The following is a 54,858-nucleotide window of genomic DNA, read 5'->3' on the forward strand; positions in this document are numbered from 1 at the left end:
GAGGGCCGTCGTAACCGATGCGCCGCAGATAGGCGCCGAGATCCAGGTCCTCCGTTTCCCAGGTACCTGAAAGGCCTTTGGAGACAGGCTGGATATCGGGCCGCACATCATTTTTCACGGATCCCACGGCGCTCCCCTCGGGCCATGTGGAAACAGGAAGGTTTCCCGGATCCTCATGCACTGCGCAGGGGGCGTCAATGCGCCTTTTAGCACTCCGTCAAGTGGCCCGTGAGCGGTGCGGTTCGTCCCCTTCTCGTCCAGTTCTTCCGGCCCCCGCCGGCCCGGAACCTGATGGATTCAGCCTCACCTGACGGAGTGCGCCCGCGTTCTTTGGAGGCCCGTCGCGGGGCGTCGCAGGATCAGCGGGTGCTGGCTGGAACCCGGCCGGTCCGAATCTGCCACCCACTCCAGGAGTGCCCGAGCCACCAGGGAGTGCCCGAGCCATGACCACGACTGTTTCGTCGGGTGCCACGACCATCGTCCACACCACGGCGGGGCGGATCGCCGGGGCCCGGGAGGGCGAGATCGTCGCCTTCCGCGGAGTCCCGTACGCCGAACCGCCCACCGGTGAGCTGCGGTTCGCCTCGCCCCGGCCGCCCGCGCCGTGGCACGGCGTGCGCGACGCCACCCGTTTCTCACCGCCGTTCGTCCAGGCCGCGCCCGCGCACAGCAGCGAGGACGCGCTGTACGCCAACGTGTGGACGCCCGACCCGGCGGGCCGCCGCTCCGTGCTGGTCTACATCCACGGCGGCGGCTGGCAGGTCGGCGCGGGCAGCGTGCCCACCTTCGACGGGGCACGGCTCGCGGCGGCCGGCGGCATCGTCGTCGTCAACTTCAACTACCGGCTCGGGATGTTCGGCTGGGGCCTGCACGAGGCGTACACCGACCCCGTGACCGGTCTGGCGGCCAACTGGGGCCTGCAGGACCAGGTCGCGCTGCTGCGCTGGGTGCGGGAGAACGCCGCCGCGTTCGGCGGTGACCCCGACGACATCACCCTGTGCGGCACCTCCGCCGGCGGCGCCACCGCCTGGCAGCTCGCGCTGATGCCCGAGCTGAAGGGCACCGTCAGGCGCCTGGTGTCGATCAGCGCCGCCCATCCCTGGCAGCCGGCCTTCGCCCTCACCCCGGACGACTCCCGCACCGCCTACGAGACCATCGCGCACCGTCTCGGCACCGACCCGAAGGGGCTGCGCGAGGTACCGGCACCGCTGCTGCACGAGGAGTGGACGCGGTTCTTCTCCGGCAGCCCCGGAGCCCGCGAGGTCGGCAGCGGCCGGGAGTACCGGGGCCCGGTGCTCGACGGACGGCTGGTCACCGCGTACCCGCACGACCTGCCGACCCCCGACGTACCCCTCATGACCATCTACAACCGCACCGAGGGCTCCTTCTTCACCGACCCCCTCTCTCCCTCGTTCCCGCCCGCGCCGCCCGCCCCGACCGACCACGCCGAACTGCGGGAGGCCGTCCGCGGCGTGCTGCGCAAGATGACGCCCCGGGTCGACGACGGGCTGGTGGACGCCTGCGTGGACGCCTACCGCGGCACGGCGGCCCCGACGGGACGCGACGAGGAGCTGCGCGACCTGTGGACCGAGGTGTGGGGCGACGGGCTGTTCCGCCACCGCATCGTGCGGCTCGCGGAGCGCCACGCCCGTACCGGCACCACCCCTCAGTACGTCATGGAGTTCGCGCACCCGACCCGGGCGCCGCACTTCGGCACCCCGCACGACGCGACGTCGAAGTTCCTCTTCGGCTCGCACCGCCTGCCCCTGCACGCCGAGCAGTTCGGCGACGGCCCGCTGGAGCGGCGGATCTCACGGAACTTCGCCGAGCTGGTCTCGACGTTCGTCCGCGAGGGCCGGCCGCGCAGCGAGGACGTTCCCGACTGGCCCGTCTTCGCGCCCGACCGGCCCACCACGCTGGTCCTCGGGGGCGAGACGGTGGCCTCGGTCGCGCTCACGCCCAAGCGGCAGCAGCTCCGCTTCTGGGACGAGGCCGGCTGCCTCCCCGTTCCGTGAGAAGGCGCCCGAACGCCGCCGAAGAGCCGCCGACGAGACCGCCGCACCAGTCACCGAAGTCCGCCAGAGCCGCCGATGAGCCGCACGAGAACAGTCGCCGACGGTTCGCCGAAGATCCGCCGAGGGTCCGTCCCCCTTCGTCTCAGGAGAAACCAGTGGATGACATCGAGCTCACCCTCCGCTCCTGGCCCGGCCAGCAGCAACCGCAGTGGCAGGACGCGGAGGCGGTCCGGCGCGTGCAGGAGGAGTTGCGCCTGCGCCCCGCGCTGGTCAGGGCCGAGGACGTGGACGGCCTGCGCTCCCTGCTGCGCCGCGTCGCCGACGACGAGGCACAGGTCGTGCAGGCCGGTGACTGCGCGGAGGACCCCGAGGAGTGCACCGGCGGCTATGTGGCCCGCAAGGCCGGGCTGCTGGACCTGCTGGCCGGGGCGATGCGGATGGCCACCCACAAGCCGGTGGTCCGGGTCGGACGCATCGCCGGCCAGTTCGCCAAGCCCCGCTCCAAGCCGGTCGAGCGGATCGGCGACGTCGAACTGCCCGTCTTCCGCGGGCACCTGGTGAACAGCCCCGACCCCGACCCGGACAGCAGGCGTCCCGACCCGGGCCGGATGCTCGACTGCTACGCCGCCGCCGGACTGGCCATGCACCACCTCGGCTGGCCCGACTCCGAGGACGGGCACGTCATCGGCCCCCGCGTGTGGACCAGCCACGAGGCCCTGGTGCTCGACTACGAACTCCCCCTGCTGCGCCGCGACGAGAAGGGCCGGCTGCTGCTGGCCTCCACGCACTGGCCGTGGATCGGCGAGCGCACCAACCAGCCGGACGGCGCCCACGTCGCCCTGCTCGCCGAGGTGATGAACCCCGTGGCGCTCAAGGTCGGCCCCCGGATGACCGCCGACGAGCTGCTGCGGCTGTGCGAACGGCTCGACCCCGCACGGGAGAAGGGGCGGCTCACGTTCATCTCCCGGATGGGCGCCGACGCCGTCGCGGACCGGCTGCCGCCCCTGGTGGAAGCGGTGCGCGCGGCCGGCCACCCCGTGATCTGGCTGTGCGACCCGATGCACGGCAACACGGTCACCACCGCCGAAGGCCTCAAGACCCGCTACACCGAGACGCTGCACCGCGAGGTCAGCGGCTTCCAGTGCGCCGTCCGCTCGGGCGGCGGCGTCCCGGGAGGACTCCACCTGGAGACGACCCCCGACCTGGTCACCGAGTGCGTCGCCGGCCCCGCCGAGAACGACCACGTCGGCGACAAGTACACGAGCTTCTGCGACCCCCGGCTCAATCCCCAGCAGGCCGTTTCCCTGATCAGCGCCTGGCGGGGCTGACGTCCCGGACAGGTCTCGTTACGCAAGGAGGTTGGCCCCATTGGACACACAGGTCATCCAGAAACCGATGACGTCGGAGCCGGACGGGACGACCCGGGTCGCCCTCGTCACCGGAGCCGCCGGCGGCATCGGAGCCGCGGTGGTCAGGACACTGGCCGAGCGCGGCATGCACGTCGCCGCCGTCGACGTACGCGCCACGGAGCTGCGTGAGCTGGCGGAGAAGCTGACCGCCGACGGACTGCACGTCGTCGCGCTGCCCGCCGAGGTGTCCAGCGCCGCGCAGACGGAGGCCGTCGTCGCCGAGGCCGAACGCAGGCTCGGCCCGCTGGACTTCCTGGTCAACGCGGCCGGCGTGCTGCGTCTCGGCGGCGTGCGGGACTACCGCGCCGAGGACTGGGCCACCACCTTCTCGGTCAACGCCCAGGGCGTCTTCCTGATGTCCCAGGCGGTGGTACGGCGGATGGTGCCCCGCAACCGGGGCGCGATCGTCACCGTCTCCTCCAACGCGGCCGCCGTCCCGCGCGCCGGGATGGCCGCCTACGCCGCCTCCAAGGCCGCGGCCACGATGTTCACCAAGAGCCTCGGCCTGGAGGTCGCCCGGCACGGCATCCGGTGCAACGTGGTGGCACCCGGCTCCACCGACACGCCCATGCTCAGCTCGATGTGGACGGACCCGTCGGGCCCGCGGCGGACGATCGAGGGCAGCCCCGAGGACTTCCGGCTGGGCATCCCGCTCGGCAAGCTCGCCACCCCCTCGGACATCGCCGAAGCGGTCGCCTTCCTGCTGTCGGACCAGGCGTCCCACATCACCCTGCACGCCCTGACGGTCGACGGCGGCGCGGCGCTCGGCTCGTGAAGCGCCCACCGAACCCGAGACAGAGGTGAGATCCATGAGGTTCACGGCCGGTATCCCGGCGATCGACCCCTACCCGATGCCGACGGCGGAGGAGTTGCCCGACAACGTCGCCCCGTGGACGGTGGACCCGCGACGCGCGGTCCTCCTCGTCCACGACATGCAGCGCTACTTCCTGCGCCCGTTCCCCGCGCCCCTGCGCGAGCCGCTCGTGGGCAACGCGGTCCGGCTGCGCGAGGCCTGCGCCGCGGCCGGCGTCCCGACGGCGTACACCGCCCAGCCCGGCAGCATGAGCCCCGAGGAGCGCGGACTCCTCGCGGACTTCTGGGGGCCGGGCATGCGCGTCGACCCCGACGACCGGCTCGTGGTCGACGCCCTCGCGCCCGCCGACGGGGACTGGCGGCTCACCAAGTGGCGCTACAGCGCCTTCTTCCGCTCCGACCTGCTGGAGCGCATGCGCGCGCAGGGCCGGGACCAGCTCGTGGTGTGCGGGGTGTACGCGCACGTCGGCATCCTCACCACCGCGCTGGAGGCGTTCGGCCACGACATCCAGGTGTTCCTCGCCGCGGACGCCGTCGCCGACTTCTCGAGGGACGCCCACGAGCTCGCCCTGAACTACGCGGCGGGACGCTGCGCGGTCGTGGCCTCCACCACGACGCTCGTCGACGGGATCGGCGCCCGCGCCGCGGCCGAGTCCGCCCTGATCCCGGCGGAGTCCCGGTGAGCGCCGCCCCCGCGAGCCCCGCGGGCCACCGCCTGTTCGACCGGATCCTGGGCCCCGGCCGACCCGCCGCGTTCGCCCTCCTGCACCGCCCGGAGCGCTCGCCCGGACTGCTCGACGTGCTGGTGGGGGAGGTCGACACCCCCGGCGCACTGGCCGACCTGCCGCTGCCCGGCCCGTCGGCCGAGGCACCCGGAACGCCCGTCACGCCCCGGCACGACCTGCTGGCCGTGGTGCCCTACCGGCAGATCTCCGAGCGCGGCTTCGTCTGCAACGACGACGAGGCGCCGCTGCTCGCGCTGCGCGTGACCGGCCAGGAGAAGGTGCCCGTCGCCGAGGCCGCCGCGCTCATCGCCGACCGGCCCCTGCGGCTGTCCGACGCCGGCATCGGCCACGACGTCGACGACACGGCCTACGCCGACATCGTCCGCAAGATCATCACGGACGAGATCGGCAGCGGCCAGGGCGCCAACTTCGTCATCAAGCGCACCTTCACCGCCGAGATCGAGGACTACGACGTCCTCGACGCCCTGGTCTTCTTCCGGCGGCTGCTGGAGCGCGAGTCCAACGCCTACTGGACCTTCCTCGTCCACCTCGGCGACCGCACCTTCGTCGGCGCCACCCCCGAGCGGCACGTCAGCCTGCACCACGGTACGGCCGTGATGAACCCCATCAGCGGCACCTACCGCTACCCCGCCTCGGGGCCCTCGCTGCCCGGCCTCATGGAGTTCCTGGCCGACCGCAAGGAAGCGGACGAGCTGTACATGGTGGTCGACGAGGAACTGAAGATGATGGCCCGCATCTGCGACGGCGGCGCCCGCATCACGGGCCCGTACCTCAAGGAGATGGCCCGCCTCGCGCACACCGAGTACCTGCTGTCGGGGCACAGCACCCGCGACCCGCGGGACATCCTGCGGGAGACCATGTTCGCCCCGACCGTCACCGGCAGCCCGCTGGAGAGCGCCTGCCGGGTCATCGAGCGCTACGAGAGGTCCGGCCGCCGGTACTACAGCGGCGTCATGGCCCTGATCGGGCGGGACGAGCACGACGCGCCGGCCCTCGACTCCTCCATCCTCATCCGCACCGCGGAGATCGACGCCGCCGGCCGGGTGGACATCGGCGTGGGCGCCACGCTCGTCCGCCACTCGGACCCGGAGTCGGAGGTGAAGGAGACCGCCGCCAAGGCCGCCGGGCTGCTGTCCGCCCTGCGGGAGAGCGACCCGGAGGGCCTGAGCCGGCACCCGGACGTGGTCTCCGCGCTGCGCGGCCGCAACACGCACCTGGCGGGGTTCTGGCTCGCCGGGGAGGGCGCGCCCGCCACGCAGTTCCACCCGGAACTGGCCGGGGTGAGGACGCTCGTGGTCGACGCCGAGGACACCTTCACCGCGATGATCGCCCACCAGCTCTCCTCGCTGGGGCCCGAGGTGACCGTCCGCCGCTTCGACGAGCCGTACGACGTCGACGACTACGACCTGGTCGTGATGGGCCCCGGCCCCGGCGACCCGAAGGAGACCGACGACCCGCGCATCGCGGCCGTCCACGCGGGGGTGGCACGGCTGCTCGAGGACCGCAGGCCCTTCCTCGCGGTCTGCCTCAGCCACCAGGTGCTCAGCCTGCGGCTCGGCCTCGACGTGCTGCGCCGCACCCCGCCGAACCAGGGCGTGCAGAAGGTGATCGACCTGTTCGGCACCGAGGAGCGCGTCGGCTTCTACAACGCCTTCACCGCACGCAGCGCCGGCCCCGTCGTCGAGGCGGAAGGCATCGGCACGGTGCGGGTGAGCCGGGACGCGGAGACCGGGGACGTGCACGCGCTGCGCGGCCCGCACTTCGCCTCTATGCAGTTCCACGCCGAGTCGGTGCTCACCAGGAACGGGCCCCGGATCATGAGCACCCTGCTCCGGGGGCTGCTGTGAACCGGCCGGGCCGAAGGGGCCGGGCCGGCCGGACCGAACCGACCGAACCGCGATCGACGAAGAGTCAGGAGCCGGGCAGATGAGCACGACGACCAACAGCCCCACGCAGCGTGGAGCCCGCATCGGAGTCCTGGGAATCGGCTCGTACCTGCCCTCCCAGGTCATCACCAACGACATGCTCGCCGACCGGGCGGGCGTCACCGACGAGTGGATCATCCGCAAGACGGGCATCGTCACCCGCCGGGCGGTCGGGCCGGACGAGGCCACCTCCGACCTCGCCCTGAACGCCGCCCGCGCCGCCCTGGAGGACGCCGGGATCTCCCCGGCGCAGCTCTCGCTGATCATCGTCGGCACGGCCACGCCGGACATGGCGGGGCCGTCCGTCGCCAGCCTGACCGCGCTGGCCCTCGAGTGCCCGACCACCACGGGCACCTTCGACATCCAGGCGGCCTGCGCGGGCTTCCTGACCGCCGTCGACATGGCGTCGACGTACCTGAGCGTGCGGGGCGGCTACGCGCTGGTGATCGGCGCCGACACCTACAGCAGGTTCCGCAACTACGAGGACCGGCGCACCACCGCCCTGTGGGGCGACGGCGCCGGCGCAGTGGTGCTCGGCCCGGCGGACGGCGACAGCGGGCTGCTGGCCACCCGGATCACCAGCTTCCCGGTGGACAGCGAGGTCGGCGGGATCCCGGCCGGCGGCAGCCGGCTGCCCGCCTCGCACGAGACGGTCGACGCCGGTCAGCACTACGTGCGGATGAACGGCCGCCGGATCATGGAGATCTTCCAGGAGCACATCCCGCAGATGTCGAAGGACTTCCTCCACGACGCCGGCCAGGAACTGGAGGACATCGACCACATCGTGCCGCACCAGGGCAACCAGCGGATGGTGGAGAGCCTGCCCGAGCTGCTGGGCTTCACCCGCCCCCGGCTGCACGCCAGTGCGCGCGACTTCGGCAACACCGGCTCCGCGTCGATCCCCGTGACCCTGGACCGCGCGGTCCGCCGGGGCGCCATCGCCTCCGGCGAGACGGTCCTGATGGTCTCGATCGGCGCCGGCATGACGTTCGGCTTCGCGCTGCTGCGCTGGAAGTGAGGGAGGAGAGCAAGATGAGCGAGACCGGGACGAGCGACTTCGTGTTCGACGTCGACGCGTACTTGGAGCGGATCGGGGCCGAGCGCCCCGCCACGGTGGACTACGAGTCCCTGTGCTACCTGATGGAACGTCATGTCATGACGGTCCCCTTCGAGACGCTCGACCTGATCCTGAAGAATTTCCCGAGCGTCCGCGACGAGCCTCTGTACGACAAGATCGTCAACAAGCGCCGGGGCGGCGGCTGCGGGGAGCTGAACTCCGCCTTCGCCCTCCTGCTGCGCCACCTGGGCTACCCGGTGACGCTGCTGGGCGCCCGCATCCTGCACAACGGCAAGCACGCCTTCCACGGCCAGTACCACGGCCACCTGGTGCTGCGCGTCGAACTCGACCAGCCCTACCTGGTCGACGTCGGCTTCCGCTGGGCCAGCCGCAAGCCGATGAGGATGCGCGAACTCGGCGTGCAGAGCGACCCGCACGGCGAGTACCGGCTCGCCTTCACCGCGGACGGCGACGTGGAGATGTTCCACGACGGCGTACTGCGCTGGCGTGCCGAGATGCACCCGCGCGAGCTGGACGACTTCGACGCCGCCCTGTGGTACCTGTGGTCGTCCCCGAACGCCCCCGCCACCACCCAGTTGTGGGCGTCCATCGTGACGCCGACCGGCAGGATCTCCATGTTCAACCGGGTCCTGACCGAGTACGAGAACGGCCGGCGCAAGTCCTCCAGGGTCCTGGAGGACGACGCCGAGTTCCTCACCACGTTCGAGAAGCTGTACGGCATCAAGCTGGACGAGGTCCCCGACCTGCCGGCGACCACCGAAGGGGTCTGAAGTGAACAAGGTACGTTGGGGACTGCTGGTCACCGGGGGTTACGCCAACGTCGCCGTCGCGGCGAACGCCAAGTCGGAGACGATGGAGTTCGCGGCCGTGGCGACCGGGGACGCGGACGAGGCGCGCGAGTACGCCGCGAACCACGGCATCCCGCGCAGCTTCGGCTCCTACGACGAACTGCTGGCCTGCGAGGACGTCGACGCGGTGTTCGTCGCGCTGCACCCGGTGGACCACGTGGAGTGGGCCGTCAAGGCGCTGCGGGCCGGCAAGCACGTCCTGTGCGAGAAGCCGCTGGGCCTGTCCGTCGCGGACGTGGAGCGCGTCTTCGACGAGGCGGAGGCGGCGGGCCGCAAGTGCATCGAGGGGGTGATGTTCCGCCACCACCCGCAGATCCGGCTGGCCAAGAAGCTGGTGGACGAGGGCCGCATCGGCGACCTGATGTACGTCTACGCCGCCTGCACCGCCGCCGTACCGCCGGACTACTTCCGCCGCGACCGCGCGCTCGGCGGCGGAGCCCTGCTCGACCTGGGCGTCTTCGCGCTCAGCGCGATCCGCTGCTTCGCCGGTGAGCCCACGCGCGTGTACGCCGAGGAGGTGCGGCGCGGCCCCGAGGCGGCCGACCACGCCTTCACGGGGAGCCTGCGGCTGCCGAACGACGTGCTCGGGCAGTTCGTGGTGGGCCAGGACATCGCCCGCGGCGACTTCCTGCACGTCGTGGGAACCAAGGGCCGGGTAGTGGTGCACCAGCCCTGGTTCGGCGGCACGGACCCCGTCGAGCTGGACCTCCAGGGCCCGGTGCCGATGCTGGAGTCGCAGAAGGAGTACTTCCCGGTCGACCCGGAGGGCACCTACCGGCTCGACGAGATGTTCCACATCTCCCGCATCCAGTTCGACGAGGTGTCCACGGCGATCGCCACGGACACGGAGCTGCCGTTCGGCCGCCGCGAGGCGGTGGCCCAGGCACGGGCGGTGGCGGCGCTGCTGGAGTCCGGCGCGACGGCGCGGCCCGTGGAACTCGCCGGGACCGCCGGCACCGAGTGAGCCGCACCCACTGAGCCGGCCACGACGGCCGCCCCCCCGCCGTCGTGGCCGGCTTCGCGCTGTCCGGGTTCCGAACGCGGCCGGAAGTGAGAAAGTGGGCTCCCCCCACACGGGCGGTCCAAAGGGGTGCTCGGAATACCTTGTCGAATAGGTGGTCGAACGGCGACCGTAGAGGCGTCGGAGAACGGCACCATCAACCAGCGGGGGATTCGATGGGTACAGGGGCGCTCATATCCGGAACTTCAACCGAGGAACTCCAGTCCGTCACTTCTGATTCATGGTGGGACGACGGCACGCTCACGGAATTAGGCGCGGCGCTCTTCGCGTCGCTGCCGCGCAGCGATCAGCGGCGAAAAGGAGTCGAGTACCTGCGCGGTCTGCTCGGCGTCCGCGGACGCCGGTCGATCCGCAACATCGCCGCGCTGCTGGGCGGCTCGGCCACCGAGCAGAGTTTGCACCACTTCGTGTGCAGCTCCACCTGGGACTGGGCTCCGGTGCGCCGCGCCCTGGCCCGGCACCTGGTCAGCTCGGCTCCGCCGCTCGCCTGGGTGGCGCAGCCCATGGTCATCCCGAAGGCGGGGGAGAACTCCGTCGGCGTGGACCGGCAGTACGTCCCGGAGATGGGCCGGGTGCTCAACGCCCAGCGCGCGATGGGGGTCTGGGCGGTGTCCGAGCACACCAGCGTCCCGGTGAACTGGCGGCTGTACCTCTCGTCCTCCTGGACGGGCGACGTCGTCCGCCGCCGGCAGGCGTCGCTTCCGGCCGATCTCGGCCCGCGGAGCATGGGCGACATGACGATCGACGCGTGCCTGGAGACGGCGCGCGAGTGGGGCATGCCGTCGCGGCCCGTGGTCCTGGACGCGCGCAACATGGACATGCCGACCCTGGTGCGCCGGTTCACCGACTCGGGCGTGCGCTTCCTGGCGCGGATCAACAGCGCCTATCCGCTGGCCGTGACGGATCCGCTGCGGCTCGGCCGGGCGCCCGGCGTGCAGCCGGCGGGCCGGCTCATGGCGGCCGACCGGGAGGCGCCGCGACCGGTGGTGTGGCGGGAGTCCGGGGCCACCTCGAGCACGCTGCACACCAGCGTCGTCTCCCTGCTGGGAGTACGCCTCCCGCAGGCCGCGCCGGCCGACCCGGCCGCCCGTGACCTGTGCCTGGTCGGCATCGGCAACGGTCCCCGCAGGCGGGTCGGGCAGGTGTGGCTGACCAACATGACGGACGCCCCGCTGCCCGCCCTCGTGAACTGGAGCAGGCTGCCGTCCCGCACGGAACGCGACTTCCGGCAGACGGCCGACCGCCTCGGCATCCGGGACTTCGCGGGCCGCTCCTACGGCGGCTGGCACCGCCACGTCACCCTCGCCTCGGCGGCCCACGCGGTGTCCGTCCTCGGGGACGTGTCCAAGCGCCCGTGACAGCGGGGCCCGGGCACCCGGGCCGGCGCCACCGGCCTCCGGGCCGACGCCGCGCCCGGACCTGCCCGGCCCCGTGCCGGGCCGGGCCGCGTCCCGCGCGGCCCGTGGCCCGGCCGTCCGGGCACCCGGGGAACCGTGCCGGCCGGAATCGGCCCGGCTACAGCTCCCGGAGCCGGACGACGGCGTCCTCGGTCGCGGCGACCGCGCCCTCGAAGTACTCGCCGATCGTCTCCAGGGCCTCCGTGGGATAGCGGAGGGCCATCGTCATGATGCCCTCGACCAGGGGGCGGAAGACCTCGGCGACCTTGGCGCTCTTCTCGGTCGGGACGATGATGACCTTGCGCCGGTCCTGGGCGCCCCGCTCGCGGCGGACGTACCCCTGGGATTCCAGCCGGTCGACCACGCCGGTGATCGCTCCGGTGGTCAGGCCGGTGACCTTGGCCAGGTCACCGGGAGTGAGCACCAATTCGCCCGGCAGTCCTCGCATGTAGGTCAGGATCCAGGCGTCCGTCGGATGGATGTCCAGGCTCTTGGCGACCGCGCTGTTCAGCGAAATGCTGGCCAGCCCGAACTCCCGGGCGGCGGTCATGGCCCGCTGGAGCGCTGCGTTGCGGCGGGGGTCGTCGCCGCCCTGGCCGGATCGCACGTGGTAACCCTCCGCGCTCCCCGCCCCCTTGGGTCCCGTACTTGACATTGGTCCTCGCACTTTCCTAGCATCAAACTGCCTTAGTAGCCAAGATAATTCTCCGCTGAGATGCCTTGTAGCGAAGGTACCCCCGCGGGAGAGGGTTGGGGAAGCAGCGGGAAGCACAGACCCGGCCGGGCGGTCTCGGCCGGCCCTCGCGGCACCGTCGGGAGCACCCGGGACCGGCACCGCCTCCGGAGCCCGTAACCTCCGGACGCTGAGCTCCGACGATGAAAGGTGACCACCCAGCGCACTGGCTTGCTCGTCTTCACCGTAGAGAAGAGCCGTTTTCCCATCGCCCTGGAGAGTGATGTCTCAGGAAACCGCCGCGCAGCCCGCTGATTTCGCCCGATCGGGGCTGCTCGCTGAGAACGAATCCCCTGGAAAATTAGAGGAGTCCTTTTCTCGGGGCAGGCTGGACCGAAGTGGCCCGCAGAACTCGGATGCGCTGGGAAGGGCCCGTCAGTACGCTCTCCACATTCCGGGGTGCATGCCGAACAGAGCAGTCCGGAAAGAACAGCCGCTCCTTCTCATGGACGCGATCCGGGACATCGCCGAGCAGCAGTGCCTCGATTCCCTGCTCACCACCATCGTGCGGCGCGCCCGGACCCTGCTGCGCGCCGACATCAGCGTGATCAGCCTCTACGACGAGGGCATGTCCGTACAACTCGCGCAGGACGGGCTGATGACCCCGATCGGGGACCTGCGGGACTCCGACGTCCGCCCCGGTGACAGCCGCCGCGGCGGCACCCGGGTGTGGACCGCGGACGGCGCGGGGGACGAGAAGTTCCGGCACGACGAACTGGCCGACCGCATCCTGGCGCAAGAGGGCGTCCGTGCCGTCATGGCCCGCCCCCTCACCACCCGGGAGGGAGTCATCGGGCTGCTGCTGTGCGCGGACCGCGAGACCCGCTCCTACGCGTCCGAGGACATCTCCCTCATGTCCTTCCTGGCCGACTACACGGCCTCCACCGTCGAACGCTTCCGCGCCCTCGACGAGGCCCGGGGCCGGATCGCCCGCGTCACCTCCGAGTACGACCGCCTGCGCGCCCGCCTGTACGCCGAGCAGCGCGTCGGACGCGCCGGCCGCCGCATGCACGACGTGGTGCTCGAAGGGGCCGACGCCCACGCCGTCGCCAACGAACTGGCCGAGGCGCTCTCGGTGTCCGTGACCCTGCGCGACGAGAGCGACCGCACCGTCGCCGTCTCGGGCAGCGTCCCCGAGGACGGCGGCGAACTGGACGCGGCCGTCCTGGAGGCCCGCGCCGAGAACAGGACCGTGCGCGTCGGCGAGGACACCACCGTGCTGCCCGTCAACGCCGGCGGCGAGAACCTTGGCGCCCTGATCATCCACGCCGACCGGCCGCTGTCCGAGCCGTGCCACGACGTGGCCGCCCACGCCGCGCGGGCCGCGGCCTTCCTGGCCCTGGTCAACCGCAGCGCCGCCTCGATCGACGGCCAGGCCCGGGACGAGGCCCTCGACGCCCTCCTGGACCACCCGGGACGCGACCCGCAGCGCGTCGTGCAACTGACCCAGCGCCTGGGCGTGAACCTCACCCAGCCCCACGTGGTCGTCGTCGCCCACGCCGAGGGCGCCCAGCGCGGACGGCTGATGGCCTGGGCCTCGCCCTACGTGGTGCGGCAGGGCGGGGCGAAGACCATGCGCGACGGGTGCCTGGTGCTGCTGCTGCCCGGCGACGACGCGGGCGTCGCGGCCCGCGACGTCTCCCGCCTCCTCGGCCAGGCGCTCAACCGCCCCGTGACCGCGGGCGGCGCCCCGGCCGACGGCGGGCAGAACGCGGTGGCGAACGGGTACGGGCAGGCCAAGCGGTGCGTCGAGGCCCTGACGAGCATGGGCCGGCACGGCGCCACGGCGACCGTGGAGGAGCTCGGCTTCGTCGGCATGCTGCTCGGCGGCAGCCGGGACGTGGGCGGCTTCATCGAGCAGACCCTCGGCCCGGTCCTGTACTACGACGAGGAGCGCTCCACCGAGCTGGTGAGCACGCTGGAGGCCTACTTCGCCGCGGGCAGCAGCCCCACGTACGCCGCGGAGGCCCTCCAGGTCCACCCCAACACGGTCTTCCGGCGCCTGGAGCGCATCGCCCAGCTCCTCGGCCCCGACTGGCAGGAACCGGCCCGCGCGCTGGAGGTGCAGCTCGCCCTGCGACTCCAGCGGGTGTGCCACTCCCTCCCCGACACCCCCTCCCCGGACCCGAGCTGACCCGCCCCGCCGCGGTGGCCCGCCTCACCGCGGCGGCGGCGTGTCGGGCGTGCCTCAACAGGCCCTGATTTCGCGGAGCATCTCCTCCCGGACGTCGGGCGGGCACAGCAGTACGGCCTGGAAGGTGATTTTCTCCTGACCCGGAAGCTCGGGTTTTCCCACCCAGAACCTCACGGCGTCGTTCAGGGCACGGAAGAGGATTTCGCGCTCCTCGGCACTCTCGGAGAGCACGGCGTCGGCGTCGTCGATGGTGAGCAGGAAATGCTTGGCCCCGATCCAGTGCAGATCGGTCAGGCAGTCCCGCAGTGCGTTCCAGTTCCAGCCGAAGTAGTCCGGGAGGCGCAGTGCCTCGTAGAACTGGGTGAACACCCCGTCGGAGTCGCGCATTTCCCGTCCCCGCATCCGGGCCGAGTGGATCAGCCCGGTGGGAGGCAGGGCGCGCGCGACGGAGAGCGTGGAGTCGGCCGGGACGACCCGGACCTCCGCCTCGTGCGGTTCCCACCAGGTGGCGTCGCTCATCGGCCGGTCTCCATCACGATGTACGTCTGATAATGGGTCGGAGTGTAGTACGCCGATCCGTCCGACCCGGTCACGATCCTCTCGCCGCCCCATTTCGGATTGTCGACCGACTGCACCGTTCCCCATTCCGTGTACCGGATCGAGTTTCCCTGACTGTCGAATTCGGGAAGTTTGTAGGCGCCGTTCTTCCCGCTGTTCTCGAATGGCTTGGGGATGGACGGCCCCATGAGTTGAGGACCCGCGCCCTGGGCCTCCACACCGAACTCACGGATGTCGCGGAGCACCGCCTGGGACTCCGCCGGCACCTTGGTGGGAAGCCACCCGCTCAGTTTCGACGTGTCGCCCAGGGTCTGGCCCACCTGGTAGTTCGGCGACAGTCCCAGGGGGTCGGCGCCCGTGTGGGGGTTGTCGACGTAGGCGACGGGGTTGGGCGCGGGTGTGAGGCCGAGCGGGTCCGGAGCCGTGTAGCGGCCGGTCTCGGGGTCGTAGTGACGGAAGTAGTTGTAGTGGAGGCCGGTTTCGGGGTCGTAGTACTGACCGGGGAAGCGCAGAGGAGTGTAGGCGTTGCTGGTGCGGGTCCAGGCGGTGGTGCCCCACAGGGTGCTGCGGGTGCGCCAGGCGATGTCGCCGGACTCGTCGACGAGTTCGGTGGGGGCACCGACGAGGTCGGTGACGATGGCGAAGAAACGCCGGTCGATCTCCTCCTGGCGGGCATCCGCGGTGAGGATCCGTTCCGTCTGGGCCAGCGGAGTCAGGCCGCGGTGGTCCCAGGTGAGCGCCACGGGATGCGGCATGTCCTGCGACGCCGTGATCTGCTCGCACAGGGTGGTGCCGTCCCAGGTGAAGCGGACCTCCTCGACGACCGTCTCGCCGTCCGAGGCCAGGCGTTGCTTGGCGGTGCGGCGGCCCAGGGGGTCGTAGCGGTACCGCCAGCGGGTGCCGTCGGGGGTGACGACGGAGGTGAGGCGGTCGTCGGCGTCCCACGTGTAGCGCCAGGTGTCGGGTTTGCGGGAGAGGCGGGTCTTTTGGCGCAGGGTGACGCGGCCCAGGGGGTCGTGTTCGTAGCGCACACCTCCGGCGCGGGTGAGGGACGTGCCGTGGTACGTGCGGGCCCCCGTGGCTTCCCGGCCGGGATGGGAGGCGGGCCAGGAGGCGGAGACCTGATTGCCGCTCGCGTCGTAGGCGTACCGCTCGCTCCAGTCGTCGGCGGTCACGGCGGTGACACGGCCGACCGGGTCGAGGCCGAAGGTGCGGTTGCCCGACAACCGGTCGAAGACCGCGGAGAGGTGGCCGTCGGCGCGGTAGGCGTAGGCGCGGCTGTTGAGAGTGCGCCCGCCGGCGGTCAGGTGCTCGGCGGACAGCCGCCCCGCCTCGTCCCACGCCGAGGTGACGGTGAGGGAGCCGAAAACGCGGGACAGTTCACGGCCCGCCGCGTCATGGGTGAAGGTGACCTGATGACCACCGGCGGTCAGGAGGCCGGGGCGGCCTGCCGCGTCATGGGCGTAGGTGGTGACATGGCCGGTGGGGGTGGTACGTCCCACGCGACGGCCCACGGCGTTGTAACGATAGGTGGTGGCGCGGCCGTCGACGAGTTCCGTCTTGACCAGGCCGCGTCGGTCGTACTGCCGGATCAGGTCGCCGTCCGGGCCGGATGCCCGCAGCAGGCGCCCGGCCGGGTCGTAGGCGTAGCTGGTTGTCCGTCCGGCGGCGTCCTTGCACGTGATACGGCCCAGCTCGTCGTAGGTGAAGGAGATGACGTCGCCGAGCGGGTCGATCCGCTTGGTCAACTGCCCCGCCGCGTCGAAGCGGTAACCGACGGTGCGTCCGTCGAAGTCGGTTTCCGAGACCAGATGGCCGACCGCGTCGTACCGGTAGCTCCAGCCCAGCCCTTGCGGGTCGGTGACACGGGTGAGGCGCAGGCCGGTGTCGTACTCGAACGCGTAGCGGGCGCCGTCCGGTCCGGTGCGGGCGGCGAGGAGGTCGAAGTGGGTGTACTCGAACCGGGTCACTCCTCCCGCAGGGGAGGTGTGGGTCAGGCAGTTGCCCTCACCGTCGTAGGTCCATGACTCCGTGGCCCCGTCCGGGGCTGTACGGAGGGCGAGTCGACCGTCGGCGTTCCAGGTCAGACCGGTGACGCCGCCCAGGGGGTCGACCGTGCTGACGGGTCTGCCGAGGGCATCGCGTCCCACGCGGGTGGTGCCCCCGGCCGGGTCGGTGACCTCCACCGGCAGGCCCGCGGCGTCGCACACCACCCGGGTCGTGGCGCCGAGGGGGTCGGTGACGGAGAGGAGGCGGCCGGCGTCGTCGTAGGCGTAGCGGGTGGTGTGGCCGGCCGCGTCGGTGACGCTGATCCGATTGCCGCGGTCGTCGAATTCCTGGGTGCGGCGGGTGCCGTCCGGCTCGTGGAACTCCACCGGCAGTCCGAGCGGGCCGCGCACGATGCGCGATTCGGTGCCGTCGGGCCGGGTGACCGCGACGAGCAGGTCGTCCTCGTCGTAGCCGTGGACGGTGGTGCGGCCGAGTGGGTCGGTGCGGGTCAGCAGGTTGCCGCGGGTGTCGTAGGTGAAGCGGGTGGTGTGACCGAGGGGGTCGGTGGTGGCCAGGACCCGGCAGCCGGCGCCGATGAGGTGGCGGGTGGTGTGTCCCTCAGCGGTGGTGAGGGTGGTGGCGCGGTGGCCGGTTTCGGGGTCGGGTTCGGTGTAGGCCAGGGTGATCTGGACGTGGCCTGCTTCGCCGCCTTCGGCGATGACGCGGTCACGGTCGTCGTAGGCGTAGTCGTAGCGGCTGCCGTTGGAGTCGATCCACGCCGTGACGCGGCGGCGGTCGTCGTAGACGAACGTGGTGGTGGCGCCGGAGGGCTTGGTGACGGTGGTCAGATCGCCGTCCTGGTAGCCGTAGCGCATCAGGAGCAGATCCGTGCCCCCTTCGCCCCCGCCGGTCACGGACAAGGCGGTGATCCGGCCGTCGGCGGTGGTCAGCGTCAGCTGATGGCCGGCCGAGTGGACCAGGGCCGTCGGCACACCGTCGTCGGTGCGGTCGACGGTGATCGTGTGGCCGTTGCGTTCGGTGACGGTGGTCAGCCAGGCGGTTCCGTCGCCGCCGGGCTCGCTGCCGAGCGGGGCGCTGAAGCCCGCGGGTCCCCGACTCCGGCCCGCCGCTCGGCGATACGCCCGGCGAGCACCGTCCCCGACTGCTCCACGGCCCCTCCCTCGTCCTCGGTCACTGACGGCACCGTAGAACAGACGCTCCGGAAGGTGGCGGTGGTTCTCCGGGACCCTCACCGGGGCCCCGCACGGCGCCCTCGTTCCGAGGCCGCGCGGTCCACGGGGGAACCAGGCCGGGAGAGAAGTTCCCGGACGCGCCACCGCACCCGCTCCTGACCTCTGTGCTCGCAGGCCGGGCCGGGTGCGGCGGTGGTGTCCGTGGCTCAGATGTCCCGGAAGATCTCGATCTGCGCCCCGATCGAGTTCAGCCGTTCCGCCAGGTCCTCGTAACCCCGGTTGATGACGTAGACGTTGCGGAGCACCGACGTGCCCTCCGCCGCCATCATCGCCAGCAGGACGACGACCGCGGGGCGCAGGGCCGGCGGGCACATCATCTCGGCGGCGCGCCAGCGGGTGGGGCCCTCGACCAGGACCCGGTGCGGGTCCAGGAGCTGGAGGCGGCCGCCGAGGCGGTTGAGGTCGGTCAGGTAGATGGCGCGGTTGTCGTAGACCCAGTCGTGGATGAGGGTCTTGCCCTGCGCGGAGGCCGCGATGGCCGCGAAGAACGGGACGTTGTCGATGTTCAGGCCGGGGAACGGCATCGGGTGGATCTTGTCGATCGGCGCCTCCAGCTTGGAGGGCCGGACGGTGAGGTCCACGAGCCGGGTGCGGCCGTTGTCCGCGACGTACTCCGGGGTGCGGTCGTGGTCGAGGCCCATCTCCTCCAGGACCGCCAGCTCGATCTCCAGGAACTCGATGGGCACGCGACGCACCGTCAGCTCCGACTCCGTCACGACGGCGGCGGCCAGCAGGCTCATCGCCTCGACCGGGTCCTCGGAGGGGGAGTAGTCCACGTCGGCGTCGATGACGGGCCGGCCGTGCACGGTCAGCGTGGTGGTGCCGATGCCCTCGACCTTGACGCCCAGGGCCTCCAGGAAGAAGCACAGGTCCTGGACCATGTAGTTGGACGAGGCGTTGCGGATGACGGTGACGCCGTCGTGCCGGGCGGCGGCGAGGAGGGCGTTCTCGGTGACCGTGTCGCCCCGCTCGGTCAGCACGATCGGGCGGTCAGGGCGCACCGCGCGGTCGACCACCGCGTGGTAGTGGCCCTCGGTCGCGGCGACGTCCAGGCCGAACCGGCGCAGCGCGATCATGTGCGGCTCGATGGTGCGGGTGCCGAGGTCGCAGCCGCCGGCGTAGGGCAGCCGGAAGCGGTCCATGCGGTGCAGCAGCGGGCCCAGGAACATGATGATGGAGCGTGTGCGCACCGCCGCCTCGGCGTCGATGGCCTCCATGTCCAGCTCGGCCGGCGGGACGATCTCCAGGTCGACGCCCTCGTTGATCCAGCGGGTGCGCACGCCGATGGAGTTCAGCACCTCCAGGAGGCGGTAGACCTCCTCGATGCGGGCGACCCGGCGCAGCACCGTGCGCCCCTTGTTGAGCAGCGAGGCGCACAGCAGGGCCACACAGGCGTTCTTGCTGGTCTTGACGTCGATGGCGCCGGACAGGCGGCGGCCGCCGACCACGCGCAGGTGCATCGGACCCGCGTAGCCCAGGGAGACGATCTCGCTGTCCAGCGCTTCGCCGATGCGGGCGATCATCTCAAGGCTGATGTTCTGGTTGCCGCGCTCGATGCGGTTGACGGCGCTCTGACTGGTGTTGAGCGCCTCCGCAAGCTGTGACTGCGTCCAGCCGCGGTGCTGCCGGGCGTCACGGATGAGCCTGCCGATGCGTACGAGGTAGTCGTCTGCCATGGGGTTGAGGCTATCTCAGATATGAGATGGCACCTCTCGGGGGGTCCGTTCGAGTGACGGGCCGTCAAGGGTGCCCGGCCGTCAGCGTCGCCGGGCCGTCGTCGTGCGGCGCCATCCGAAGGGCCCGGGCAGATCCATCGACGTCGTGCGGCGCCCCGTGCTGCTGCGGGTGTGACGTGGCCCGTTGCGGCCGCCGGTCGTGAGGGACCAGGAACGTTTGTTGATGTTCAGACGTACTCCGGGGAGGATCCGGAAGCTCTTGCGGAACGTGAGCGGCATCGTGCCCCCTTCCGAGTCGTGCCGGGGGTGCCCGGCACGACCCGGATACCCCGGATCGGCGTGGGGATGGCCCGCTGGGTACTCGGACGGGGCCCGCGCCAGGGGCACGGTGGGGCGCACGCCACACCGCGCCCGGGCATGACCAGCCCGCGGCCATGTACTAGAGTTATCTCGACATCGAGATATCTGCCGAGGCGTACCGCAGCCGCCACCCTGGTAAGGGTAACCTAACTTAGCCCTGCCTCAGCGGACCGGCCAGGGCGGCGTGGCGGCAGGATGCGGTGGAACGCGCACATAAATGAAGGAGACTGTCGTGTCGGCGAACAGCTTCGACGCCCGCAGCACGCTGCAGGTGGGCGACGAGTCGTACGAGATCTTCCGGCTGGACAAGGTCGAGGGCAGCGCGCGCCTTCCCTACAGCCTGAAGGTGCTGCTGGAGAACCTGCTCCGCACCGAGGACGGCGCGAACATCACCGCCGACCACATCCGCGCCCTCGGCGGCTGGGACTCGCAGGCCCAGCCGTCGCAGGAGATCCAGTTCACGCCGGCCCGCGTGATCATGCAGGACTTCACCGGCGTCCCCTGCGTCGTCGACCTCGCCACCATGCGCGAGGCCGTCAAGGAGCTGGGCGGCGACCCGGCGAAGATCAACCCGCTGGCCCCGGCCGAGCTGGTCATCGACCACTCCGTCATCGCCGACAAGTTCGGCACCAACGACGCCTTCAAGCAGAACGTCGACCTGGAGTACGGCCGCAACAAGGAGCGCTACCAGTTCCTGCGCTGGGGCCAGACCGCCTTCGACGAGTTCAAGGTCGTCCCGCCCGGCACCGGCATCGTCCACCAGGTGAACATCGAGCACCTGGCCCGCGTCGTCATGATCCGCGACGGCAAGGCCTACCCCGACACCCTGGTCGGCACCGACTCGCACACCACGATGGTCAACGGCCTCGGCGTCCTCGGCTGGGGCGTCGGCGGCATCGAGGCCGAGGCGGCCATGCTCGGCCAGCCGGTCTCCATGCTGATCCCGCGCGTCGTCGGCTTCAAGCTCACCGGTGAGCTCCAGCCCGGCACCACCGCCACCGACCTCGTCCTCACGATCACCGAGATGCTGCGCAAGCACGGCGTCGTCGGCAAGTTCGTCGAGTTCTACGGCGAGGGCGTCGCCGCCACGTCGCTGGCCAACCGCGCCACCATCGGCAACATGTCGCCGGAGTTCGGCTCCACCGCCGCGATCTTCCCGATCGACGACGAGACGCTGAACTACATGCGCCTGACCGGCCGCTCCGAGCAGCAGGTCGCCCTCGTCGAGGCGTACGCCAAGGAGCAGGGCCTCTGGCTGGACCCGAAGGCCGAGCCGGACTTCTCCGAGAAGCTGGAGCTCGACCTGTCCACGGTCGTGCCCTCCATCGCCGGCCCGAAGCGCCCGCAGGACCGCATCGTCCTCGCCAACGCCGCCGAGCAGTTCAAGCAGGACGTGCGCAACTACGTCGACAGCGTGGACGAGGCGGGCCAGGAGTCCTTCCCGGCCTCCGACGCCCCCGCCGTCACCAACGGCGTGCCCTCCAACCCGGTCCCGGTCACCGCCCCCGACGGCACGACCTACGAGCTGGACCACGGTGCGGTGACGGTCGCGGCCATCACCTCCTGCACCAACACCTCCAACCCGTACGTCATGGTCGCCGCCGCCCTGGTGGCCAAGAAGGCCGTGGAGAAGGGCCTGACCCGCAAGCCGTGGGTCAAGACCACCCTCGCCCCGGGCTCCAAGGTCGTCACCGACTACTTCGAGAAGGCGGGCCTGACCCCGTACCTCGACAAGGTCGGCTTCAACCTGGTCGGTTACGGCTGCACCACCTGCATCGGCAACTCCGGCCCGCTGCCGGACGAGGTCTCCAAGGCCGTCAACGACCACGACCTCGCGGTCACCTCGGTCCTCTCCGGCAACCGGAACTTCGAGGGCCGCATCAACCCCGACGTCAAGATGAACTACCTGGCGTCCCCGCCGCTGGTCGTCGCCTACGCCCTCGCGGGTTCGATGAAGGTCGACATCACCAAGGACGCCCTGGGCGCCGACCAGGACGGCAACCCGGTCTACCTGAAGGACATCTGGCCCTCCGAGGCCGAGGTCAACGACGTCGTCGCCAACGCCATCGGCGAGGACATGTTCTCCAAGTCCTACAGCGACGTCTTCGCGGGCGACGCCCAGTGGCAGGCGCTGCCGATCCCGACCGGCGACACCTTCGAGTGGGACGGCGAGTCCACCTACGTGCGCAAGCCCCCGTACTTCGAGGGCATGGGCATGGAGCCGGCCCCGGTCGAGGACATCTCCGGCGCCCGGGTGCTCGCCAAGCTCGGCGACTCGGTCACCACCGACCACATCTCCCCGGCCGGTGCCATCAAGGCCGACACCCCGGCGGGCAAGTACCTCACGGAGCACGGCGTCGAGCGCCGCGACTTCAACAGCTACGGCTCGCGCCGCGGCAACCACGAGATCATGATCCGCGGCACGTTCGCCAACATCCGCCTGCGCAACCAGATCGCGCCGGGCACCGAGGGCGGCTACACCCGCGACTTCACCCAGGACGGCGGTCCGGTGTCGTTCATCTACGACGCCTCCCGCAACTACATCGAGCAGGGCATCCCGCTCGTCGTCCTGGCCGGCAAGGAGTACGGCTCCGGTTCGTCCCGCGACTGGGCGGCCAAGGGCACCGCGCTCCTCGGCGTCAAGGCCGTCATCGCCGAGTCCTACGAGCGCATCCACCGCTCGAACCTCATCGGCATGGGCGTGCTGCCGCTGCAGTTCCCGGAGGGCAACTCCGCCGCCTCCCTCGGCCTGACCGGCGAGGAGACCTTCTCCGTCACCGGCGTCACCGAGCTGAACGACGGCACCACCCCGCGCACGGTCAAGGTCACCACCGACACGGGCGTGGAGTTCGACGCGGTCGTCCGCATCGACACCCCCGGTGAGGCCGACTACTACCGCAACGGCGGCATCCTGCAGTACGTGCTGCGCAGCCTGATCCGCAAGTAAGCGGTACGGCGCGCGCATCGAGGGCCGCATCCCCGGCGACGGGGGTGCGGCCCTTCGGCGTCGCGGCGCCGGCCCGCGCCCCGTCGCGGGCCGTGCGTCAGGCGACCGCCCCGCCGGTGCCGCGCGCCGCGGCGATGTAGTCGGTGCGGCCGGCCCCGTCGTAGAGCGTGATGTCGACGTACGCGCCCTCGGGGATGTCGAAGTCCTTCACCGTGAGGTCCACGGTCTCGGAGGTCCCTGGCGCGGAGAAGGTGCCCAGGTCGTGGTAGGTGCCACCGGACGAGTAGCCGACGGCCGCGTAGAACGTGTCGCCGTCGTTCCTGGTGTCGTAGACCCAGAGCTTCTCGTCGTAGGGATGGAACTCCACCTTGCCCACGAACCAGCCCGCGTCGCTCAGCTCCATCTTGACGGCCGTACCGCCCGCGTCGTACGCGAAGGAGGTGCTGTCGAACGGGTCGGTCAGGCCGCCCCCGCTGCACGGGCAGGTGTCGGTGTCGCGGTAGTGGGTGGAGACGCTCGGATCCGGGTCGTAGGCCTGGGCCGGCGGGGCCGTCGCGCACAGCGCCCCCACCGCCAGCAGCGTGCCCGTGACCAGTCCCGTGAGGCGTTCGCCGATGCTCGTCCGCACGTGTTCCCCCTCCGACGGCGTATGCCGCGCCCTCGGCGGCCGCCGGGACGCCCGCTCATTGTGGAGCATCCGGCACGCGCGGGGAACGGTGCCTCACAGGGGGGAGCGGGCCGGGACAAGGGACGGGCCCGGGCATGAGCCCGGGCCCGCCACGGGGTGTGCCGGCCGCCTACGCCAGCAGTTCCACCTCCGCCAGCGTGTGCTCGCCGTCGAGGACGAGGCGGTACTTCGCGTACGTGCCCGGCGACGCCACCGAGAACGCCCGGGTCTGCCGGTCCCAGGCGAACGACTCGCCGGAGCGCCGGTCCAGGGTCTTCCAGGTGCTGCCGTCGGCCGAGCCCTGGAGCGTCCAGCCGGACGGTGCCGAGGTGCGGTCCTTCGGCGAGGTCAGGGTGTACTGGACCGCCTCGACGCCCTTCGCGGCCACCGGCAGGTCCACCGACGTCACCGCCGCCTGGGTCGCCGACGTGTCGTCGAACAGGGCGCCCTCGCCCTCGACCGCGTCGGCGCGCGGCGCGGGGACCCGGTCGTCCTGGGTGATCGACACCGGCGCCGCGTTCTTCCCGGTGCCCCAGGAGGACGGCCGCGCGCCCATGTCGAACTCCAGGACGCCGCCCCCGGCGATCAGCGCGTGGGGGAGCGAAGTGGAGTTCCAGGCCTTGCCGTTGACCTTCAGGCCCTGCACGTAGACGTTCCTCGCGCTGTTCTTCGGCGCCTTGACGACCAGCTCGCGGCCGTTCTCCAGGTGGACGGTCGCCTTGGTGAACAGCGGGGAGCCGACGGCGTACTCGCCGCTGCCCATCACCAGCGGGTAGAAGCCGAGCGAGGAGAAGAGGAACCAGGCCGACTGCTCGCCGTTGTCCTCGTCGCCGTGGTAGCCCTGCCCGATCTCGCTGCCGGTGTAGAGGCGGGAGAGCACCTCGCGGACGTTCTTCTGCGTCTTGTGGGGCTGCCCCGCCGCGTCGTACATGTACAGCGCGTGGTGGGCGACCTGGTTGGAGTGGCCGTAGTTGCCCATGCGCACGTCCCGGGCCTCGGTCATCTCGTGGATGACACCGCCGTAGGACCCGACGAACTCGGGGGAGGCGGTCTCCGGGGTGGCGAGGTACTCGTCGAGCTTGTCACCGAGCCCCTTGCGCCCGCCGTACAGGTTGGCCAGGCCCCGGCTGTCCTGCGGGGCGGTGAAGGCGTAGCCCCAGCCGTTGGTCTCGGTGTAGTCGTAACCCCACACACGCGGGTCGTACTTCGCCGAGTCCACGCGCCACGTGCCCGCCGCGTCCTTGCCCTGGAAGAAGCCGGCCTTCGCGTCGAACATGTTGACGTAGTCCCGGGCGCGGTTCAGGAAGTACGCGGACTCCTCCTTGTACCGCTTCTCGCCGGTCTCCCGGTAGAGCTTCTCGCCCATCTTCGCGATGCCGTAGTCGTTGAGGTAGCCCTCCAGCGCCCACGACAGGCCCTCGTGCGTCTCGGTGCTCGTGTAACCGAGGAACGGCGAGGTCGCCATGCCCTTGCGGCCCACGCCCGACGACGGGGGCACCACGGTGGCGTTCTTCACGGCCGCGTCGTACGCCGCCCTCGCGTCGAAGTCGACGCCCTTGACGTACGCGTCGGCGAACGCCACGTCCGAGGAGGTGCCGGTCATCAGGTCCGCGTAGCCGGGGGAGGACCAGCGGGAGGTCCAGCCGCCGTCCTTGTAGTGCTGCACGAAGCCGTCGACCAGCTCACCGGCCTTGGACGGGGTCAGGAAGGAGTACGCGGGCCAGGTCGTCCGGTAGGTGTCCCAGAAGCCGTTGTTGACGTACACCTTGCCGTCCACGATCTTCGCGCCGGTGTGCGTCGGGGTGTCCGCCGCCGGCCTCCTCTGGAACGGCGAGGCGTACTTGTACGTGCCGCCGACCTTCTCGTGGCCCGCGTTCGGGTACAGGTACAGCCGGTAGAGGCTGGAGTACAGCGTGGTGAGCTGGTCCCGGGTCGCGCCCTCCACCTCGACCTTGCCGAGGATCCTGTCCCACTGCTTCTGGGCGTCGCGCGCGACCTTCTCGAAGGAGGTGCCCTCCGGGATCTCCTGGCGCAGGTTGTCCCTGGCCTGGTCGACGCCGATCAGCGAGGTCGCCAGGCGCAGCGTCACCGTGCGGTCCTCGCCCGCGTCGAACCGCAGGTGGCCCTTGACGCCGCTGGAGTCGCCGTCGGTCACCTTGCGGTCGAAGGTGCCGTACACGAAGAGGCGGGTGGCGCCCGTCGACAGCCCGGACTTGACGTCGGAGTAGCCGCTGAAGGTGCCGTTCTCCTTGTCCAGGGTCAGTCCGGCCTGGTCGTTGACGTTGTCGAAGATCACGCTCGCGTCGTCACCGGGGTAGGTGAAGCGCATCACCGCCGCGTGGTCGGTGGGCGCCATCTCGGCCTTCAGGCCGTTCTCGAAGCGCACCCCGTAGTAGTACGGCCGCGCCGTCTCGTTCTCGTGCCGGAAGGCCAGCTCCCGCGCCTCGCGGCCGGTGTCGGGGGGGCCGGACGCGGCGGACGGCATCACCTGGAAGGTCTGCCGGTCGCCCATCCACGGGCTCGGCTCGTGGCTCGCCGCGAACGCCTGGAGCGTGGGCAGGTTGTCGGCGTTGTTCCCCCGCGCGTAGTCGTACAGCCAGCTCAGCGAACCGGCGTTGGTCACCGGCGTCCAGAAGTTGAAGCCGTGCGGCACCGCGGTCGCCGGGATGTTGTTGCCGCGTGAGAAGCCACCGCTGGAGTTGGTGCCGCGCGTGGTCAGCGCGTAGTCCGACAGATGGGCCTCGGGACGCTCGGGGGCGGCCCGTCCGATCTCGATGTCGTCCAGCCAGCCCCGGAACTTCGCGGGGCCCTTGGGGGAGTCGTACGCCACCAGGATCCGGTCGACGGTCTTGCCGGCCGCGACCGAGCCGATGCCCGACGCGACGGCGTTCCACTGGTTGACGTAGAGCACCTTCGCCGCGCCCTGTCCGGCGGGCGTCAGCGGGAACCCGTGCCGGTCGGTGGCGCCGAGGTCGCTCAGGTAGGTGCCGTCGGTGAAGGCGAGGTCGACGGAGACGTTCGTGGCGTCGTAGTCGAGGTCGCCGTCGGCCATCGACGGGAAGATCTTGTACGACAGCTCGGTGCGGCGCTCGACCTTCACATTGACGTCGAAGACCTTGTTGTACGAGTACGCCCGGCCGTCCGCGGTGTGCCGCCCCGCGTACTTGAGGGCGCGCTTGCCGGTGAAGCCGGCGCCCGCCTTCGCGGTCGGCGAGCCGCTCGGGCCGCGGTCGACGAGGGAGAGCATGTCCTCGGGCACGGGCGTCTCGCCGGCGCCGGTGGACAGGTGCACGTCGGCGAGCTGGAGGATGTCCCCGCCGTTGTTCCTCGTGAACTCCAGCCGGAAGTGGCGGTACTCGCCCGGCTCGGCGAGGTCGTACGTCCTGGTCTGGAAACGTTCGGTGAAGGACTGCCCGGAGCGGGTGTCGAGGGTCTGCCAGTCCGTGCCGTTCGCCGAGCCCTTGAGCGTCCAGTCCGCCGGGTCGCGTTCGGCGTGGTCGTTGGCCGACGTGAGCGCGTACGTGGCGATGCGCGTCGGTGCGTCGAGGTCGAACTCGACCCAGCCGGTCTTCTCGAAGGCCAGCCACTTGGTGCTCGGCTCGCCGTCGACGAGGTTCTCCTTCACCTCGCCGCCGCCGGTGTTCTCCGCGCTCGCCCGCACGTCGGTGACGTGGTCGGTGACGTCGCCCGGTATGCCCGTGGAGTATCCGCCGTCGACCCCGGCGGTCCGCCTGCTGCCGTCCGGGGCGGTCTCCACCGTGCTGAGCCAGTCCGGAACCGGGTCGTCCGCCTCGAACGAGGACGCGAACTCCCGGTCCGCGGCGGCAGGTGCGGCCGGCAGCGCCACCGCGGCCCCCTGGACACCGACCGCCACCGTGAAGGCGGTCGTCAGCGCGACCGCCGGACCCCATCTGTGCCGAACTCCGTACCGCATGACAGAGCACCCTCCCTGCACGCCCCGGAAGCGCCTGACCGGGGAATGGACAACGTTGTCAAATTCACAGCGCAAGGAACAGTAGTGCGTGAAGAGGTCAGTGGTGTCAAGGGTGTTGACGGTGGGGGCCGGGTCCGGTGCCGAGCCGAATCGCTTCAAGGGGCACGCAGGCGGCCGATATTTCCGCCAGGTCTCAACTCGGAAAAGACGTACCGGGAACCATGCATTCGATCTTGCTCCGCCGACCGGAAGTGGACTATACCTGTCGGCCACCGGGGGATCCGTGGGGGAACCGCGAAGGCACACCACCAAGGCGCCCGTACAGCAGTATCCGCACTTCCTGCACGACCCAGCGTGACCCGATCGCGGTGCCGGGGAGGATCCGGTTCACCGCCTGAGTCCTGGAGAAGGCGAGGACTTGAGCATGGGATCCACTTCCGCCGAGAACAACCGAACGGGCGTCGGCCGCCGCGATCTGATCAAGCGGTCCGCCGCGCTCGGCCTGATCTCCGTCCCGACCATGAGCTTCCTGTCCGCGTGCGCGAGCGGCGGCGGGGACGACCAGAAGAAGGCCGAGTCCGGCAAGAAGACCGCGCAGAACCCGCTGGCGGTCAACGAGACCGCCCAGATGGAATTCGTGCTCTTCGACGGCGGCTTCGGCAAGGAGTACGCCGAGGACGCGGTCAAGCTCTACGAGAAGGCCTTCCCGAAGGCCAAGGTGAAGTTCTCCGCCACCCAGAAGATCCAGTCCACGCTCCAGCCGCGCTTCAACGGCGGCAACCCGCCGGATCTCGTCGACAACTCCGGTGCCGAGCAGATGGACATGGGCGTGCTGGTCGGCAAGAACCAGCTCGCCGACCTCACCCCGCTGCTGGACGCCCCGTCCTACGACGACCCGAACAAGAAGGTCCGCGACACGCTGCGCCCCGGCATCGTGGAGATGGGCCAGTTCGACGGCGAGAAGGTCTGGATCCTCTACTACGCCTACACGGTGTACGGGAACTGGTACTCCCAGAAGGCCCTGGACTCGCTCGACGCGGAGTACCCGAAGACCTGGGACGAGATGCTCGCCCTGTGCGCCAAGGCCAAGAAGAAGAACATGGCCGGCTGGACGTACGCGGGCAAGTACCCGTACTACATCCCGTTCTCGATGTACCCGATGATCGCCAAGGTCGGCGGTGTCGAGGTGCTGGACGCCATCGACAACCTCGAGCCCAACGCCTGGAAGCACCCGGCGGTCAAGACGGTCTTCGAGGCCTGGTACGAGCTGTTCAAGAAGGGCTACATCCTCAAGGGCACCCCGGGTCTCGACCACATCCAGTCGCAGACCGCGTGGGCCAAGGGCGACGCCCTGTTCCTCCCCAACGGCTCCTGGGTGGAGAACGAGTCCGCCAACGTCATCCCCGCCGACTTCCAGGTCACCGTCTCCGCCCCGCCCGGCATCGACTCCTCCGACAAGATGCCCTTCGGCACGATATGGGCCTCCGGCGGCGAGCCCTTCATCGTCCCGGCCAAGGCGGCGAACGGCGCCGGCGGCATGGAGCAGCTCCGCATCATGCTCAGCGAGGCGTCCTCGAAGAACTTCACGTCCAAGGTGAAGTCGCTGACCGCCTACAACGGCGGCACCGACGGCATCGAACTCACCCCCGGTCTCAAGGCCGGTGTCGCGGCGCTGGACCTGGCCGGCGACAACGTGGTGAACCCCCGTCTCCAGGACTGGTACGTGCAGCTCCAGAAGGAGAAGATCGGCGTCGGCGGACTCGGCGAGATGATGGCCGGCCGCATCACCCCGGCCGAGGCCATCAAGAAGATCCAGGGCTACGCCGACGAGGCCGCCAAGGACGATTCGATCAAGCACTACAAGCACCAGTGAGGACGTGTCACCAGGGCCCGGCCGGCCTCTTCCCGCCGGCCGGGCCCTGGCGGCGCCACCCGCGCGCAGATCGGGGTCGGTAGCAATGCAGCACGGCAAGTACCGGTTCATCGTGGGGTTCCTGGCGGTTCCCCTGGGGCTGTACGCGCTCTTCGTCGTCTGGCCGTTCATCCAGTCCATCTACTACTCGTTCACGGACTGGACGGGACTGAGTCCCGAGTTCAAGATGGTCGGCTTCGACAACTACTCACGGATGCTCGACGACGACATCTTCTGGAAGTCGTTGCAGCACAGTGTGATGTTCGCCCTGCTGGTGCCGCTGGTGACCCTCGGCCTGGCGCTCTTCTTCTCGTTCATGATCAACGTGGGCGGACGCCACCGGCGCGGCGGGCCGGTGGTCACCGGTGTCCGCGGCTCCGGCTTCTACAAGATCGTCTACTTCTTCCCGCAGGTGCTGTCCATCGCGATCGTGGCCCTGCTGTTCGCGTTCGCGTACAACCCGGACAGCGGCGCGATCAACTCGCTGCTGCGCGGCATCGGGCTCGACTCGATCCAGCCGCTGTGGCTGGGCGACCCGAGCCTCGCCCTGTGGTGCGTGATGGCGGTGCTGGTCTGGTCCACGGTCGGCTTCTTCGTGGTCCTGTTCTCCGCGGGCATGGCCTCCATCCCGGCGGAGCTGTACGAGGCGGCGCTGCTGGACGGGGCGAACCGCGCGACGACCTTCTTCAAGGTCACCCTGCCGCTGCTGTGGGACACCGTGCAGTCCGGCTGGGTCTACATGGGCATCCTCGCGCTCGGCGCCGAGTCGTTCGCGGTCGTACAGATCATGACGACCGGCCCCGGCGGCCCCGACTACTCGACCACCGTCATGGTCCTGTACGTGTACCAGAAGGCGTTCCGTGACGGTCAGGCCGCCTACGCCACCACGATCGGCGTCGCCCTGCTCGTCGTCACGCTGGCCTTCGCCGCCGTCGTGATGCGGCTGGGCCGGCGCGAGCGGCTGGAGTTCTGATCATGAAGACGACCGAGACCCCCGCGCCCGTACCGGCCGAGTCCGGCGCTCCCGTCCGCAAGACCGAGACCCCGCCCGGCGGACTGCCCCGGGGGAAGAGGGAGGGCACCACCCTCAACGTCTTCTCCCACGGCGTCCTCGTCATCTGGGCGATCATGGTCGGGATGCCGCTGATCTGGGCGGTGATGACCTCCTTCAAGGACGACGCCTCGATCTTCGGCTCGCCCTGGTCGCTGCCCGACAAGCTGAACTTCGACAACTGGTCCCGGGCCTGGTCGCAGGCGCACATGAGCGACTACTTCCTCAACACCGTCCTGGTGGTCGGAGGATCGCTCATCGGCACCCTGGTGCTGGGCTCCATGGCCGCCTATGTGCTGGCCCGGTTCGACTTCCCGGGCAACCGGTTCATCTACTACTTGTTCATCGGCGGCATGAGCTTCCCGATCATGCTGGCCCTGGTCCCGCTGTTCTACGTCGTGGACAACATGGGGCTGCTGAACACCATCCACGGGCTGATCCTGGTCTACATCGCCTACTCGCTGCCCTTCACGGTGTTCTTCCTGACCGGGTTCTTCCGCACCCTGCCCAGCTCGGTCGCGGAGGCCGCGTTCGTGGACGGCGCCTCGCACACCCGGACGTTCTTCCAGATCATGCTGCCGATGGCCAAGCCCGGCCTGATCAGCGTGGGGATCTTCAACTTCCTGGGGCAGTGGAACCAGTACATGCTGCCCACCGTGCTGAACACCGACCCGGACAAGCACGTCCTCACCCAGGGCCTGGTGCAGCTCGCGGTCAGCCAGGGCTACAAGGGCGACTGGTCGGGGCTCTTCGCGGGCCTCGTGATGGCGATGCTGCCGGTGCTGGCCGCGTACATCATCTTCCAGCGCCAGGTGGTCCAGGGCCTCACGGCGGGCGCCCTGAAGTAACCCCGCCACCGCTCGCGCACACCCACCGGCATGCCGCTCCCGGACCTTTCGGGGGCGGCATGCCCGTGTGTGTACGGGGAACCCGGATGCGGTTCAACCTCTTGACGGGAGGCGACCCGAACGGCTCAGCTTAGAGTTCACTAGTTGGACATAGACGGGGCCTCATCGAGGCGGCCCCGTGCGCAGGAGGTCGTCGTGGAGACTCCCGGGTCGCAGTCGTCGCTGCACCGAGCCAACCTGGAACGGGTCGTACGAGCGGTACGGCTCGCCGGGTCGCTCACGCAGGCGGAGATCGCGCGGACGACGGGTCTGTCCGCGGCGACGGTCTCGAACATCGTCCGGGAACTGAAGGACAGCGGGACGGTCGAGGTCACGCCCACCTCGGCGGGCGGCCGCCGGGCCCGCAGCGTCTCGCTGAGCGGGGACGCCGGCATCGTCATCGGCGTCGACTTCGGGCACACGCATTTGCGCGTCGCGGTCGGGAACCTCGCCCACCAGGTGCTCGCCGAGGAGGCCGAGCCGCTGGACGTCGACGCCTCCTCGGCGCAGGGCTTCGACCGGGCGGAACAGCTCGTGACCAGGCTGCTCGCGGCCACCGGCGTCGACCGTTCCAAGATCGCGGGCGTGGGCCTCGGCGTGCCCGGCCCGATCGACGTGGAGTCCGGGACGCTGGGCTCGACCGCGATCCTGCCCGGCTGGGGCGGCACCCGGCCCGCCGAGGAGATGCGGGGACGGCTCGGCGTGCCGGTGCACGTGGACAACGACGCCAACCTCGGCGCCCTCGGCGAGCTGGTCTGGGGCAGCGGCCGGGGGGTGCGCGACCTGGCGTACATCAAGGTCGCCAGCGGTGTCGGAGCCGGACTGGTGATCAACGGCAAGATCTACCGGGGGCCCGGCGGCACGGCGGGCGAGATCGGGCACATCACGCTGGACGAGGCCGGACCCGTCTGCCGCTGCGGCAACCGCGGCTGCCTGGAGACCTTCGCGGCGGCGCGCTACGTGCTGCCGCTGCTCCAGCCGAGCCACGGCCCGGACCTGACCATGGAGGGCGTCGTCCGGCTGGCCAGGGACGGCGACCCGGGCTGCCGCCGGGTGATCGCCGACGTCGGCCGCCACATCGGCAGCGGTGTCGCCAACCTCTGCAACCTGCTCAACCCGAGCCGGGTGGTCCTCGGCGGTGACCTCGCCGAGGCCGGTGAGCTGGTGCTCGCCCCGATAAGGGAGTCCGTCGGCCGCTACGCCATCCCCAGCGCCGCACGCCGGCTCTCCGTTCTCCCCGGGGCGCTCGGGGGCCGCGCCGAGGTGCTCGGCGCGCTCGCCCTCGCGCTGAGCGAGATGGGCGATTCGACGCTTTTGGACGGAACCGCGACCGCGTCTCTGTCGACGGCCACGCCTGCCTTCACTTAGAGGACGGATGGCACCGTTGTCATCTCGTTAAGGATTTACTTCTTGACGTCGCACGTGTGGCCGAGTTGACTTCCAGCCACCTCGGCCGCAACGACGCGGCCTCGTCAGGGAGGTTTCTGAAGTGAACACGCGTATGCGTCGTGCCGCCGTCGCCGTTGCCGCCACCGCGATGGCGGTCTCGCTCGCCGCCTGTGGCAGCGCCAAGGAGTCCGGCGACAACAAGGATTCGTCCGACTCCGCCGCCAAGAAGGGCGACGCCATCAAGGTCGGTCTGCTCCTTCCCGAGAACCAGACCGCACGGTACGAGAAGTTCGACAAGCCCTTGATCGAGAAGAAGGTCAAGGAACTGACGAACAACAAGGGCGAGGTCGTCTACGCCAACGCCAAGCAGGACGCCACCCTGCAGGCGCAGCAGGTCGACACGATGGTGACCAACAAGGTCGACGTGCTGGTCGTGGACGCGGTGGACTCCAAGGCCATCGCCGGCTCGATCAAGAAGGCCAAGGACGCGGGCATTCCGGTCGTCGCCTACGACCGCCTGGCCGAGGGCCCGATCGACGCCTACACCTCGTTCGACAACGTCACCGTCGGCAAGACGCAGGGCGAGGCGCTGCTGAAGGCGCTGGGCGACAAGGCCAAGGACGGCCAGATCGTCATGATGAACGGCTCCTCCACCGACCCGAACGCCGCCCAGTTCAAGCAGGGCGCCCACTCCGTCCTCGACGGCAAGGTGAAGGTCGGCCGCGAGTACGACACCAAGGAGTGGAAGCCGGAGAACGCCAACTCCAACATGGAGGGCGCCATCTCGGCCCTCGGCAAGGACAAGATCGTCGGCGTCTACTCCGCCAACGACGGCATGGCCGGCGGCATCATCACCGCCCTGAAGGCCGCCGGCATCAGCGACATCCCGGTCACCGGCCAGGACGCCGAACTCGCGGGCGTGCAGCGCATCGTCACCGGTGAGCAGTACATGTCCGTCTACAAGTCCTACCCGCAGGAGGCCGCGGTCGCCGGCGAGATGGCCGTCGCGCTCGCCCAGGGCAAGCCGCTCGACTCCATCGCCAAGGACAAGGCCGACAGCGCCACCACCAAGGGCATCCCCACCGTCCTCGTCCCGGTCGTCTCGCTGACCAAGGACAACATCAAGGACACCGTGGTGAAGGAAGGCTTCTACACCATCGACGAGATCTGCGCCGGCAAGTACAAGGCCGCCTGCGACAAGATCGGTCTGAAGTAAGCAGTCCCGCGCTCCCCGTACCGCCCCTGCGCGTACGGGACCGGCTGCACGCAGCTTCCTCCGGCGCCCCGAACTCATCAGCCCCGCAAGCTAGACGGGGCGCCGGACGGAACACCCCCCAAACTTCTGCACAACCTCCCGCCGGGTCAGGCGGCGAAGGAGATGGTTCACGTGTCCGCTACGCCCGTGCTGGCGTTGCGCGGGGTCTCCAAGCGATTCGGTGCCGTCCAGGCGCTCACCGACGTCGAGCTTGAGGTCCACGCCGGTGAGGTGGTCGCCCTGGTCGGCGACAACGGTGCCGGAAAGTCCACGCTGGTCAAGACGATCGCCGGCGTGCACCCGATCGACGAGGGCGTCATCGAGTGGGACGGCAGGGCCGTCACCATCAACAGGCCCAACGACGCCCAGAACCTGGGCATCGCGACGGTCTACCAGGACCTCGCGCTGTGCGACAACATCGATGTCGTCGGCAACCTCTACCTGGGCCGGGAGCTGCGCAAGCGCGGTGTCCTGGACGAGGTGGAGATGGAGCGCCGCTCCCGCGAGCTGCTGGACACGCTCTCCATCCGCATCCCCAGCGTCCGCATCCCGATCGCCTCGCTCTCCGGCGGTCAGCGCCAGGTGGTGGCGATCGCCCGCTCCATGCTCGGCGAGCCCAAGCTGGTCATCCTCGACGAGCCGACCGCGGCCCTCGGCGTCGAGCAGACCGCCCAGGTCCTCGACCTGGTCGAGCGGCTGCGCGAGCGCGGCCACGCGGTCATCCTCATCAGCCACAACATGGCCGATGTGAAGGCGGTCGCCGACAAGGTCGCCGTCCTGCGCCTCGGGCGCAACAACGGCGTCTTCGAGGTCAAGTCGACCTCGCAGGAAGAGATCATCTCCGCCATCACCGGAGCCACGGACAACGCCGTGACCCGCCGTGCGGCGCGCACCAATGGGGAGATCAAGAAGTGAGCATCGACAAGACCTCGGCCCCCGCCGGCGGCGGCACGGCCGAGAACCCCGAGGCGGCCTCCGCCGCGGTCCCCACCGTCGACCCCCGGCTGCTGGTGCGCGAGCAGGGACTCGCGGGCTACGTGGGCGAGTTCAAGCGGAAGATGAAGGCCGGTGACCTCGGGTCCCTCCCCGTCGTCGTCGGACTGCTGGTCATCTGGGCCATCTTCACCAGCCTGAACTCCAACTTCCTGACCGCCGGCAACTTCTCCGACATGTCGGTCGCCATGGTCGGCACCGGCATGATCGCCGTCGGCATCGTCTTCGTGCTGCTGCTCGGCGAGATCGACCTGTCGGTCGGCTCGGTCAGCGGTGTCGCGGGCGCCACCTTCGCGGTGCTCAGCGTCACGCACGGGATGAACGAGATCCTGGCCCTGGTGCTGGCGATCCTCACCGGCACCGTGGCCGGCGCCATCCACGGCTTCGTCTTCGCGAAGATCGGCGTCCCGGCGTTCGCCGTGACCCTGGCCGGCCTGCTGTTCTGGCAGGGCTTCATGCTCCAGATACTCGGCAGCAACGGCACCATCAACCTGGACGCCGACGGTGTGGTCGCCAAGCTGACCAGCTACTACTTCAGCGACGTGGCCGCCGCCTACGGTCTGGCGGTCGTGGTGACCGCGGGGTACTTCCTGACCGCGTTCTTCGACAACCGGCGCCGCGAGGCCGCCGGGGTGCCGTCCCGGCCGCTGAACGAGATCATCGTGCGCACGGTGCTGCTGGCCGCCCTGGCCTTCGCCGTGGCGATCGTCTTCAACCAGTACAAGGGCCTGCCCCTGGCCGTGGTGATCTTCCTGGCGTTCCTGCTGCTCACCGACTTCGTGCTGCGCCGCACCGCCTACGGCCGCAAGATCTACGCGCTCGGCGGCAGCGTCGAGGCGTCCCGCCGGGCCGGCATCAACGTGGACCTGGTCCGCATCTCGGTCTTCGCGATCGCCGGCACCTTCGCGGCGATCGGCGGCCTCTTCGTCGCCTCGAAGATCGCCTCCGCCAACCAGGGCGCGGGCACCGGTGAGTTCCTGATGAACGTCATCGCCGCGGCCGTGATCGGCGGCACGTCCCTCTTCGGCGGCCGCGGCCGCACCTGGGACGCGCTGCTCGGTGTGATGGTCATCATCTCGATCCAGTACGGCCTCGCCCTGGAGGGCATCGCCTCGCCGGTCCAGTACATGATCACCGGTGGCGTGCTGCTGGCGACCGTCGTCATCGACGCGGTCACCCGCAGGACCCAGAAGACCGCCGGCCGCGCCTGAGGGCCCGCCGCACCTGCGAGGAAACGGTCCGCCCGCCCGCCCGTACGACACGGGCGGGCGGGCGGACCGCTGTCGCGCGCACCCACCCGGACGACGGGGCGTCAGCAGCCGCGGACGACCTGCCGGACCCACCGACTGGACCATCCGGAGCAAAGAGGTCCCCGTGCGAGTGCCGGGGCGCCGAGCCTGCCCCGGCGTCCGTGTCGTATAACGGGCCGATCCTGGGTAAGGCCGAACGCGTGACGTACGACGCACCGCCCGGACACGTTCCGCCGGGGCGGAACATTAGACTCGACGAGCCCGGCAACAGCTCTACTGCAAGGAGGCACGGGTGCCGCTGCTGACCCGCATCACGGGACCGCGCGATCTGGACCGGCTCAGCCTGGAAGAGCTGGGCCGGCTGGCAGAGGAGATCCGGACCTTCCTCGTCGACGCAGTGTCCAAGACCGGCGGCCACCTCGGCCCCAACCTCGGCGTGGTGGAACTCACCCTCGCCCTGCACCGCGTCTTCGACTCGCCCACCGACAAGGTGCTCTGGGACACCGGCCACCAGTCCTACGTGCACAAGCTGCTCACCGGACGTCAGGACTTCTCCCGGCTGAAGATGAAGGGCGGCCTGTCCGGCTACCCCTCGCAGGCGGAGTCCGAGCACGACGTCATCGAGAACAGCCACGCCTCGACGGTCCTCGGCTGGGCCGACGGCATCGCCAAGGCCAACCAGGTCCTCGGCCGCGACGACCGGCACGTCGTCGCGGTCATCGGCGACGGCGCGCTGACCGGCGGCATGGCCTGGGAGGCGCTGAACAACATCGCCGCCGCCAAGGACCGCCCCCTCGTCATCGTCGTCAACGACAACGAGCGCTCCTACGCGCCCACCATCGGCGGCCTCGCCAACCACCTGGCGACCCTGCGCACCACCGACGGCTACGAGCGCTTCCTGGCCCGCACCAAGGAGCTCCTCGAGCGCACCCCGGTCGTCGGCCGCCCCCTCTACGACACCCTGCACGGCGCCAAGAAGGGCCTGAAGGACTTCATCGCCCCGCAGGGCATGTTCGAGGACCTCGGCCTGAAGTACGTCGGCCCGATCGACGGCCACGACATCGAGGCCCTGGAGTCCGCCCTCACCCGCGCCAAGCGCTTCGGCGGCCCCGTCATCGTGCACTGCCTCACGGAGAAGGGCCGCGGCTACCAGCCCGCCCTCCAGGACGAGGCCGACCGCTTCCACGCCGTCGGCAAGATCCACCCGGACACCGGCCTGCCCATCTCCACCTCCGGCGCCGACTGGACCTCCGTCTTCGGCGACGAGATGGTCAGGCTCGGCGAGGAGCGCGAGGACATCGTCGCCATCACGGCGGCCATGCTCCAGCCGGTGGGCCTCGAGAAGTTCGCCAAGGCCTTCCCGGACCGCGTCTACGACGTCGGCATCGCCGAGCAGCACGGCGCGGTCTCCGCGGCCGGCCTCGCGCACGGCGGCGTCCACCCCGTCTTCGCCGTGTACGCCACCTTCCTCAACCGCGCCTTCGACCAGGTGCTGATGGACGTGGCCCTGCACAAGTGCGGTGTGACCTTCGTCCTGGACCGGGCCGGCGTCACCGGCACCGACGGCGCCTCCCACAACGGCATGTGGGACATGTCGATCCTCCAGGTCGTCCCCGGCCTGCGCCTCGCCGCCCCGCGCGACGCCGAACAGGTCCGCGCCCAGCTCCGCGAGGCCGTCCAGGTGGACGACGCGCCGACCGTGGTCCGCTTCTCCAAGGGCGCCGTCGGCCCCGCCGTACCGGCCGTCGGCCGCGTCGGCGGCATGGACGTGCTGCGCACCCCCGGCACCGACACCCCGGACGTGCTGCTGGTCTCCGTCGGCGCGCTCGCGCCGATGTGCCTGGAGGTCGCCGACCTGCTGAACAAGCAGGGCATCACCACCACCGTGGTCGACCCCCGCTGGGTCAAGCCCGTCGACGAGGCCATGGCCCCGCTCGCCGAGCGGCACCGCGTGGTCGTCACCGTCGAGGACAACTCGCGCGTCGGAGGAGTCGGCTCCGTCGTCGCCCAGGCCCTGCGCGACGCGGGCGTGGACGTACCGCTGCGCGACTTCGGCATCCCGCCGCGCTTCCTCGACCACGCCTCCCGCGCCGAGGTGCTGGCCGAGATCGGGCTCACCGCGCCCGACATCGCCCGCCAGGTGACCGGGCTGGTCGCCAAGCTCGACGGCAAGTACGAGCGCGCCGAGGCGGACCCGGTGGAGGCCGCCCGCGACTGACGTACGGCCGGATGGGCAGGTTCTCCACTCGTTGCAGTGGTGAAACCTGCCCATCCGCGTGAATCAGCTCACGCCGGGGCATACGCCATACGCCCCCCTCTCGATCATGTCGGGGACGACAAGCGTCGGAGGTACCCGTGAGCAGCAGCAGTCTCTTCAGGACCAAGAAGATCGAGCAGTCCATCCAGGACACGGAGGAACCGGAGCACGCGCTCAAGAAATCCCTGTCCGCGCTGGACCTGACCGTCTTCGGCGTCGGCGTCATCATCGGCACCGGCATCTTCGTACTGACCGGCACGGTCGCCAAGAACAACGCCGGGCCCGCCGTCGCCCTGGCCTTCGTCGTCGCCGGTGTCGTGTGCGCGCTCGCCGCGCTGTGCTACGCCGAGTTCGCCTCCACGGTCCCGGTGGCCGGCTCCGCGTACACCTTCTCCTACGCCTCGCTCGGCGAACTGCCCGCCTGGATCATCGGCTGGGACCTCGTCCTGGAGTTCGCACTCGGAACGGCGGTGGTGGCCGTCGGCTGGTCGGGCTACATCCGTTCGTTCATGGACAACGCCGGCTGGCAGTTCCCCGCCGCCCTCGGCGGCCGGGAGGGCGCCGAGGGATTCGGCTTCGACATCCTCGCCGCCGCCCTGGTGCTGGTGCTCACCGGAATCCTCGTCCTCGGTATGAAGCTGTCGGCCCGCATCACCTCGCTCGTCGTCGCCATCAAGGTGACCGTCGTCCTCATCGTGATCATCGCGGGAGCCTTCTTCATCAAGGGCGCCAACTACGACCCGTTCATTCCTCCCGAGCAGCCGGTGGAGGCGGGCGGGGGCCTGCACTCCCCACTGATCCAGCTCATGTTCGGGTGGGCGCCGTCCAACTTCGGCGTGATGGGCATCTTCACCGCCGCGTCGGTCGTCTTCTTCGCCTTCATCGGCTTCGACATCGTCGCCACGGCCGCCGAGGAGACCAAGAACCCGCAGCGCGACATGCCCCGCGGCATCCTCGGCTCCCTGTTCATCTGCACCGTCCTGTACGTCGCCGTGTCGATCGTCGTCACCGGCATGCAGCACTACACGAAGCTGTCCGTCGACGCCCCGCTCGCCGACGCGTTCAAGGCCACCGGGCACCCCTTCTTCGCGGGCGTGATCAGTTTCGGCGCAGCCGTCGGCCTGACCACGGTGTGCATGATCCTGCTGCTCGGCCAGACGCGGGTGTTCTTCGCGATGAGCCGCGACGGACTGCTGCCGCGCTTCTTCTCCGTGGTCCACCCGAAGTTCCGCACCCCGTACCGGCCGACCATCCTGCTCGGCGTGATCATCGCGATCGTCGCGGGTTTCACCAGCCTGAGCGAGCTCGCCGAGCTGGTGAACATCGGCACCCTGTTCGCCTTCGTCGTCGTGGCGATCAGCGTCGTCATCCTGCGCCGCACCCGCCCCGACCTGCCGCGCGCCTTCCGTACGCCCCTGGTCCCGCTGCTGCCGATCGTGTCGGTGGCCGCCTCGCTGTGGCTGATGCTGAACCTGCCCGCCGAGACCTGGGTCCGGTTCGGCATCTGGATGGCGATCGGCTTCGTCGTCTACTTCCTCTACGGCCGCGGCCACAGCCGGCTGGGCCGCGGCGAGGGAGTCGGGCGCGCCCCGGCCGAACCGCCCCGCGGCGACATTCCGTAGCCACCGCCGCGCGTCCCCGGCCCCGTATGTCCCTTTCCTGGGGGACCGCGGGGCCGGATAGCGTACGGCCATGCACGCCCCGTCGCTCTCCCCGTCACGCTCCGTGCCGACCGTGCGGGGGAGGGCCGGCTACTGGACGCGCCTGCTGCCCCTGCTGGCGGCGCTGGCCTGCGCCACCCGCGTCCCCTCCTTCGCACGTCCCCTGTGGAACCCGGACGAGGGCTACCTCGCCGTCCAGGCGGGCCTGCTCGCACACGGCGGCGAGCTGTACGAGACGGTCGTGGACCGCAAGCCGCCCCTGGTGCCCTGGCTGTACCGGGCCGCGTTTGCGGTGGCCGGCCACGAGTCGCTGACCTCGGTGCGGGTCCTGGCGGTCCTCGCCCAGCTCGCCACCGCCGTGATCCTCGCCTCCCTCGCCCGGCGCCGCTGGGGCGACGGCGCGGGCCGCACGGCGGGCGTCCTCTACCTGCTGATCTCCATCGGGCTCAACCCGGAGGACGCGCAGGCCGCCACCTTCGAGGTGTTCATGCTGCCGTTCACCGCGGCCGCCATGTGGTGCGCCGACCGCCGCCGTCCGGGCGCCGCTGGTCTCGCCGCCGGCTGCGCGTTCCTCGCCAAGCAGACCGGCGGCGCGGTCCTGCTGCCGGTGCTGTGGCTGTGCGGCAGACACGGGGCCGGGCCGGTGCGGCTCGTTGCGGGGGCCGCGGCACCCGTCCTGGGCGCGGCCCTGGCCACCGACCCGGCGGGCTTCCTGTTCTGGACGGTCACCGGTTCGGGCACCTACGCCTCACTCGGCGGATCCGCCCTCCCCGTACTGGGCCGGGCCCTGGCCAACGCCGGTGTCCTCGCCGTGGCCTGCGCGGGCCTGCTGCCGCCCGTCCTGCGCGCCCTGCGCGTCTCCCGGCCGGGCACGGCCGACCTGTGGCTGTGGCTCGCCGCGTCCGCCGGGGCGGTGACCACGGGCCTGCACTTCTTCGGTCACTACTACCTGCAACTCCTGCCGCCCATCGCCCTGCTGGCCACGGCCGCGCTGCGCACCCCGCCCAGGCAGCGGCGGGCGCGCGCCGTCCTGGTCACGGCGTGCTGCTGCGCCCTGTTCCTCACCTGGGGCCTGCTCGCCCCGCGCGCCGAGCTCGACCACGCCCGCCGGGTCGCGGACACCGCCGCGCAGCGCACCCGTCCCGGCGAGCGGGTCCTGTTCTGGGGGATGCACCCCGAGGCGTACTGGTTCGCCGGCCGCACCCCGGCCACCCGCTACCTCACCGCCGGCCTGCTCACCAACTACAGCGGGGGCCGCGACGGCACCCTGGTGGGGGAGCGGTACGGGGTCGAGGGCGCGTGGACCGTCCTGCGCGCGGAACTCACCGCCCACCCCCCGTCCCTCGTCGTCGACGACTCCCGCGGCAAGCCCTACGCCCCGGACCGCCTGCCCACCCTGCGACGCCTGCTGAGCGCGGCGTACGAGGAGGTGGGGGAGGTGGACGGAGCGGTGCTGTACGCCCGGGCGGGGGCGGGGTGGTCGCCGGGAGCGGGGTGGTGGCCGCAGGGCGCGGCGGTGGACCGGGGGGCCCGGGGGTAGGCGGCCGGTGCTCCGGGGCCGGGCGGGCTCCGGCTCCGCGGGCGCCCTCTGGTCCGGGCGGGGCGTGTCCGGGCGGGCTCCGGCTCTCCGGCGCCCTCCGGTTCGGGCGGGGCGTGTCCGGAGGGGCTGCCCCGGCTCAGGCGGGCCGCACCGTCCGGGGGCCCGCCACCTCCGCGCCGAGGCCGGTCACCCGGCGGCGCAGCTCGCGGTCGGCCGTGACGACCAGGACGGGGCGGTCACCGGCCCGCGCGACCAGCTCGACCATGTGGTCGTCCCCGCTGCCCGGCGCCGCCTCCACCCGAACTCCCGGCGCCGAGTCCACGCCGCGGGCCGCGCCCTCGACGACGAGCACGATCTCCACCGGGCCGGGGAGCCCCGGCACCCCGTCCGCGGCGAGCCGGTCACGCAGCCGTTCCGCGGCCCCGCGCCGGTCCCGCCACCATCCGTCGGGCACGGACCCCACCACGTTCGCGCCGTCGACGATCACGAGAAGGGGGCGGACGCTGTTGCTCATGGGGCCAGGGTCGCACGGGAGCCGACCCGGCGGAGCGGGCCCGCTCCCGGCGGCATAAAATGATCAGGTGAACGGCGAGTGGCTCATACGCGGCCGGGACGGCCGACTCAGCGTCTACCTGGTCACGCAGGACGCGGTCCTGTGCCGCGCGGAGCAGGTGCCCGGCGGCGCCTGGGACACCCCGCGCAGGATGGGCGGGGACCAGCGGCTGCACCCGGGTCTGGCGGTCGGTCAGGGGGTCGACGCCTACGCGCACCTGACCGCCTGGCGGCCCACGACGCCCGGCGAGTCCGGACTGGTGCACTCCACCCACTTCCGGCCGCTGCTGGCCGCCCTGGACTGGTCACCCATCGGCCATCCGAACGGCAAGGGGGACCACACCGGCAGGCCCGCCGTCGCGGTCGACCACCAGGGCCGCGCGCACGTCTTCGTGCGCAACGGCGGGGGCGGGCTCAGCATGCGGGCCCAGAAGCTCAAGGGCGGCTGGGGCCCGTGGCGCGACCTCCAGGGCGAACGGCTCCAGGACATGCCCGTCGCGGTCGCGGGCCGGGACGGACGCATGGAGGCGTACGCGGCCGGCGACGGCACGATCCTGCACTGGCGCCAGGAGGAGCCCGAGACCGCGATCAAGATGGCCGACACCGTGGGGGTCACGGCCCGCCCGGGCAGCCTGCGCGCCCTGGCCACCTCCGGCGAGTCCACCACGCTGTTCTTCAGCGACGCCTCCGGCACCCTCTGCGCCTGGCGCCCCGGCACCGCGCCCGTGGCCCTGCTCCCCGAGGCGGGCCCCGGCCCGGTCTCGGCCGTCCGCTGCGACCTCGACGGCCTCGACTGCACGGTGCTGGCCCAGCGCGCCCCCTCCGGCCGGATCGCCTTCGCGGCGTACCCGAGCGAACAGGAGTCGGCGGGCGCGGCGTGGACGGAGTCGGCCGGGTCCCTGCCGGCCGATGCCGAGGTGGCCATGACCCTGGACGCCGACGACCGCCTGGTGGCGGCCGCGCTCTCCCCGTCCACGGGCGCGCTCCACCTCACCCGCCGCAAGGACGAACCGGGTCTGGCCCTGGGGGCGTGGCGGGCGGTCTGACGCGGCGTCGTGCGTGATGTCGACGCGCGAGCCGGGGCAGCACGGGTGCGGACCGGCCGTAGCCCCATCTCCTTGCTCCGTTCACCGCACGGCCATCCTATGATGAGCCCGCTCGGTCTCCCGTACACAGGTTCGGGAGGGGCGGACCGGCCGCGCCGAGAGTCACGGAAGGGGCAGGTCTCGCCATGCGGACCAGATCCGGGCGCGGCGCAGCCCGGGGCAGGGAACTCTCCGGGACGGAACAGCCGCCGGCCGAACGGTACGGCGCCTTGCGGCCCGTGGAGGGTCGTTGGCTCGTTCTGGGCAAGGACGGTCGGCTGACCGCGTACGCGCGCACCGACGACGGTCTGTTGCGCTGGACCGAGACGAGGCCGGGCGGACCGGCGTGGGAGGGACCGGACTTCTTCCCCGTGCCGCATCTGACGCACCTTTCGGTGACTCAGGGCGCCGACACGTACGTGCACTTCCTCGGCCGCCGTGAGGTCCGCCGCCCGGGCGGCCCGCCGGCCACCGACATCGTCCACGCCATCCAGTACCAGACCGCACGCCCCGTCACCGAGTGGCGTTCGCTGGGCAACCCGCACGGGGACGCGGAGAAGGCGGCCCACGTGGGTGCCCCCACGGCCGCGGTCAGCGCCTCCGGCCGGGTGTACGTCTTCGTACGGAACGCGGGCGGCGGGGTGATGCTGTGCCGGGAGGCACCCAGCGGCAAGTGGGAGCGCTGGCACGACCTCAAGGGCAGTGGGGTGCAGGACGGTCTCGCCGCCCTGGCCCACGCCTCCGGACGCGTCGAACTGCTGGCCGGCGGTGAGCGCAACGTGATGTGGTGGCGTCAGCATGAACCCGACGGGGAGCTTCGGCGGGAGCCGGACATACCCGTGCGGACGGTGCCCGGGACCGTCTCGGCGCTCGAGACCTCGCCGGACCGCGCGACGTACTACTGGGCCGACCCGCATACGGGCGGCATCGTCGCGCACCGCCCCGGGAGCTGGCCGATCCCGCTCGCCGGTGCCCCGGCCGCCGAGCCCGTCGCGGCGATGCGTGCGCTGCTCGACGGCTATGACTGCACGGTGCTGGCCCACCGGGATGTCGGCGGACAGGTCGTGCTGGCAGCCTTCGGTGCGGAGAACGAGCAGTCGGGCGTGTGGTGGTCGCAGACCGGCGAACACAGCGAGACCGCCCCGGCCCTGGCTCTCGACGCTCACGGTCGCGTCGTCCTCGCGGTGCTGAGCCGGGACGGTTCACTGCGCATCGCCCGCCAGACCGGCGAGCCGGGCCTGTCGATGGCCCGCTCCGTGTCCGTGTGACACCGGGCCGGGGCGCTGCCCGGGCTAGCTCTGCGCGCCGCCCGTGGCAGGGGACTTCTTGGCCGATTCCGGGATCTCCGAGTCGCCGCGGATCGCCTTCCACAGGTCCGACGCCTGCGGCTCGGCGGCCACCACGCGGTTCGGATCGGTCTTGTCGTACGCCACCGGGAGCATGATCGTCTCCATGGTGGCCGGGTCCACGCCGTTGAGGCTGCGGCCGAAGTCCGCGAGCTTGGTGAGAGAGGCCAGCTCGGAGTCCGTGGTGAGGGCGGAGGTGAGCTGATCGGCGATCTTGTAGGTCTTCGTGGGACTGCCGAGCAGGTCCTGCTTCTTGATCTCGGACAGCAGGGCGAGCATGAACTGCTGCTGGAGGCCGATGCGTCCGAGGTCGCTGCCGTCACCGACGCCGTGCCGGGTCCGGACGAACTGCAGGGACTGGGTGCCGTCGAGCCGGTGGGTACCGGCGGTCAGGTCGAGACCACTGGAGGGATCCTTGATGTCCTGGTCCACGGTGACGGTCACCCCGCCGATGGCGTCCACCAGGCCCTTGAAACCGGCGAAGTCGATCTCCATGTAGTGGTCCATGCGGACGCCGGACATCTTCTCCACCGTCTTGACCACACAGGCCGGACCGACCTGCGAGTAGATCGAGTTGAACATCACCCGCTCCGCCGAAGCCACCTCACCGCCGTCGGACTTGGTGCACGAGGGCCGGGTGACCAGGGTGTCGCGCGGGATGCTGATGGCGACCGCACTCGTGCGGCCCTCGGGTATGTGCATCACGAGGGCGGTGTCCGAGCGGGCACCGGCGACCTTGCCGGTGTTCAGCTCGGCGTTGGCCCCCGCGCGTGAGTCCGAGCCCAGGATCAGGATGTTCTGCCCGGACGTGGGGAGCTTCTGCGGCCGGTCGTCGCCGATCGCCTTGTCGATGTCGACGCCGTCGATGTTCCCGTTCAGGCTGCTGTACAGCCAGTAGGCCGTGCCGCCCGCGGCGAGGAGCAGCACCACGAAGGTGCCGAGAGCGATACGGAGTATCCGCGAACGACGAGTGCGCTGTCGGCGGCCCGCGCTGCGGGAGGCTCTTCGGCGGCCGGCGCGGGTGCTGGAGTCGGGAGTGGGGTCACTCATGACGGAGCACTATATGCAGGCCGTCCAGGTGTCGCGGCAACCGTCCCCGCGGCGGCGCAGACGTTTCCTATGACCCCAAAAGGTTGTACGGGGCCGGCGTGGGATTGTTCACGTACGCGGACACGTTGCCCAATATTTCACGCCTGGACTTTTAGGGGCCTTGTATGTGAAGGTTCTGTGACTCGCTCAACCGTGCCCATGTTCGAATGCGTGCGCGTGTGGGGCCATGAGTCGAACAGATCGGATTAATGAGCAGCAAACGGTCTGTCTTCGCTCGGTGCTCGGGGGGATGCGCCACCTCTCCGTGATGTCGGCGCGGGACCGGTAGCGGCATGGATGGTGAGTGCCTCGTGGTCGGTTCCGGCAATCCGGAGTCTGGATCTCTCGTGTCCGCGTACCGGGCACTCGTGCCCACGACTGCCCGGCGCGGCATCGCCCGCAAGGTCCCGGTCCCGCTGCGCTCCGCCGTCAAGCAGTCGCTGTCCACCGTCGACGCCGTCCGCTCCGCCGCGGTCGTCTGGGCCATGGGCGGCCGCCGCAACGCGCCGCGCCACGGCGGCGGCCACAGCATCCGGATCGTCAAGGTCGGCAACCGGCACATGCGCGCCCAGCTCGTGGAGGGTGCCACCGCCTGGGCGGCTCGTGCCCGTAACCTCCACCTCCTCGTCACCGCGTTGGAAGCCGGGGGCATCGACCACTTCAGCATCCGGAGCGCCGGACGCGACCTGCCCGCCGTAGCCGTGCCGGCCGCTCTGCGCCGTGAGGCGGAGGCGGTGCTGCGGGCCGTGTTCGAGGCGGCGCCCGGGTATGCCGGACCCGTCGTCGGCGGCGACGGAGCCATGCAGGCCGGCGAAGAGCAGCGAAGCTGGAACCGACTGCGCCGGTACGACGTGCTCCGCGTCGCCTGGTACGTCACCGACCGCACCCAGGAGCTGGTCTTCGGGGCCGGCTTCGGCTGTGACCTCGAGTTCTGGAAGGAAGTCGACGGGCGTCTCACCGCCCCTCGTCCCAACAGTGTCGTCTCCGACTTCGTCGACGTCGGAGAGCGGGTCGAGGCGCCGCAGGCCCTGTTCAGCCTCATCCCCGGTGCCTACGCCACGGGACTCACCCGGACGCTGCCCGAGTTCGCCCAGCCGCTGCCCGAGGACCACCTCTTCCCCATCGACGTCGTCTACACCTGGGTCGACGACTCCGACCCCGTCTGGGCAGCCGAACGAGACGCCGCCCGATCGGGACGGCTGGGCGTCCCCGCACCGCGGCTGCACTCCCAGGCCGCCAACGACGCCCGCTTCACCAGCCGTGACGAGCTGCGCTACTCCCTGCGCTCCCTGCACCAGTACGCGCCCTGGGTGCGTACCATCCACCTGGTCACCGCCGGGCAGGTCCCCGCCTGGCTCGACACCGACGTCCCGGGCCTGAAGGTGGTCGACCACCGGGAGATCTTCTCCGACCCCTCTGCCCTGCCGACCTTCAACTCGCATGCCATCGAAAGCCAGTTGCACCACATCGAAGGCCTGTCGGAGCACTTCCTCTACCTCAACGACGACGTGTTCTTCGGCCGTCCACTCACCGCGGGCCACTTCTTCCACGCCAACGGGCTGAGCAAGTTCTTCCAGTCCAAGGCGCTCGTGCCGAGTGGACCGGCAGGCCCCGAGGACCTGCCCGTGAACGCGGCCGGCAAGAACAGCAGGGCGCTGATCGAGCGCTCGTTCGGTACCCGTATCGCGCAGAAGATGAAGCACACCCCGCACCCGCTGCGGCGCAGTGTCCTCGCGGACATCGAGCTGGTGTACGCGGCCGAGCACCGCCGCACCCAGCACTCCCGTTTCCGATCCCCCGAGGACGTCCCCATCGCCTCGTCCCTGCACCACTACTACGGCTTCCACACCGGCCGCGCGACCACCGGCAACCTGCGCTACATCTACATCGACCTCGCGTCGGACCTCGCCCAGCGGCGCCTGGACACCCTTCTCGCGCGCCGCAACTTCGACACCTTCTGCCTGAACGACACGGTGGTACACCCGGACCCCGAGGCGCAGGAGCGCATGGTCAGGACCTTTCTCGACGCGTACTTCCCCGTCCCGAGCCGCTTCGAGCGGGTGGGCTCGGACGAGTACCGCACTGTGAGCCGGTCGCGGAAGGGCGAAATCAGACGGTGAGTGAACTCTCCTCCTGCCGCAGCACCCATCCCCGTAACGAAAGTGAACCGCGTGTTTGACACCTCCAGCCGAGAGAGGGCTGGCGAGACCTCCATGGGCACCGGCCCTCGCCCGGAGCCCACGTCGGCGCACCCGCGCAGGAGCCGTACGGAGCGGCAGGTCGTCGTGGACATGCACAAGCGTGTCGCGCTGGTGCACGACCGTCTCACGCCGCTCGCCGCGCGCGAGCTGAACAACCTGGAAGTCCGTCGCGCCCTGGAAGCCGAACACATCGACTGGTTCGCGGTGCCGGGCCTCGACGACACCGCCTCCGCGGTCGGCGTCGACGCGCGTCAGCGCCCCCAGGTCCTGGCGGCACTGCGCGCCGCCCTGTCCGGCAGCAGGGGCTACATCGCCCGCCCCAAGGCCGGGATGGCGCCCGGCGACGGCGCGTGGGACGGCGCGTCGGGCAAGACGTGGGAGCGGGCGAGCGGCCTGTCCGTCGTGCGCGCCTTCTGGTTCCGAACCACGCAGGAAGGGCGCCTGACGTACGGCGCCGACACGGGCTGTGACATCGAGTTCTGGGAGCCCGAGGAGAGCGTGCCCGGCCAGGGAGTCGACCGCCTCGTCGCACCCCGGCGCAACCGTGCCAGCGAGCACGTCCACCTCGGCCACCAGCAGCTTCTCGTCCCCGGGGAGCAGATGACCAGGCTCGTGGGCCGGGCCCACGGGGCCGGGGTGCCGCAACTGCGCCCGACACGCACCCGCCCCGAACTGGACATCCCGTTCCCCGACGAGCACCCCTTCCCGATCGACGTCGTGTACACCTGGGTGGACGGCGACGACCCGGCCTGGCAACGGCGCCGCGCCGAGAGCCGCGGTGAGGTCTTCCACGCGGAGGCGGCAAGCCTGGCCCGTTATGTCTCCCGCGACGAGCTGAAGTACAGCCTCCGCTCCGTGCGCATGTTCATGCCGTGGGTGCGGAACATCTACATCGTCACCGACCAGCAGACTCCGCACTGGTGGGCCGCCGGCGACGGCAGGGCCCGCGTGGTGGACCACCGGGAGATCTTCGACGATCCCTCCCACCTGCCGACCTTCAACAGCCATGCGATCGAGTCCAGGCTGCACCACATCCCCGGACTGTCGCGCCACTTCGTCTACTTCAACGACGACATGTTCATCGGCAGGCCCCTCACGCCGTCCGCGTTCTTCCACCCGAACGGCATCGCCAAGTTCTTCCCGTCCCCGGCACAGGTCCCCTACGGCCCCCCGGAGCCCGACGAGGTGCCCACCTCGGTCGCCGCGAAGAACAACCGCCGGCTCATCCAGGAGCGGTTCGGCCGCACACTGGTACAGAAGATGAAACATGTGCCGTACGCGCTCAACCGGGACATCCTCGCGGCCATCGAACGGGACTTCCCCGAAGAGCACCGGCGCACCTCCGCCAGCCCCGTGCGGAGCATCTCCGACCTGTCCATAGCCTCCTCGCTGCACCACTACTACAGCTACTACTCCGGGTGCAGCCTGCCCGGCGACCTCCGGTACGGCTACTTCGCGCTGGACGACCCCGAGCTGGAGCACAAGCTGGAACTGCTGCTGCTGCGCCGGGACCGGGACACCTTCTGCCTCAACGACTCCGCGAGCGACCCCGCCGAGATCGAGCACCAGAGCCAGGTGCTCCACCGGTTCCTGGAGGCCTTCTACCCGGTGCCGAGCCCGTACGAGAAGACGGCGGCCTGAGCCATGAACATCGAGATCCTGGTTCACACCCTGGCCACCGATTCCCTCGGCGCGCGGGCGGCCGCCCGGCTCGCCCAGTCCCTCGTCGCCAGGCACCAGGTGACCGTCGTCACCGTGCGGGGCGCCGCCGCACCGCACCCGGCGCTGCGGCTCCCGGGGAACGTCGACGTCCTGGCCCTGGCCCCCTCGGTCGCGCCCGGCGACCGGGACGACGACGAGACCTCCCAGCTCGTCATCGCCGGCGACCCCGAGTTCCGGCGCTACAACCGCGCCGACGACGGGAGGCTCCGCAAGCATTTGTCCGCGAGCGGCGCCGACGTGGTGGTCGCCCTGAGCTCCGCGCTCGGCGCGGCCCTGGCTCAGTGCCGCGTGCCACACGCGCGGCGCATCGCCCGCCAGCCGGCACCTGTCGAGCGGCTCCCGGAATCGGTGCGCGCCCGCTGGACGGAGCTCTACCGCGAACTGGACGCGGTCGTCCCGCTCACCCGGGGCGACGCCGCCGCCCCCGAGTACCAGGCGCTGCGTGCCGCCGGTGTCGAGGTGCGTCACATCGCCGAGCCGATGCTGCTCGCCGAGAGCCCGGACAAACCGACGACGGGTGTGGTGATCAGCGCCGGGCGGCTGGTCTCGCACCGGCGTGTCGAGGTGGCGCTGCACGCCTTCGCCCAGACCCGTGCGGCTCAACCGGGCTGGCAGCTCAGGGTGGTCGGCACCGGGCCGCTGCGCCGCGAGATGCGCGAACTGGTCACCGCGCTGGGACTCCACGACGATGTGCTGCTGTTCGACCGAGAAGTCGGCGAGGAGGACTTCTACGACGCCGATATCGCCCTGGTGACCGCGGAGCGCCTGGACAGTGCTCGCCCGGTGCTGGAGGCGCTCGCTCAGGCCACGCCCGTGGTCGCCACGGAGACGCCCTTCGGCGCTCCAGAGGTGTTGTCCGAGGGCCACGGCGGGCTGCTGGTGCCGGTCGGTGACGTCCATGCCACGGCGCGCGCCCTGGAGCATTACATGGCGGACGAGCGACTGCGCTCCGCGCACCGGGCCCAGGCCCTGCGGATCGCCGGGTCCGCAAGCACGGAGACGGTCGGCGACGCGTACGAGGAACTGTTCAGGACGGTCAAGGCCGGGGCGCGCGGCCGCTGGGGGCGGCGGCGCACGGGCGGCGGCGCGCCCGCCGAGGACCGCCCCCTCCCGACCGCCGACTGCCGGGTGCTGCCGGACGGCGCATGGGAGGTCACCTTGCGTGGCGTGTCCGGCGCCCGGACCCTGCGCGTCAAGGAGGAGGGCAAAGGCCGCAAGGGAGTGGTCGACTTCGCCGTCGAGAGCGGCGGGACCCGGGCCCGGATCGACACGCGCGCGCTCGCCGTGCTGGGCGAGGGCCGCGCCGATGTCTACGTCGTGGACGGCAGGGGCAAGGAGAGGCGCCTGCGCCACGGACGGTGCACGCTCGGCGGGGCACGCGACATCGGACACCTGAGCGACCTGAACCACTTCCACTGGGTGCTGCCGTACGCGACCGAGGGCGGCTACCTCCGTCTGCGTGTCTGGTCCCGTCCGAGCCATGCGGAACTGGTGACCGTCGACTACAGCGACACGAGCCTGTGGCTGACGGGCTGGCTGCACGGGGAGTGGCAGCTCGGTGGCGAGCTGATGTTGCTGCTGCGGCGGCGCCAGGAGCCCGCGCGCACACTGGCGGCCGGCCGGGTGCGCTTCGAAGGCGGCTGGTTCGGTGCGGAGCTGAACATGGACGAGGCCATGAGGGCCCGGCTGCTCATGCGCGAGAACTGGGACGTGCTACTCACCGACAGCCGCGGCGGCGAGCCGGTCAGGGTGGCGCGCATCGCCGACGACCAGGTGGTGAGGCGCGACGTACAGCGCTTCCCGGAGCTGGTGCGGGAGGAGCCGGCCGGCCTGTTCGGCCCCGACGTCGACCGCGCCGTCGTCGGACTGCGCCCCTACTTCACCGCGGACAACGAACTCTCGCTCGTGGTGACCGAGCATCACTGACAGCGGCTCCTCACGGACCCAGAGCATCCCAAAGGACACTTTGTGCGGATCTCCTTCCTGCTCCACACCATCGACAACTTCGGCGGGGTACCGCGAGCGACCAGCAGTCTGGCCTCCGCGCTGGCGGTCCACCACGAGGTGGAGGTCGTCTCGGTCTTCCGTACGGCGGACCGGCCGTCCTTCCCGCCGTCCAGCGGCGTGACCCTGCGCTACCTGGCCGACCGGCGGAAAGGGGCCGCGGAGGCCCAGCGCGGCAAACCGTCCCGGATCATGCCGCGCGAGGACAGCTGGGCCGACCAGTACACCCAGGAGGTCGATGACCTGATCATCGGTCACCTCGGCAGTTGCGGCGCCGATGTCGTGATCGCTGCCCGGCCGACGTTCGCCGCGTATTTCCTGGCCCATGGACGGCACGGCTACGGGCGCGTGGTCATCGACCACGAGGGCTCGATGGTCCCCTCCCAGGAGCTGCGCGAGCGCACTCTGGAGCTGTACCGCGAGATGGACGGCATCGTCTGCCTCACTCAGGCCGACGCGAACAACTACCAGCGACAGCTGGGCGACCAGGCACCCCCGCTCGCCGCCATCGGAAACATCGTGCCGCCGCCGGCCCGGCACGCCCCGGTGCGCGGCCTGCCGCTGATCGTCGCCGCGGGACAGCTCGTACCGCGCAAGGGCTTCGACACGCTGATCAACGCGTTCGCCCAAGTCGTCCCCCATCACCCGCAGTGGCGGCTGCGCATCTTCGGCCGCGGGCCCGAGCAGGCGCGCTTGCAGGACCTCGTGCACGCACACGGGCTCAGCGACGCCGTCCGCCTCATGGGCGCGCTGCCCGACCTCACAGCCGAGTGGGACAAGGCCGCGTTCGCGGTGAGCGCGGCCCGCCGCGAGTCCTTCGGTCTGACCCTGGTGGAGGCCATGCACCACGGGCTTCCGGTTCTCGCGGCCGACGCGCCCTTCGGCCCCGGCGAGATCGTCGTCCCGGGCAGCAACGGCATTCTGGTGCCGGTCGCCGACGAGGACGCCATGGCCCAGGCGATGCGCTACCTGATCGAACAGTCGGCGGTGCGGGAGACCCTGTCCCAGGGCGCCTACGCCACGGCCCCGCTCTACAGCGCCGAGCGCATCGCCTTCCGCTACGACGCGTTCCTGCGGGACGTGGCGGCCTCGGTGCCGAAGGAGGGTACCGCCGCGGTCCCGTCCGTCACCCCGGGCGGTGTCCCGGCGGAGGTACTGGTGCGTGGCGACGGCGCCATCGAAGTCCGTGTCGCGCTGGTGCCCGGCACCGAGCCGCCCGCGCTGTGCGTCACCCCGCGCAGGGGCGAGACACTGTTCAGGCTGGCCGCTCTCGGGACGTCGGTGGACGAGGCGACGGGCACACCGCGGTCGGTGTACGCGATCCCCGCCGAACCGCCGGCCCTCGCCGAGGGCCGCTACGACATCGACCTGGAGCTGTCGGACGGCCGACGCCGGCCGCTCGCCGTGGAGGGCGTCCACACCGGTGGTCTGCTGGTCCGCCGCATTCCGGCGGAAGGCCCCGCGTACTGGCCCGTGCCGTACCGCACCGCGGACGGCCATCTGTCGCTCTTCGTGCGTCACCGTGTGGAGCACGCCGAGGTGCATGCCGTACTGGTGGGGCAGGACGGTTGGCTCGTACGCGGCGGCCTGGTCGTCCCGCCGGGCACCGACCTCTCCGCGCTGCGGCTGGCGGCCGTGCCCCGCAAGGGGAGCGCCGCCTCCACCGTTTCGGGCTCGGTGTCCGTGGGACACGACGGCGCCTTCGAGGCGCATCTGCCCTTCGCCGGGGTGGTGGCCGCCTCGGCGGGCGGCCACGACGACTGGGACCTGTGGTTGGAGCGTGAACCCGGTCAACCGCGTATCCGGCTGGCGCGCTTCTTCGACGACATCCTGGAGCGCAAGCGGATCGACGTCTACCCCACGCAGCGCTGGCACCACCCGACGCAGGGCCTGGCGCGCGGAAGGGTCTTCTTCACGCCCGGCAACGAGTTGTCCTTCACCGTCAGGCCCGACAAGTCCTGACACACCCCTCTTCCGGCCCCGGGTCCCCCGGCCTCGGACCGAGTCCCGTCGCATCGTCATTTCCGCCGCCCGCCATGGAGCACACGTTCATGCCTACGCACCACCGCCGCACCCGCAAGGCCGTCGTCCCGGCCGCGGGTCTTGGCACTCGATTCCTCCCCGCGACCAAGGCGACTCCCAAGGAGATGCTCCCGGTCGTGGACCGGCCCGCCATCGAGTACGTGGTGGCGGAGGCCGTGCGCAGTGGAATCGACGACGTGCTCATGGTCACCGGCCGTAACAAGCGTGCCCTGGAAGACCACTTCGACCGTGCCTACGAACTGGAGCACCTGCTGGAGCTGAAGGGCGACTTCCGCAAGCTGCGCCAGGTTCGTGAGTCGAGCGAACTGGCCGACGTCCACTACGTGCGGCAGGGCAACCCGCTCGGCCTGGGCCACGCCGTCCTCTGCGCCGAACCGCATGTGGGTGACGCCCCGTTCGCGGTGTTGCTCGGCGACGACCTCATCGACGAGCGCGACGCGCTGCTCGCCCGGATGCTGGAGGTGCAGGAGCAGCGAGGCGGTAGCGTCGTGGCGGTCATGGAGGTCGAGGACGACCGGACGCACCTGTACGGATGCGCGGCTGTGGCCCCCGTGGGCGACGAGGCAGGCGACGTGCTGGCCGTCACCGATCTCGTGGAGAAGCCCGAACCCGGCACCGCGCCCAGCAATCTCGCCGTGATCGGGCGGTACGTCCTCGCCCCGCAGATCTTCGAGATCCTGCGCAAGACCCCGCCGGGCCGCGGCGGTGAGATCCAGCTGACCGACGCCCTGCGTCAGTTGGCCCTCGACCCGACTCTCGGCGGTCCCGTGCACGCGGTGGTCTTCCGGGGGCGCCGCTACGACACCGGGGATCGCGGCGACTACCTGCGTGCCGTCGTCCGGCTGGCCTGCGAGCGCGAGGACCTCGGCCCGGAATTCCGCGCCTGGCTGCGCGAGTTCGTGCGGGACGAGGGCATCCGGTAGCGGGGCAGCCCGTGGCATGGGGCCGCGCACGCAACGGTGATCCGGCCGAAAGAGGCGTGGGGGGGGGGGGGGGGGGGGGCGGGGGGGGGCGCGGGGGCGCCCCCCCCCCCGGGGCGCCCCCGCCCCCACCCGCGCCCCCGCGCCCCCCCCCCCCCCCCCCCCCGGCGGGGGGGGGGCCCCCCCCCCGACCAAACA

Annotated in this window: 37 protein-coding genes and 1 pseudogene (1 of these 38 cut by a window edge); 28 read left to right on the forward strand and 10 right to left on the reverse strand. The window is 70.9% G+C overall.

Annotated elements, in window-relative coordinates:
* Window positions 1-181, reverse strand: partial view of an arylamine N-acetyltransferase gene (locus ACH499_RS13230; RefSeq protein ID WP_356203392.1) — the start only. It extends 767 nt beyond the left edge of the window; only the first 181 of its 948 coding nucleotides appear in the window; the start codon lies at window positions 179-181; its stop codon lies off the left edge, out of view.
* Between the two features lie 262 nt (window positions 182-443).
* Here ACH499_RS13230 and ACH499_RS13235 point away from each other — a divergent pair, with 262 nt between their 5' ends.
* The 9 genes from ACH499_RS13235 to ACH499_RS13275 all read left to right on the forward strand — a co-directional run bounded on the left by ACH499_RS13235 (window position 444) and on the right by ACH499_RS13275 (window position 11,213).
* Complete coding sequence (locus ACH499_RS13235; protein WP_399015477.1) at window positions 444-2,015, forward strand: carboxylesterase/lipase family protein; 1,572 nt, start codon at window positions 444-446, stop codon at window positions 2,013-2,015.
* Between the two features lie 155 nt (window positions 2,016-2,170).
* Complete coding sequence (locus tag ACH499_RS13240) at window positions 2,171-3,343, forward strand: 3-deoxy-7-phosphoheptulonate synthase (RefSeq protein ID WP_356203388.1); 1,173 nt, start codon at window positions 2,171-2,173, stop codon at window positions 3,341-3,343.
* A 67-nt stretch (window positions 3,344-3,410) separates the two neighbouring features.
* Window positions 3,411-4,199 carry a 2,3-dihydro-2,3-dihydroxybenzoate dehydrogenase gene (locus ACH499_RS13245; protein ID WP_399015521.1) on the forward strand — a complete coding sequence of 263 codons (789 nt, stop codon included), beginning with the start codon at window positions 3,411-3,413 and terminating at the stop codon, window positions 4,197-4,199.
* A 34-nt stretch (window positions 4,200-4,233) separates the two neighbouring features.
* A complete protein-coding gene (locus ACH499_RS13250; RefSeq protein WP_399015480.1) occupies window positions 4,234-4,920 on the forward strand; it encodes an isochorismatase family protein in 687 nt (228 codons plus the stop codon).
* Window positions 4,917-6,830 carry an anthranilate synthase family protein gene (locus tag ACH499_RS13255; RefSeq protein ID WP_399015482.1) on the forward strand — a complete coding sequence of 638 codons (1,914 nt, stop codon included), beginning with the start codon at window positions 4,917-4,919 and terminating at the stop codon, window positions 6,828-6,830. Before ACH499_RS13250 ends, ACH499_RS13255 begins: the two co-directional genes overlap by 4 nt.
* A gap of 79 nt (window positions 6,831-6,909) precedes the next feature.
* Window positions 6,910-7,926 (forward strand): ketoacyl-ACP synthase III, encoded by a 1,017-nt coding sequence (locus tag ACH499_RS13260; RefSeq protein ID WP_356203382.1) that lies wholly within the window; start codon window positions 6,910-6,912, stop codon window positions 7,924-7,926.
* Window positions 7,927-7,940: 14 nt separating this feature from the next.
* Complete coding sequence (locus ACH499_RS13265) at window positions 7,941-8,756, forward strand: arylamine N-acetyltransferase (RefSeq protein WP_356203380.1); 816 nt, start codon at window positions 7,941-7,943, stop codon at window positions 8,754-8,756.
* Between the two features lies 1 nt (window position 8,757).
* Window positions 8,758-9,798, forward strand: coding sequence for a Gfo/Idh/MocA family protein (locus ACH499_RS13270; RefSeq protein ID WP_399015484.1), 1,041 nt, complete (start codon window positions 8,758-8,760; stop codon window positions 9,796-9,798).
* A gap of 212 nt (window positions 9,799-10,010) precedes the next feature.
* The gene (locus ACH499_RS13275) at window positions 10,011-11,213 is read left to right on the forward strand and encodes a transposase (RefSeq protein WP_356203375.1); all 1,203 of its coding nucleotides are present in this window, start codon (window positions 10,011-10,013) and stop codon (window positions 11,211-11,213) included.
* 157 nt (window positions 11,214-11,370) lie between these two features.
* Here ACH499_RS13275 and ACH499_RS13280 read toward each other — a convergent pair whose 3' ends face one another.
* The gene (locus ACH499_RS13280) at window positions 11,371-11,859 is read right to left on the reverse strand and encodes a MarR family transcriptional regulator (RefSeq protein ID WP_356203373.1); all 489 of its coding nucleotides are present in this window, start codon (window positions 11,857-11,859) and stop codon (window positions 11,371-11,373) included.
* A gap of 571 nt (window positions 11,860-12,430) precedes the next feature.
* On the opposite strand from ACH499_RS13280, the gene ACH499_RS13285 reads away from it, so the two are divergent.
* Window positions 12,431-14,119, forward strand: a complete 1,689-nt coding sequence (locus ACH499_RS13285) for a helix-turn-helix domain-containing protein (RefSeq protein WP_399015487.1) — start codon at window positions 12,431-12,433, stop codon at window positions 14,117-14,119.
* Window positions 14,120-14,173: 54 nt separating this feature from the next.
* Here ACH499_RS13285 and ACH499_RS13290 read toward each other — a convergent pair whose 3' ends face one another.
* The 4 genes and pseudogenes from ACH499_RS13290 to ACH499_RS13305 form a co-directional block, all read right to left on the reverse strand.
* Complete coding sequence (locus ACH499_RS13290; protein WP_356203370.1) at window positions 14,174-14,638, reverse strand: barstar family protein; 465 nt, start codon at window positions 14,636-14,638, stop codon at window positions 14,174-14,176.
* A gap of 368 nt (window positions 14,639-15,006) precedes the next feature.
* Window positions 15,007-17,766: pseudogene (locus tag ACH499_RS13295) on the reverse strand (RHS repeat-associated core domain-containing protein); the annotation flags it as partial.
* A gap of 299 nt (window positions 17,767-18,065) precedes the next feature.
* Window positions 18,066-19,595, reverse strand: coding sequence for a UDP-N-acetylglucosamine 1-carboxyvinyltransferase (locus ACH499_RS13300; protein WP_356203364.1), 1,530 nt, complete (start codon window positions 19,593-19,595; stop codon window positions 18,066-18,068).
* 81 nt (window positions 19,596-19,676) lie between these two features.
* Window positions 19,677-19,874 carry a DUF4236 domain-containing protein gene (locus ACH499_RS13305; protein WP_356203362.1) on the reverse strand — a complete coding sequence of 66 codons (198 nt, stop codon included), beginning with the start codon at window positions 19,872-19,874 and terminating at the stop codon, window positions 19,677-19,679.
* A 313-nt stretch (window positions 19,875-20,187) separates the two neighbouring features.
* Here ACH499_RS13305 and acnA point away from each other — a divergent pair, with 313 nt between their 5' ends.
* Window positions 20,188-22,902 (forward strand): aconitate hydratase AcnA, encoded by a 2,715-nt coding sequence (gene acnA / locus ACH499_RS13310; RefSeq protein WP_356203360.1) that lies wholly within the window; start codon window positions 20,188-20,190, stop codon window positions 22,900-22,902.
* Between the two features lie 97 nt (window positions 22,903-22,999).
* Here acnA and ACH499_RS13315 read toward each other — a convergent pair whose 3' ends face one another.
* Entirely contained in the window at window positions 23,000-23,530 is a 531-nt protein-coding gene (locus tag ACH499_RS13315; protein ID WP_356203358.1) for a hypothetical protein, read from the reverse strand.
* A 169-nt stretch (window positions 23,531-23,699) separates the two neighbouring features.
* Window positions 23,700-27,503 carry a GH92 family glycosyl hydrolase gene (locus ACH499_RS13320; protein ID WP_399015490.1) on the reverse strand — a complete coding sequence of 1,268 codons (3,804 nt, stop codon included), beginning with the start codon at window positions 27,501-27,503 and terminating at the stop codon, window positions 23,700-23,702.
* Between the two features lie 424 nt (window positions 27,504-27,927).
* Between ACH499_RS13320 and ngcE the strand changes: the two genes are divergently transcribed.
* The 10 genes from ngcE to ACH499_RS13370 all read left to right on the forward strand — a co-directional run bounded on the left by ngcE (window position 27,928) and on the right by ACH499_RS13370 (window position 41,698).
* A complete protein-coding gene (ngcE, locus tag ACH499_RS13325; RefSeq protein WP_356203355.1) occupies window positions 27,928-29,376 on the forward strand; it encodes an N-acetylglucosamine/diacetylchitobiose ABC transporter substrate-binding protein in 1,449 nt (482 codons plus the stop codon).
* A gap of 85 nt (window positions 29,377-29,461) precedes the next feature.
* Complete coding sequence (locus ACH499_RS13330) at window positions 29,462-30,388, forward strand: sugar ABC transporter permease (protein WP_356203353.1); 927 nt, start codon at window positions 29,462-29,464, stop codon at window positions 30,386-30,388.
* 2 nt (window positions 30,389-30,390) lie between these two features.
* Entirely contained in the window at window positions 30,391-31,314 is a 924-nt protein-coding gene (locus ACH499_RS13335; protein ID WP_356203352.1) for a carbohydrate ABC transporter permease, read from the forward strand.
* Between the two features lie 195 nt (window positions 31,315-31,509).
* Entirely contained in the window at window positions 31,510-32,721 is a 1,212-nt protein-coding gene (locus ACH499_RS13340) for an ROK family protein (RefSeq protein WP_392833078.1), read from the forward strand.
* Window positions 32,722-32,854: 133 nt separating this feature from the next.
* Window positions 32,855-33,958: a substrate-binding domain-containing protein gene (locus tag ACH499_RS13345; RefSeq protein WP_356203497.1), complete on the forward strand. Its 1,104-nt coding sequence runs from the start codon at window positions 32,855-32,857 to the stop codon at window positions 33,956-33,958.
* A 162-nt stretch (window positions 33,959-34,120) separates the two neighbouring features.
* Entirely contained in the window at window positions 34,121-34,912 is a 792-nt protein-coding gene (locus tag ACH499_RS13350; protein WP_356203349.1) for an ATP-binding cassette domain-containing protein, read from the forward strand.
* Window positions 34,909-36,201: a sugar ABC transporter permease gene (locus tag ACH499_RS13355; RefSeq protein WP_356203348.1), complete on the forward strand. Its 1,293-nt coding sequence runs from the start codon at window positions 34,909-34,911 to the stop codon at window positions 36,199-36,201. Before ACH499_RS13350 ends, ACH499_RS13355 begins: the two co-directional genes overlap by 4 nt.
* A 331-nt stretch (window positions 36,202-36,532) precedes the next feature.
* Complete coding sequence (dxs, locus tag ACH499_RS13360) at window positions 36,533-38,458, forward strand: 1-deoxy-D-xylulose-5-phosphate synthase (protein ID WP_399015493.1); 1,926 nt, start codon at window positions 36,533-36,535, stop codon at window positions 38,456-38,458.
* A 137-nt stretch (window positions 38,459-38,595) separates the two neighbouring features.
* Window positions 38,596-40,119 (forward strand): amino acid permease, encoded by a 1,524-nt coding sequence (locus ACH499_RS13365; protein WP_356203345.1) that lies wholly within the window; start codon window positions 38,596-38,598, stop codon window positions 40,117-40,119.
* A 70-nt stretch (window positions 40,120-40,189) separates the two neighbouring features.
* On the forward strand, window positions 40,190-41,698 hold the full coding sequence (locus ACH499_RS13370) for an ArnT family glycosyltransferase (protein WP_399015495.1): 1,509 nt from the start codon (window positions 40,190-40,192) through the stop codon (window positions 41,696-41,698).
* Between the two features lie 136 nt (window positions 41,699-41,834).
* On the opposite strand, the gene ACH499_RS13375 is transcribed toward ACH499_RS13370, so the two are convergent.
* Window positions 41,835-42,212, reverse strand: a complete 378-nt coding sequence (locus ACH499_RS13375) for an NTP pyrophosphohydrolase (RefSeq protein WP_399015497.1) — start codon at window positions 42,210-42,212, stop codon at window positions 41,835-41,837.
* Between the two features lie 67 nt (window positions 42,213-42,279).
* On the opposite strand from ACH499_RS13375, the gene ACH499_RS13380 reads away from it, so the two are divergent.
* On the forward strand, window positions 42,280-43,296 hold the full coding sequence (locus ACH499_RS13380; RefSeq protein ID WP_399015500.1) for a hypothetical protein: 1,017 nt from the start codon (window positions 42,280-42,282) through the stop codon (window positions 43,294-43,296).
* Between the two features lie 185 nt (window positions 43,297-43,481).
* A complete protein-coding gene (locus ACH499_RS13385) occupies window positions 43,482-44,603 on the forward strand; it encodes a hypothetical protein (RefSeq protein ID WP_356203339.1) in 1,122 nt (373 codons plus the stop codon).
* Window positions 44,604-44,627: 24 nt separating this feature from the next.
* Here ACH499_RS13385 and ACH499_RS13390 read toward each other — a convergent pair whose 3' ends face one another.
* Complete coding sequence (locus ACH499_RS13390) at window positions 44,628-45,731, reverse strand: LCP family protein (RefSeq protein WP_356203338.1); 1,104 nt, start codon at window positions 45,729-45,731, stop codon at window positions 44,628-44,630.
* Between the two features lie 350 nt (window positions 45,732-46,081).
* Here ACH499_RS13390 and ACH499_RS13395 point away from each other — a divergent pair, with 350 nt between their 5' ends.
* The 5 genes from ACH499_RS13395 to galU all read left to right on the forward strand — a co-directional run bounded on the left by ACH499_RS13395 (window position 46,082) and on the right by galU (window position 54,663).
* Window positions 46,082-47,890 carry a stealth family protein gene (locus ACH499_RS13395; protein ID WP_399015523.1) on the forward strand — a complete coding sequence of 603 codons (1,809 nt, stop codon included), beginning with the start codon at window positions 46,082-46,084 and terminating at the stop codon, window positions 47,888-47,890.
* 171 nt (window positions 47,891-48,061) lie between these two features.
* Window positions 48,062-49,612, forward strand: coding sequence for a stealth family protein (locus tag ACH499_RS13400; RefSeq protein WP_399015502.1), 1,551 nt, complete (start codon window positions 48,062-48,064; stop codon window positions 49,610-49,612).
* Between the two features lie 3 nt (window positions 49,613-49,615).
* On the forward strand, window positions 49,616-51,619 hold the full coding sequence (locus tag ACH499_RS13405; protein WP_399015504.1) for a glycosyltransferase: 2,004 nt from the start codon (window positions 49,616-49,618) through the stop codon (window positions 51,617-51,619).
* A 42-nt stretch (window positions 51,620-51,661) separates the two neighbouring features.
* Window positions 51,662-53,659, forward strand: coding sequence for a glycosyltransferase (locus tag ACH499_RS13410; RefSeq protein WP_399015506.1), 1,998 nt, complete (start codon window positions 51,662-51,664; stop codon window positions 53,657-53,659).
* An 89-nt stretch (window positions 53,660-53,748) separates the two neighbouring features.
* Entirely contained in the window at window positions 53,749-54,663 is a 915-nt protein-coding gene (galU, locus tag ACH499_RS13415) for a UTP--glucose-1-phosphate uridylyltransferase GalU (RefSeq protein ID WP_356203332.1), read from the forward strand.
* Window positions 54,664-54,858 lie beyond the last annotated feature (195 nt).

The organism is Streptomyces sp. NPDC018947 (assembly GCF_044390505.1).
Lineage (GTDB): Bacteria > Actinomycetota > Actinomycetes > Streptomycetales > Streptomycetaceae > Streptomyces.

Excerpts from the sequence above, each read along its gene's own strand:
- ACH499_RS13405 (WP_399015504.1), top strand. The coding sequence starts at position 49,616 with ATGAACATCGAGATCCTGGTTCACACCCTGGCCACCGATTCCCTCGGC.
- ACH499_RS13265 (WP_356203380.1), top strand. The coding sequence starts at position 7,941 with ATGAGCGAGACCGGGACGAGCGACTTCGTGTTCGACGTCGACGCGTAC.
- ACH499_RS13350 (WP_356203349.1), top strand. The coding sequence starts at position 34,121 with ATGGTTCACGTGTCCGCTACGCCCGTGCTGGCGTTGCGCGGGGTCTCC.
- ACH499_RS13330 (WP_356203353.1), top strand. The coding sequence starts at position 29,462 with ATGCAGCACGGCAAGTACCGGTTCATCGTGGGGTTCCTGGCGGTTCCC.
- ACH499_RS13370 (WP_399015495.1), top strand. The coding sequence starts at position 40,190 with ATGCACGCCCCGTCGCTCTCCCCGTCACGCTCCGTGCCGACCGTGCGG.
- ACH499_RS13385 (WP_356203339.1), top strand. The coding sequence starts at position 43,482 with ATGCGGACCAGATCCGGGCGCGGCGCAGCCCGGGGCAGGGAACTCTCC.
- ACH499_RS13345 (WP_356203497.1), top strand. The coding sequence starts at position 32,855 with ATGCGTCGTGCCGCCGTCGCCGTTGCCGCCACCGCGATGGCGGTCTCG.
- ACH499_RS13320 (WP_399015490.1), bottom strand. The coding sequence starts at position 27,503 with ATGCGGTACGGAGTTCGGCACAGATGGGGTCCGGCGGTCGCGCTGACG.
- ngcE (WP_356203355.1), top strand. The coding sequence starts at position 27,928 with ATGGGATCCACTTCCGCCGAGAACAACCGAACGGGCGTCGGCCGCCGC.
- ACH499_RS13290 (WP_356203370.1), bottom strand. The coding sequence starts at position 14,638 with ATGAGCGACGCCACCTGGTGGGAACCGCACGAGGCGGAGGTCCGGGTC.
- ACH499_RS13305 (WP_356203362.1), bottom strand. The coding sequence starts at position 19,874 with ATGCCGCTCACGTTCCGCAAGAGCTTCCGGATCCTCCCCGGAGTACGT.
- ACH499_RS13260 (WP_356203382.1), top strand. The coding sequence starts at position 6,910 with ATGAGCACGACGACCAACAGCCCCACGCAGCGTGGAGCCCGCATCGGA.
- ACH499_RS13300 (WP_356203364.1), bottom strand. The coding sequence starts at position 19,595 with ATGGCAGACGACTACCTCGTACGCATCGGCAGGCTCATCCGTGACGCC.
- ACH499_RS13390 (WP_356203338.1), bottom strand. The coding sequence starts at position 45,731 with ATGAGTGACCCCACTCCCGACTCCAGCACCCGCGCCGGCCGCCGAAGA.
- ACH499_RS13250 (WP_399015480.1), top strand. The coding sequence starts at position 4,234 with ATGAGGTTCACGGCCGGTATCCCGGCGATCGACCCCTACCCGATGCCG.
- ACH499_RS13285 (WP_399015487.1), top strand. The coding sequence starts at position 12,431 with ATGGACGCGATCCGGGACATCGCCGAGCAGCAGTGCCTCGATTCCCTG.
- galU (WP_356203332.1), top strand. The coding sequence starts at position 53,749 with ATGCCTACGCACCACCGCCGCACCCGCAAGGCCGTCGTCCCGGCCGCG.
- ACH499_RS13235 (WP_399015477.1), top strand. The coding sequence starts at position 444 with ATGACCACGACTGTTTCGTCGGGTGCCACGACCATCGTCCACACCACG.
- ACH499_RS13335 (WP_356203352.1), top strand. The coding sequence starts at position 30,391 with ATGAAGACGACCGAGACCCCCGCGCCCGTACCGGCCGAGTCCGGCGCT.
- ACH499_RS13400 (WP_399015502.1), top strand. The coding sequence starts at position 48,062 with ATGCACAAGCGTGTCGCGCTGGTGCACGACCGTCTCACGCCGCTCGCC.
- ACH499_RS13245 (WP_399015521.1), top strand. The coding sequence starts at position 3,411 with ATGACGTCGGAGCCGGACGGGACGACCCGGGTCGCCCTCGTCACCGGA.
- ACH499_RS13275 (WP_356203375.1), top strand. The coding sequence starts at position 10,011 with ATGGGTACAGGGGCGCTCATATCCGGAACTTCAACCGAGGAACTCCAG.
- ACH499_RS13375 (WP_399015497.1), bottom strand. The coding sequence starts at position 42,212 with ATGAGCAACAGCGTCCGCCCCCTTCTCGTGATCGTCGACGGCGCGAAC.